Here is a 44,841-nt window from a genome sequence, read left to right as displayed (position 1 = left end):
GTCGCCGGCCTGCTGGTCACCACCGAAGCCATGATCGCGGAGGCTCCGAAGAAGGAGTCGGCTGGCGGCGGCATGCCAGGCGGCATGGGCGGCGGCGGCATGGGTGGCATGGGTGGCATGGGCGGTATGGGCGGTATGGGCGGTATGGATTTCTAAGGTCCACGCACTTCAACAATCTCGATGGGCGGCAGCGATGCCGCCCTTTTCTCTGACTCGGAGCCAAGCCGGATGCCACATCCACAAGGCTACATACGGCGGCACGTTCACGGCGGACACCAATGACTGACTTCATTCTGTTCGCCATTGTCGGCTTCCTCGCCCAGGCGGTTGACGGCGCGTTAGGCATGGCCTATGGCGCGATCTCCTCCACCGTGCTGCTCTCCTTCGGTGTTCCGCCGGCGCAGGCTTCCGCCGCGGTACACGCGGCGGAAGTGTTCACCACGGCCGCTTCCGGCACGGCGCACCACTACCACCGCAATATCGACTGGAAGCTGTTCTGGCGGCTTGCTCCTTTCGGCATTCTCGGCGGCTGCCTCGGCGCCTTCGTGCTGACCTCGTTCGACGGCGACATGGTGAAGCCCTACGTCACGACCTATCTCGCTGTGATCGGGCTCTGGCTGTTCCTCCGGTCGTTCCGCAAGATCCCCAGCAATCCGGTTCCTACCCGTCTTGTGGCGCCGCTGGGTACTGTAGGCGGCTTCCTCGACGCCGCAGGTGGCGGCGGATGGGGCCCGATGGTCGTGACCGGATTGCTCGGCGCCGGCGCGCCGCCCCGCTACGTGATCGGCACTGTCAATGCGGCCGAGTTCCTGATCACGCTAGCGGTGTCCGTCACCTTCATCGTCGCGCTCGTCAGTGGGCACTGGCAGGAAGCGGGGACGCTGTCGACACATGCAAGCTCGGTGCTGGGGCTGATCGTGGGCGGCATAGTCGCCGCTCCGCTTGCCGGATGGGTGCTCAAGGCGATTGCCGAGCGGACGCTTTTGCGGCTCGTCGGCTGCCTGATCATGCTGCTCGCTTTGTTCCAGACCGCCCAACAACTGGGATTCGTCTGACCTGAGCAAGCGGACTACCCTTCTAAGCCTTCCCTTTGCTTCCGGACATCATGATCGGCGTAACCGAAGTGAATCGCGGACTGGAGGCGACTTGCCACCCTGGAAAACCTAACCTGCGCCACGAACAGCGTATGGCACGCCAGTGATCAACGTGTTTCCCATTTCCGCCTCGCCCGGCCCATCGGTCCTTTTACGCTCTGCTCGATGCAGTGACTGCTCTGCTCGATGCAGTGACTGATGACGGCGGCGATCAACATTGCTTCGCGTGCTCTTTTAGTGCCAATTCAATCGCCTGGCTTAGAGGCACCGCCTTGGAGAATAGGAAGCCCTGAGCGGTTCTGCAGCCAAGCTTGTGCAGAATTTGCCGGTCTGCCTCTGTTTCGACGCCCTCGGCCATGACATCGATCCCGAGCGCCCGACCAATCGATCACCGTTTTGACAAGCAGCCGGTCCTCCCGAGACTTGGCTAGGCCGCGAATGAAGCCTTGGTCTATTTTCACCTTGCGTATCCGACTGTCCTTGAGAGATGCCAACGTGGAAAAGCCGGTGCCGAAGTCATCGAGCGCGATGGAAATGCCGGCATGTGAAAGGCGCCCGAGCTTTTCATCTACTCTGTCCGGGTCCACTGGGGATTCTTCGGTAATCTCGATTTCGAACATCGTTGCTGGGAGGTCTTTTGCCGCCAGACCATTCAGAACTATGTCGTCGATATCGCCGGCTTCCAATTCGCGCGGTGACAATACCTCTTCGGGGCGACATTTAGGGCCTGCCGCGGGAAGCTGCCGCCTCTGCGTGCAGGGGCAGCGATTACTCCGGCGAATGAGGCCCTCTTTCATCGCGCAAGGTCCAAAGCTGCTGGTACGGTTTCATCGCCTAAGCATGGCCGAAATGCCATGCCGCATAAAGGGGGCATGTTGGGCGAACCGAAGCCCCACATGTCGTGCAAGCCGTGCCGCCGGGTGCTCGCTTGAGTAGAGTCCGACGAGAATGTTCGTGCCGTGGAAGAGCGGCGCCGCTGACAGGCGCAGCCACCTTTCGTATCCGTGCAGCATGTCGGGATCGGCAATCTCGCGACCGTCGCGACATGCTGTTAGGATTCCATAGGCGAGTTGCTTCTGGCCGCTGATACCGATGTTGAAACCATGCGCAGTCACCGGGTGCATGCCGATGGCAGCGTCGCCGATGAGTGCGGCGCTGGGAGCTCGGAATTTGTGCGCCCAAGTCGTGACCAGCGGATAGGTATGGCGCTTGCTTGCCAAGGTCATTTTTCCAAGGCGCCCTCGACACCGGTTCGTCAATTCCCTCAGAAACAAATGGTCGCTGAAGGCAAGCAGTCTATCGGCCTCGTTTGAGCGCAGGGTGAGCAGCAGCGACGACACTCCCTCCGCCAGGGGCAACATCGCTATCGTCTGATGGTGATCGAACCATTCGATTGCCACCTGGTGGTGGGGGCGCTCATGCCGCACCCGGCATATTAGCATCGAGTAGCCAAGCCGATTGATATCGGCGCCTATGCCGAGCAGATCACGAGTGGCCGACAGACGTGAATCGGCGGCAACCACAAGGCTAGCGTTCAACTGCACGCCATTAGACAGCGTTACGAGTGCTCCTGTGTGGCTGGTTGTTGCATCTACGACCGAGTGGCCGCACAGCAGCCGCGCGTGATTCTGCACGTGGATTGTCTTGAACAGCGCGTCGCGGATCCGGCAATTTGGGACCAAAACTCCGAGGGGTTCTCCAGACCCGCTGGGAGGATCGAAACGCAGAGCGAAAGGGCTCGAACCGTTGAGCACGCGCGCGCCGTGAAGCTGTGATTTGTCCGAAGCGGGGATGGCATCCCAGGCGCCGATCTCGCGAAGGATTCTGATCGAGGCGTGGGTCAGCGCGATTTCGCGGCCGTCAAAAGGCGGATTGGCGAGAGTATCAATTGGGTTCTGTTCGACAACTGCGACCTTGAGTTGGCTTTGAGCGAGTGATGCGGCGAAGCAAAGTCCGACCGGCCCCGCTCCAACGACAATGATGTCGAAGCTGTCATCGGAGTCGGCCATCAGCGTGGCGCCATCGCGTAGGCTCTCCAGTGCCCAAGCACGAGCTGCGAAATCAAAAAACGCCTCTGATGCCAGTTAAGCACGACGCGCAAAAGCTATGGCCGCCTAAATAAGTGGCAAGCCGCCTCATCAGCGGCAGATGCTCACAAAGCCGTTGCTTGACGGCTGTAGCTGGCAAGTAAGCGGTCGATCGGGCCGTTGCTGCGGCGCGATCTCGCGATCCTGGGAACGGAACTGCTGCTGCTGCTGCTGATATTGCTGCCGCCGCAGCCTGTTCTCCAGCATCAGTAATTCGTTCTGCTCGACCAGCCCATTGCGATTGGCGGGGTTGAGGACTGGTGCCGAGGCGACTGGATCCGGCAACGTCGCCGTTCCCAGCATTCCCGACATGAAGATCGTCAATAGGCGAAATCGCGACATCCGTTCACTCCTGCAAACAAAACTTTGGCATACTCCGCTCACCTGGGCAGATAGCCAGCCAACCAACGGGTTTCTCACCTCGGCCATTCAGCTTTCCAGCAGCCACACTTGCATCGAGCCTTTTGCCCGATTGTTCCAGAGATAGTATGGCAGGGCGGTTAGCCGGCAGTCCGAAGCGATGGGGGGCGTATTTCTGTATAGGCTGTCTCCCCAGCCTTGGTCTTCGACGCGCTGCGCGGAGGCAGTCAGCGTGACCACGCCATCGAAAAGATCGCCCCGTTCCATCGTTTCGATCTTGGACTCTCGCGGCAGTGTGAGCTGCTGCACGGGCGCCCCGGGATTGTCGACCTCTTCAACGCAATAAACCAATGGTCCGCGCTTAAGCGCCACCCGGCCGATATCCTGCTTGACCGAGGGATGAGCATAGATGCGCTCGGGAGAAATCGGTAGTTCGAGGGCGATGGTGTCTCCGGCATTCCATAGCCGCGAGATCGCAAGATAGCCATTTCTGGTGCATGCCGTCACGTCGACTGCACATCCCCCGACCGAAGCTTCGGCTTCATGAGCCCAACCGGGAATGCGGAGGTTGATCGTGAACTCGGCCGGCGCGTCAGGGCTGACCTCGATCCTGATCGAGCCGAAAAATGGATAGGCGCTGGTTTCCCGCAGGAACACATTGCCCGTAGCGAGTTGAATGTTCGTCGAAACGCCGCCGTAGAGATGGAAGGCGATTGCGTTTTCACTGGCCGAGACGAAATAGCCTCCGATCGAAGCAATCAAACGAGACGAATTCATCGTGCAGCATGGGCATGAGTGCCAGGCCCATCTGCTGCGTCGCCCATCGCTCTCGAGCGGATTGGAGTAGAAATAGCGCTCGCCATCGCGCGAAAGGCCGGTCAGCGCGCCGTTGAACAACGCCTGTTCCAGAACGTCGGCGTATCGGCCGTCGAGTTCGAGATGCAGCATGCGATGTGCCCAGAAGATCAGGCCTACCGAGGCGCAGGTCTCCGCATACGCCGTATCGTTCGGCAGGTCGTGATCCTCAGTAAAGCCTTCATTCGCGGCAGCCGGACCCAAGCCGGACGTGATGTAGATTTTCGAGGAGATGACGTCGGCCCAGAGCACCTCGCATGCTTTCTTGAGGCTGTCGTCATTCAGTTCCGCCGCGAGGTCGGCCATGGCAGAAAGCATGTACATCGCTCGGACCGCATGTCCGACCACCTTAGTTTGCTCGCGCACCGGTCTGTGCGACTGGTTGTACTCATATCTTTTCGCCCTGAAATCCCTGGGGTTCTCCCCGCGCGCGACCGCTTCCTGATCGAAGTAGTGCGGCTGACGCCCGCGCTCATTCATGAAATAGGCCGCGAGGTCGAGGTGCATTCTGTCTCCAGTCAAGCGATAGAGCTTAACGAGGGCCAGCTCGATTTCCTGATGGCCGCAATAGCCGCGCTTCTGGCCGGGGTTCGGGCCGAATGTCTTGCGCACATGGTCAACATACCGCTCAAGGATGTCCAGGAGCCGGCGCCGGCCCGTCGCGAGGAAGTAGGCGATACCGCCCTCGAGCAGATGTCCAAGATTGTAGAGTTCGTGATTGTCGCGCAGGTTGGTCCAGCGCTTGTCGGGCTCGCGCTGCAGGTACCAGCAGTTTAGATAACCGTCGGGAGCCTGCGCCTTTTCGAGATCATCGACAATGTTTTCGATCCATGCCTCGATGTCGGGATCACGCCTGTGTGACAGCGCGTAGGATGCTGCTTCTATCCACTTGCCGGCGTCGGAATCCCAGAACACCTGCCCGAAATCGTGCTCGTTGCCTGGGACGCTCAGTGGCAGCGACTGGTTCGGCAGTGTGAGGGACAGCAATACACCTTGCTTGCCAAGCTGGACGTGCTGGCTGGGAATGGTCCGTGTCAGCACCGTCTCCAGCCGCTCGCGCCAGAATTGCCCCTCCAGCGCGACATCAACGAACCGAACTGGCTTGAACTCGCTCATTCGAACGCATCGGCTCCTGCAATGACATGCGCCGGCCTGCTCACGGCTTCGACAATGCCGGCGCCCCGGCGAACACGGCCAGCACCTGATACCGCTCAGCTTCCGTCCGGCTAGACATGCGTTCTCCCCTTGAAAAGACTCGTCCATTAAATCAGGGCGGTGGGGAGACAGCACTGATCTGGGTCAGCCAGACACGACAAACCCGCGCCGCCGGTCTATCCGCTCCGTTGCACTTGGAACACGTACATCGCCAGCGCTCGTGCGGCCGTGGGAGGTACTTCGTGGCATCGGCCGCTTGCATGGCGGAATGGGCGACGCAGGCCCTCGGGTGACGGAATCAGCGTTCCGGCCTCTCGTCCCGGTCAATGAGGATCCGCTCGGCGGCTCCGTCGAGATCCTCGTATTGACCGCTCCTCAAGGCCCACAGGAAGCCGGACAGACCCAGCGCGCCGAGAAACAGAGCTACGGGCATGAGATAGATAAGCGTCGTCATGACAATCGTGCCAATGCGCCGATACTGGGACGTTTGCCCCGCGTACGAACCGTCTGCGTTGGGCTCGCGGCAATGCCTTGCAGCCTCAGCGCATTGCCAATGACAAGCAGTGACGAAGCCGACATCGCGATTGCGGCGATCAGCGGAGTGACGTGCCCCAGGATGGCGATAGGCACGGCAACAGCATTGTAGACAATTGCTATGGCGATGTTTTGCCGGATCAGTTGTCCGGCCTTTCGCGAGACGTCGAGGGCAAGGGATACTGCCGAAAGGCTTTCGCGCAGGAACACGAAATCCGCTGCTTTGCGGCCAACATCGGCCGCCGTGGCTGGAGCGATCGAGACGTGTGCCGCGCCCAGCGCAGGGGTGTCGTTGAGGCCGTCGCCAACCATCAGCACCTTGTGGCCGTCCTTCGACAGCGTTTCGATATGCTCGACCTTGCCCGAAGGAAGCAGCGCCGGAACAAAGTGATGGATGCCCAACATCGCCGCGACCTCGCCGCAGGCAGCTGCGGTATCGCCAGACAGCATTTCCACGGAGATGCAGGCGTTGTTCAATTGCTCGATGGCCTCTCTGGCGTCTGCACGCAGCGCGTCCTCGAAGACAAAAGACGCGACAATGATCCCATCTTTGGTCAGAACCGTTCCGCCGTATCCGCGTTCGCCGGCGGTTCGGGCCTTCCACCCGGCCCAGCCGCGCCGGCCAAGTCGCCAGGTGCTGCCAGCGGCGGTGGCTTCGATCCCGAAACCAGGGTGCTCGCTGACGGACTCGAGCTTCGGCTGACCGGCAAAGCCCGCAGAGCCGGCTATGGCCCTTGAGAACGGATGGCGGGAATGCACGGCCATGTCGCCTGCGATGGCCAGCATGGCCGGATCAATGGACGACGCGTTGACGAGCCGGGGCTGTCCGAGCGTAAGCGTTCCTGTCTTGTCGAACACCGCCGTGTCGATCGCCGCCAGACGCTCCATAGCCGAGCCATCCTTGACCATGACGCCGCTTTCGAACAGACGCCGCGCAGCGACCACCTGCACGATCGGCACGGCGAGACCGAGCGCACACGGGCAGGTGATGATGAGAACGGCGATGGCGATCGTTACAGCCTGGTGCCAATCGCCGGTCGCCGCCATCCAGCCAAGGAACGTCACCAAGGATGTCAGATGGACCACTGGAGCATAGAGCGCTGAAACGCGGTCGGCGATCCTGCGATAATGCGCGCGACCGCCCTCGGCGGCTTCCATCAGCCGGACCATTTCGGCCAGGAAGGAATCCTTTGCGGCGGCTGTTGCTTCGATGGTCAGCGGGCCCGTGAGATTGAGTGTGCCGGCCTGCACGGTTTCCCCTGACGACACGGTTCTGGGTGTGCTTTCACCGGAAACCAGTGAACAGTCGAGATCGGAAGAGCCTCGAATGATCTTGCCGTCGACGGGAATCCTTTCGCCGGCGGTGACCAGCAGTTGCAAGCCGGGTTCGATCTCCTCGACCGGCAGGTAGTCGCGCGAACCATCCTCGCGCAGCACCATGGCGCCCCGCGCCGCCAGCCGTGACAGGCCGTTCACCGCGGTCCGGGCACGCTCGCGCATCACGTGATCCAGCGTGCGGCCGATCAACAGGAAGAACAGCAGCGACACCGACGCATCGAAATAGGCGTGGTCGCCATGGTTGATGGTCTCGTAGAGGCTCATTGCGTAGGCGAGCGAAACGCCAACCGCAATCGGCACGTCCATGTTCATGCGACCGTGACGCAAAGCATTCCATGCCGAGCGGAAATAGATTCCGCCGGCAAAGGCGAGCGCCGGGATAGCGATCAGCGCCGAGACCCAATGGAACAGGTCACGCGTCGCGCCTTCAGCGCCTGACCAGACCGAGACGGAAAGCAGCATGATGTTGCCCGCAGCAAAGCCGGCGACCGCGACGGCCCGGATCAGCTCCGAAAGCGTCTTGTCCTTCTCGCCGACCTGCGGGTCGAACAGATGCGCCGCGTAGCCCAGCCGTCCAAGCGCGGCGGCGAATGGCGGAACCTCCACCCCACGCCACCGGATCGATACCCGTTTCGTCGACAGGTTGACCCGAACGCCCTCGACGCGATCGAGCTTTTCGAGAGCCGTCTCGATCGCCTGGATGCAGGCCGCGCAGTGAACCGTCGGCACCGACAGATCGGTCTGGCGAAGGTCATCGCCAAGCAAGCGGCTTGCCAACCCGATCTCCTGGCTCGACGGCAAGCTGGACGTCGCTCCGCCCACATCCAGCGCCATTTCAGCGCCCGGCGCACAGCAGCTCATTGCAGTGCTCCCTGAGAAATCATGATCCGGCGAACGTCGCGATAAGGTTCTGGCAGACCGGCATCGGTGTCGACTTCGACGATCCAGACGCCATCCCTTAGCGTGTGCTGGGCGGCAAATTCCTGGCCCGAGGCAGTGGCGAGAGTGACGGCTTTGTCCGCGCCCGCGTAGGCGGGATGACGAAACAGCACCTTGACACTGCGCAACGGAACCGGTTTGCCGGCGGCATCGCTGAGACTGTAGCGGACTTCACCCCAAGAGATCGTCAATTTGCCTGTCCAGCCGAGCGCCGCCTGTGCGCGGCCTTCCTCGGCCTTTCGATTGAATTGCTGGCTGGCCACATAGGTGTTTTCGACGACAAGACCGGTCCAGCTCGTGCTGGCGAGCGTTGCCATGGTCAGATTCACACCAACGATCACGCCGAAAAAACTGAGAATGATGAGCAACATATGCCTGCCGGTGAATTCGCGGGTTTTTTGCGTATTGGCGCTCATCTGGCGATCTCCGGGGCGTTGAAGGTGGCGGTGTATTCGTCCGTTTCGAAACTCGCCTTGTCCTCGACGCGGAATTTGAACGTTTGGGTGGCGCCTCCGAGCCGGTCCGCCGGCTGACGCACGAAAACCTTCAGCATCTTCAGGCGGTCGGGTTCGACCGCGACGGCGAAGGACCGGTCTGCGGGAAGGTCGATACCAACGACGCTCATTTCGGCTCCCCGCAGGCCCTGCATCGTGACAACGATCGTCCTTGGCTCGGGGATCATGTTGAGCAGCTTGACGGAGTAGCCGTTGCGGATTGAACCGTCGGACAGCGTGACGAACTGCGGGTTGCGGTCGTGCAGAACGTTGACCTCGAGCCGGTCGCGCATCAGCAGCGAATAGAGCAGCGCAATGCCGACCGCCGACCACGCGCCCATGTAGATGAAGGTGCGCGGCCGGAAGATATCGCGGATATGGAAATGGGCCAATTTTTCGGAGAAAGCGCCGCTGTCGGTTCGGACGAGCGACGGGTTCACCGAGCAAGAGCCGCCTGCAGTCGCCACCGCCATGTTGGCGTTGTAATCGGACAGTGTCGCATAGGAGATCAGCCCGCGCTCCTTGCCAAGCTTGGCCATGACGCTATCGCAGGCATCGATGCACAGCGCGCAAGTGATGCATTCGAGCTGCTGGCCATCGCGAATGTCGATCCCCATCGGGCAGACGGCGACACAGGCGTTGCAATCGACGCAGTCTCCGACCGGCTGCCCCGCGGCCTGGACCTTCTTGGCATGACGCGACCGAGGTTCGCCGCGCCAGATATTGTAGGTCACAGTGAGCGAATTTTCGTCGAGCATGGCCGCCTGGATGCGCGGCCACGGGCACATATAGGTGCAGACCTGCTCGCGCATCAGGCCGCCGAATGTGTAGGTGGTTGCCGTCAGCACGGCGATGGTGATGTAGGCGACCGGCGCCGCGGTGCCAGCGAAGACCTCGCCAATCAGCGATGGCGCATCGGCGAAATAGAAGATCCAGGCGCCGCCGGTCGCTGCCGCTATGACCAGCCAGATGGCGTGTTTCGATACACGCAGCACAAGCTTGCGCACAGTCCAGGATCCGGCGTCAAGTTTCATGCGGGCATTGCGATCTCCCTCGATCGCACGCTCTACAACCAGAAACAGATCGACCCATACGGTCTGCGGACAGGTATAGCCGCACCAGGCTCTGCCGACTGTGGATGTGATTAGGAAAAGGCCGATGCCGGCCATCACGAGAAGGCCGGCCACATAGAAGAATTCCTGCGGCCAAATCTCGATGAAGAAGAAATAGAAGCGGCGGTTGGCAAGATCGATCAGCACGGCCTGATCGGGAGCAAACGGACCTCGGTCCCAGCACAGCCAGGGCGTCAGATAGTAGATCGCCAGCGTGATCGCCATCACCAGCCATTTGAAGCGACGGAAATTACCCGAAATTCGCTTCGGGAAAACCTTCTTGCGTGGGGCATAAAGCGGCTCACGGGTGTTGGGGGAGTCGATCGCTTCTACTTCGGGCGGTTCTGTCTGCGTTTTATCACGCACTTAGCATCTCCAGTCCCGCTGCCGATGTCAGGGCCGCCCATCGAACAGCCTCGCCGTGGGCGGTCCGCCCCGTGTTGATGCAGGTCGCAGCCGGAATGGTGTCGAGGCCCGGCTCGCGCCGGGCCTCGTCGCTTGGCAGGGGGAGGCCGAGAATAGGCTTCCGTTCCTATTCTCCGCCGCCAAGCGAATGGACATAGACCGCAAGTTCCTTGACCTTGACCTCGCCGAGACGCCCACCCCAGGCCGGCATGACGCCTTGCTTTGGCGCGCGAACCTGCGCGGCAATAGCCGTCTCGCCCGCCCCGTAGAGCCAGATCGCGTCGGTCAGGTCGGGTGCGCCAAGCTCCGTGTTTCCCTTTGCATTATCACCATGACAGGCGGCACAATTCTCGGCGAAAACATTGCCGCCGGGTATGACCATTGCTTGATCGCCAACAGCGCCGGAGAGACTCGAGACATAAGCGCTGACCTGTGTAATCTGCTCGGGCGTAATGATGTCACCAAAGGCCGGCATTTCCGACAGGCGCGTGTCGGGGTCTGAGGCAACGCGGATGCCGTGCGTGATTGTCTGCTGGATCTGCTCGGCCTTGCCGCCCCACAGCCAATCGTCATCATTCAGGTTGGGAAAGCCCTTCGAACCCTGGGCGCCGGAGCCATGGCACTGAACGCAATTGATCTTGAAGGCGGCGCCACCGGCCGCGATAGCGAATCCGCGCAAAACATCGTCGGCGGCAATCTCGGAGACAGTCTTCGCCTGAAGGGCAGCAACATACTTGCCCTTGGCGACCTCGGCCGCTGCCAGCTCATTCTTGACATCGTTGCGGCTTGAATAGACGAGCACGCCTCGGGTGGCGGAGCTTAGCATAGGCCATGCGGGATAAGCGATGGTGTAGCCGATCGCCCAGACTATGGTGACGTAGAAGGTGATCACCCACCAGCGCGGGAGCGGATTGTTGAGCTCCTTGATCCCGTCCCATTCATGGCCGGTGGTCGAGACGTCGGAGACTTCGTCAATGTGCTCACCGCTCATGATTAGTCGTCCTTGAGAGGGATTTGAGCAGCTTCGTCGGCTCGCGTCCTGCTGCCGGGACGGAGCGCAAAGGTGATGCATCCGACGAATAACAGCGCCATAGCGAGCAGGCCCCAAGTGTCAGCAAACTCCCGCATGAAGTTGTAGGTCATCACCGTTCTCCTCAGCGGTAACCGGCGGCTTCGTCGTAGTTTTTGAAATCGACCAGAGTGCCAAGCATCTGAAGGTAAGCGACCAGCGCGTCCATCTCGCTGACCTGTTGCGGATTGCCATCGAAGTCACCGAGCTTGGCCTTTGGATACCGCGCTTCAAGACCGGATGTGTCGATGTTGGGATCTGCCTGCGCCATGAGATCGGCATTCGCGCTCGCGATCATGTCGTCGGAGTAGGGCACGCCCACACGGCTGTTCGCGATCAGGTGCGTCGAGAAGTCCTTCACCTCAATCCGCATTTCCTTCAGGAACGCGTAGCTCGGCATTATCGATTCCGGCACCACCGAGCGCGGATCCACAAGGTGCTGAACGTGCCATCCATTCGAATAACGGTCGCCCACTCGCGCGAGATCCGGTCCTGTGCGTTTCGATCCCCACTGGAACGGGTGGTCGTACATCGACTCGGCCGCTAGGCTGTAGTGCCCATAGCGCTCGACCTCATCGCGGAACGGCCTGATCATCTGGCTGTGGCAGAGGTAGCAGCCCTCGCGCACATAGATGTTGCGACCGGCGAGTTCGAGCGGCGAATAGGGCCGCGTGCCTTCGACCTTCTCGATCGTATTGTCGAGATAGAAGAGCGGCGCGATCTCGACGATGCCGCCGATCGTCACCACCAGAAGGGAGCCGACGAGAAGCAGCGTGGCGTTCTTCTCGATAAGCGCGTGTTTGTTCATCAAGCCCATTTTTCAGGCTCCAGATCGCGCAGGTCGGACAGCGGTGATCGGACGCGGCATCGGATCCTCATCTCGTTGGTAGCCGAGGATTGTCATGGCGACATTCCATGCCATGATCAGGGCGCCGGACAGGTACATCGCGCCGCCGATGGCACGCATGATGTAGTACGGATGCATGGCGGCGACAGTTTCGGCGAAGGAGAAGACCAGAAAGCCCTGGTCGTCGTATTCGCGCCACATCAGGCCCTGCATGACGCCGGAGACCCACATCACCGCGGCGTAGACGACGATCCCCAGCGTTGCCAACCAGAAGTGCCAGTTCACTAGTCGCAGCGAATAGAGCCGCTCGCGGTTCCACAACTTCGGCACCATGAAATAGACCGCGCCGAACGAGATCATGCCGACCCAACCGAGTGCGCCGGAATGCACGTGCCCGATGGTCCAGTCGGTGTAGTGCGAGAGCGAATTGACCGTCTTGATCGACATCATCGGGCCTTCGATGGTGGACATGCCATAGAAGGCTATGGCCATGACCATCATGCGGATGATCGGGTCCGTCCGCAGCTTGTCCCAGGCGCCGGACAGCGTCATCAGGCCGTTGATCATGCCGCCCCAGGAGGGCATCCAAAGCATGATCGAGAACGCCATGCCGAGCGTCTGCGCCCAGTCGGGCAAGGCGGTATAGTGGAGGTGGTGCGGGCCGGCCCAGATGTAGAGAAAGATCAGCGCCCAGAAGTGGATGATCGACAGCCGGTAGGAATAGACTGGCCGGTTCGCCTGCTTGGGCACGAAATAGTACATCATGCCAAGGAAGCCGGCGGTGAGAAAGAAGCCCACGGCATTGTGGCCGTACCACCACTGCGTCAAGGCGTCCTGGACGCCGGAGAAGGCTGAATAGCTTTTTGAGCCCACGAACGAGACTGGCATCGACAGGTTGTTGATCACATGCAGCATCGCGATGGTCACGATGAAGGACAGGTAGAACCAGTTGGCGACGTAGATGTGCGGTTCCCTGCGCTTCAGGATGGTGCCGAGGAACAGGACGAGGTAGGCGACCCAGACGATGGTCAGCCAAAGATCCACATACCATTCGGGCTCGGCGTATTCGCGGCTTTCGGTGATGCCGAGCAGGTAGCCGGTCGCCGCCATGACGATAAAAAGCTGATAACCCCAGAACACGAACCAGGCGAGATTGCCGCCGAACAGCCGGGCGCGGCTTGTGCGCTGCACGACATACATGGACGTGCAGATGAGCGCATTGCCGCCGAAGGCAAAAACCACGCCGGATGTATGCAACGGCCGCAAGCGGCCAAAGTTGAACCAGGGCTCGACGCTGAGATCGGGATAGGCAAGCTGCAGCGCGATGACCACACCAACCAGCATGCCTACGACGCCCCAAAACACCGTCGCGAGGGCCCCGTAACGGATTGGACTGTCCATAAAAGCGGCGGGGTCTATCGGAACTGCAGGCTTGAACTCCGTATTGCGCAACAGGATCGCGGTGAAACCAGCTACGGCGAAGAACAACACCCACATATGCTGGCGGAAAGGTTCATCTACGCCGAACCCGGCAGCCACCAGGGCCGCAAAAGCAAACAGGCTTAGAAGCACGATCTCTGTGCCGAATTTCATCGCAAATCCCGATCTCGAACCCGGCGGACGCCAAATCCGCTGTGCATCAATTGCGCAGCCGCCGCCTGCTCGCCCTGATCCATGTCAGGGGACCGCACGATTTTTCGGCAGCTAGGTTGACCTTCACGGCGGCCGGTGCGCTACGCCAACCGCCTGCCCGACCAGATCGAGCTGACGATCGTCGCAACCAAGAAGGACAAGCCAACCCACTGGGCGCCAGGAAGATTAGGGAGCTCCTGATTAGGAGGCTCGCCGGCGATGTCCGCATACCCTCGAAGAGCACGGCGCATGCCTGCTCGATCGTCACGGCCTGTAAAGCGCGCCCGTCAGCGGCAGCGCTTCGGCACGCAACTATCACCAACGCGTTATGGTGCACGAACTTCTAAGGGGAGTTCCGGCGGGCGATGGTCGAATTGTGACGGTCACTGACCAGGCCTCGCGCTACCTGCTCGCCTGCGAAGCGCTCGAATCGAAGAAGGAAGGACCAGGTCATCGAGGCCGCCATCCGCCTGTTCAGGGAACGCGGCCTGCCTTCCGCCATCAGGAGCGACAACGGCCTGTACCTTCTCTCCGCCGAACGGCCTCTATAACCTGTCCAGGCTGTCGGTCTTCTGGCTCAGGCTCGGCATCGCCATCGAGCGCAGCCGGCTCATGCTGTCCACCATCACATGGCGTGTGTTCTCGATCCGAATCACGCCGTCAGCCCGCAATTGCGTCAGCTGCCGGCTCACAGTCTCGTTCGTAATTCCAAGAAAATCAGAGATCTCGGCGCGCGTCAGCGGCAGATCGAAGGACGCTGACCTGGCTACCGGGTCAACACCGGAATCCATATTCCGAGCGAGCATGAGGAGAAAACTCGCCACCTTTTCCGATGCGGTCTTGCGCCCCAACGTCACCAGCCACTCGCGTGCTTCATCGAGTTCATTCAGCGTCTGCTTGAGCAGGCGATGCTCGAATTCCGGCGACCCCTTCATCATCCGTTCGACGGCTGCCCTTGGAAACGAGCACAGCGTGACAGCTGTCACCGCTTCCGCATTGATCGAGCTTTCCACCTTAAAAGGACGTCCCAGAAAATGCGGTGCAAACTGGAGACCGACGATCTGCTGGCGACCATCGGAAAGGCTCTTTGTCAGCTTAACCACGCCTGAAAGCAGGTTCGAATAGCTGTCGACCGCCTGTGCGTCGCCGATCAGTTCCACTCCTGACTCGATCTGGCGCCGCGAGCAAGTCTTGGCGAGCCCAACCAAATTGTCTGGACGAAGCGAACCGCAGACGCCGCGATGCCGTGCTTCGCAATGGACGCAAAGAACGGGGATACCGGAAGTGTAAATGTCTCGCCGTACTGACATGCGCTCGCTCAACCCGATCCCAAGTGCCGGCAGGATACCAATCTAAGGTAGAAAAATCCTTGCGGCAGTTTGTCCGAGTTGCTGATTGACCGAAATCAGGGCTTTGGCTTGCCAATAAGCCCAGAGTTCCAGCGATGCAAACATGGTGGACCACGACATGCAGTCCGAATTAGCTGCCCGGGTTGGCGAGAACGTCCCGCGTTATACCAGTTATCCGACTGCACCGCATTTCCACACGGGCGTCAATCCTGCGGTTTATCGTGGCTGGCTGGAGGCGCTCAAAAGTGGCGGCGAGATCTCGCTCTATCTGCACATCCCCTATTGCGACAGACTCTGCTGGTTCTGTGCGTGTCATACCAAACAGACGCGCCACTATGAGCCGGTGACGGCCTATCTGCGCTCGCTACACGCGGAGATCGCGACGGTTGCGGGACTCGTCAGCGGCAAGAGCCATGTCCGCGCAGTCCACTTCGGCGGCGGTTCGCCCACCATGCTGAAGCCCGGGGACATGGTGGCGCTTGGCGCGTTCTTGCGGGACAGCTTCGATTTTGTCCCGGACACAAAAATCAACGTCGAGATCGATCCAAACGACATGGATGAGGCGCGCCTTGATGCGCTGGCCGAAATCGGCATGACCAGGGCAAGTCTCGGCGTCCAGGATTTCGAGCCAAAAGTGCAAAAGGCAATCAACCGCGAGCAAAGCTTTTTGCAAACGAAAGCTGTCGTCGACGGAGTTCGCTCCCGCGGCGTCGGTTCCGTCAATCTGGACCTGCTTTACGGATTGCCTCACCAGAGCAGGGAGAGCGTCTGTTCCACCGTAGCGCAGGCGCTGACCCTGGAACCGGACAGGATGGCGCTGTTCGGCTACGCGCATGTGCCCTGGTTCAAGAAGCATCAGACGATAATCAAAGAGGCGTGGCTGCCTGGCCCCACGGAGCGCTTGGCGCAATCGCAACTCGCCGCGCGAGCGATTGTGGACAAGGGGTATGAAGCAATAGGGCTCGATCATTTCGCCAAGCCAGGCGATGCCTTGGCGATAGCGGCCCGCGCAGGGGCTTTGCATCGCAATTTTCAGGGCTACACGGAGGATCGCTGCGAGACACTGATCGGGCTTGGCCCTTCGTCCATCGGCCGTTTTCGCCAGGGCTACGTGCAGAACAATATTTCAACCGCCGAGTACGGAAGTATGGTCGCGCATGGCGGGCTGGCGGTTGTCCGCGGTATCGCGCTTTCCGACGACGACCGCGTTCGCGGCTGGATCATCGAGAGGCTAATGTGTGATTTCGCCTTCTCGGCAGTCGACCTGGTGGAACGCTTCGGCAAAGCCGGCCAGAAGCTCCTTCTTGAGTCGAGTACCATGGCCCTCCACGATCCCGTTCGATTGCTCGAACTGGATGGCGACCGTTTCGTCGTGCCGGCTGAAAGTCGCCCATTCGTCCGAAGCATCGCGGCCAGGTTCGACAAATATTTCCAAAGCGGAAGGGCCAGGCACTCGGTTGCAGTTTGAGCCAAAGAGTGCGGTCGCGGTGACGTGCTCCCCTGTTTGCCTCCGTTTGTGAGTGAGCCTGTTCACGTGTGATCCTTGACGGATCGGGTTACATATTCAAGCGGAGTTAGCCCATCGAGGCTCGTGTGCGGGCGGTTCACTCATTGCCTCGGTTACTCGGAATCTGAGCGTGCCAGACGCCGCGACTTCTCCGGCATGCTGGACGTCGGCAAACCTTCTTTTCTGGCCTTGGCAAACGCTCGGTCGCCTTCCAGAAACCCCGCCAGCATGAAAGGAATGAGTTCTGCCACCGTTTCAGACTCGCCATAGGCCTGACGATAAAGGGCAGCATACTCCTTGAGCGCTTGGCCCAACTCCGCGCTGACGGTGATGGTAATCTTCGAAGGTGTTCGGTCTGGAAGCTTTCCAAGTTTCAAGTTGGCCATATTCACTCCCGCTCAACTTGCGTATGGCCGTAGCACCAGATCCTTGTGCACGATGACGCGCAGTGGCCAACCTGGGCGGATGGTGATGGTGGGCTGAACATTGAGGTTCTTCTCGGTGATGCGCTGGCCGGCTTGACTGACGTTCTGCTGAGTGGATTCCCGGATCGCTTTGACCAGATCGCTTTCGTTTTCTCCAAAACTTAACTCGGTGCCGACGCCCAGCAATGTGGCCAGCGCGACTCCCTTGATCAGCTGCCAGGTGTGGAAATCGATCTTGTCCTCGAGCCCGGCATAGCCGGCAGTGTCTGTCGCCGGCAGATTGTCGATTTCGATCGAAGAACCGTCTGGCAGTATTATTCGCTGCCAAACCAGAAGCGCCCGTTTCTGCCCAAAAGCGACGACGCTGTCATAGGTCCCGATCAGCCGCGAGCCTTGCGGCATAAGCAGGATGCTGCCGGTGAGCGTATCGTGCACGTTCTCGGTGACCTGCGCGACGACAAACCCGGGCAAGTCGGAATTTATGCCGGTGATGAGACTTGCGGCGATCACGCTGCCGGCCATGAGCTGATTTGGCGAAGCTGGCGTCTGCAATGCATGCGGGTTGTAGATCCCGCTGGTGTTATGCTGGCTGACAAAATCGAGCTTGCGTTGTTGATTGTTCTGATCGCCCTCAGCCGGGGCAACGGAGTCTGACGGCCGAGCGGCATCAGATTGCGGAGGCGCCCGGAACGGCTGCTGGGCACTTTTGGCATTACCGCCGATGCCCGCCTCCTTGGGTTGATTTTCAATGCGGAAAAAGACTTGTGATTCGCGCGCCTCAATCGCCTGCTGGGCAACACGCTGCTCCTCGGCGGAGTTGTCCTGCCCTGGCGCGATGCCGAGCTGGCGCCGCCGCTCAAGGATGGGGCGACCGAGGTCGCCCGGCAGTGGTGGTCCAAGCACAGGAGGGTTCGGCTTCACCCCGGAATAGTCCTTGGGAAGTGTTTCAAGTCCTTCAGGGGTTGGCCTTCGGTCAGTGTTGTAGAGATCTTCCGCCTTTTCTTTGAAGCGAAGCGCCGGTCCCTGCAGCGCCATCATCGTGACGCCCAGGATGGCACCGGACCCGACGGCAGCGATGGCGACGATCACGCCGCGCCTGAACCGCACGGCGCGGCGGGGCGAGGCCCGTAACTGCAGCTGCTCGGGATCGAGTTTTGGCGGAGCATTGGATGGGGAAGTGTCGGTCATAAGGCCCTCTCCTCACCTGCTGGAGCGCGCAAAGAGAGATACGCGACGCGGCGGTTGCCGGCCGTCCGTCCTTGTGATGCGCACCACTTGCTGCTGCTTGGTGCCGAGGCGTAGTTCGGCCGCGGCGAAGAGCCGATCGACAATGTAGTAGTTGCCGCGCATGCGGTAGTTGACGAGCTGGTTGTCCCCGTCAGAGCCGACGATGAAGAGTGGCGGGGCCTCTCCCTGGTCTATGCGGCGCGGGAACTCGATATAGACCTTGCTGCCATCATCGAAGGCTCGCGTCGGTCTCCAGGGCGGTGTGTCGCCCCTAATCGAGTAGCGAAAGCGAATGTTTTCGAGCGCCACGTTCGACGCCACCGGCATGGTAGCCTCGGCCTGAGCGTTACGCTGGCGGAGCGCGACGATCTGGTCCTCGCTGTACGTCCAGGAGATCGCCGCCATAGCGGTCTTATCGGTGCTTTGAAGCTTCAAGTGGTAGGTGCGTCGTTCCGTGGTGATCACCAGATTGGTGCTAAGTCCCGGCGCGAAGGGTTTTACCAGCACATGGGTGCGCTGGTCGTCACCGGTGCCGCTGACGGTATCGCCGATGACCCAGCGCACCGTGTCGCCGGCCGACACGGCTGTCAGTTTCTCGCCCGGCTGTAGGGCGATATCGGTGACGCGCTCCGGCGCGGCATAGAGCTGATAAAGCGCGCCTTCGGTGAAGGGATAGACCTGCACCGCATTGACGTAGCCGTACCGGGTGGGTTGCTGCGTCGCCGCCTTGTTGGCGTCGGCTACGCGTTCTTCAGGAGAGCGCTTGTCGTCGGCGATTTTGCCCGGTTCTGGCTGCAACTGGCCGGGGAGCGGCAACGGCCTTGGCACCTCGACTATCTTGACCGGTGTCTCTGGCGCCTTCTCGATTGCCGCTGCTTTGAAGTCGGCAGTATCATACGAGATTTCAGGCGGCACCGGCTTCGATGCGCAGGCCGAGAGAACTGCTGCCGATGCGGATAGGATCAGCGCGGCACGGAACGATTGGGCTCTATTTGTCATCGGCGGGCTCCTTCGGGGAAACGGATGTCGGTGCGGCACTGTCGAGCTCGCGCGACCAGTCGATGGCGTTGATGAATACACCGAGCGGATTGTTGCGCAGCTGATCCGTATTGCTTGGCGGGCGGATCACGATGGTGAGGATCGCGGTCCAGCGCGTGGTGCTGGCAAGGCTGCCGCGCTCAAAGACCTGCTCAGTCCATTTGACCTGGAACGAGTTGTCGGAAGCCCTGACCACACTGGTCACCTGGACGGACACGCTGCGCGTTCCGATCTGACCGAAGGGATCGTTTGCCTTGGCGTACTCATTGAGGAAGAGTGCCGCACGGTCGGTGGCAAGGTCGTAAGCCGCCAGCCAGTTCTGCCGCACCAGCACCGGATCAGTGGAGACGGAACGGACATTCTGGATGAAGCGGCCGAGGTGCCAGGCTATCTCGGCGTCGGAGGGCTCGTAGTCTTGGATAGCCGGCGCGACGGCGCGTGCCTCGCCGAAGCGGTCGACCTCGACGACGTAAGGCACAACACGGCTCTGCATCGACTGCCATACGAGTCCGCCAGAGAGCCCGGTCGCCAAGGCCAGACAGCCGAGGGCCATGAGCCGCCAGTTCCTAGCCTGTACTCGAGATGAGCCGATGCGCTCGTCCCATAGCTGGGCGGCCTTTTGATACGGCGTGACCGGTTCGGGTGTCTTGCCGTAACGTTGAACGGGTCGCTTGAACAGCATCTAGTCATCCTTGTCGTTGAGAGAGGGATTGGCGCTGCCTCCCGGCCTGTCGCCTTCACGGACAGCCTGCATGGCGGCGTGGCGGTGGGCACGGGCGGTCTGTTCGGAACGCAAGCGCCTTGCCCACGTCGGAGCGGCATTAGGATCTGCAGCGGTTGGGTTTCCAGTCATGGACGCGGTGGGCGCACCACCGGTCGCGGTCCATGCCGCTTCCCGGCCGGCATCGGCGCTGCGCCCGAACGTTCCCGCGGCAGCTCTTGCTGCTCGCATCGCGGCGCCGCCGGCGGCAGTGGTCACGCCCTGCAAACCAGCAGCCACACCGGACAGGCCGGTGTGGGGCGAGGTTGCTCGCCCGATCTGCCAGGCCGTTAAAGCAGCCGATCCCATCGTTGTGCCGGCCCGAATTGCGGCGAGACTGCCGCCGGCTGCCATGCGCGCGCCAGCAAATGCCGTGCCTCCGGCAACGAGCGATGCACCAGCAGCCGCCGCAGTCGTGCCAAGTGCGGCGCCCGCGCCAAGCTGCGGCGCGCCGGACACTAGACCCGACGCGATGCCGGGCCCAAAGATGCCGAGCCCAAGCAACGCCAGCGCGCCCAGCACCTGTGACATCGCGGCGGCCAGGTCCGGCTCCTTGCCTTGCAGCGCGGAAGCAAACTCGCCGAAGAGTGTGGAGCCGATGCCGACGATGACGACAAGTACCATCACCTTGATGCCTGAAGAGATGACATTGCCGAGCACGCGTTCGGCCAGAAACGCCGATCGATTCCAGAGTGCGAAGGGAACCAGAACAAAGCCGGCAAGCGTGGTGAGCTTGAACTCAAGGATTGTGATGAACAGCTGAATGGAAAGGATGAAGAAGGCGATGATGACCAGGAACCAGGCCATGAGCAGCACGAAGATGGTCAGCGCGTTGCCGAAGATTTCTGGAAAGCCGAGCAGCTGACTTGCCTGATCAAGCAGCGGCCAAGCGCCTTCGAAACCGGTCGCGGCGATGCGGCCCGGGCGCAGGAGATTGTCTGGGGAGAGATTGCCGGAGGACGCGTTGATGCCGAGCCCGGCAAAGGAGCGATAGATGATGTCGGCGAGGTTCTTAAAATTATTCAAGATGAAGGCGAAGACGCCGACATAGAGCACCTTGCGGGTAAGCCGGCCGAGAATGTTGGGCTCGTCGCCGAGCGCCCAGGCCAGCCCGGCCAGCGTGATGTCGATGCCGATCAGGATGGTGGTGAGGAAGGCGACGTCGCCCGAAAGCAGACCGAACCCGCTATCAATGTAGCGGATGAAGGTCTCCATGAAGCGATCGATGACGCCAAGGTCGTTCATGCCGCCGCCTTCCTCGTCAGAGTTGGTGATCAGTTGCCGGGATAGGCCGAGCCGGTACCCAGGAAGCGCTTGGTTGTCTCGCGGGCGGCTTCCTCGGACTGCGCCTTGCGCGCGGCATCCTCGGCCTCAGCTCGAAACTGAGTCGCGAGCAGCGTTTGGATCTGCATCTGCTGCTTAGTTGAAAGCGCGATCAGCTGGTTGGTGGCCTGGCTTGCCTGAAGCGCACCGGCTGCCCCTTGGCTGCGGTTGACGAGATCGGCAAGCAGGTCGCCGTCGGCGCGGACGTTCTCGACGATCTGCGACTGGGCCCGCATGGTCTGGCGGAACGCCTGCATGGCGCTCTGCCAGCGCTCGCGCGCAGCGGTTGCCACATCGCTGACCTTGATCGTGGCCTCGTAGCTTTCTGGATATTGGCTGCGCCACTGGTCTTGAAGCTTGCCCAGATCAAAACTGAGGCCACTCGCCTGGTCCATCAAACCGTCAATGCGATGGAGCGAACCGGTGAGTTGGCCCACGGAAGAGAAATCCAGACGCTGAAGATTGCGCGCCATGTTCTGCAGCATGGTTGCCTGGTTCTGCAGCGACTGGATCTGGTTGTTGATCTGCTCCAGCGCGCGCGCCGCCGTCAGCACGTTCTGCGCATAATTGGATGGGTCGAACACGATAAGGGCGTAGGCCGGCTGCACATAGTCGGCCATTGGCTTGGCGATCAGGGAAACGGTGATCAGGCTGGTGAAAAGACGGCGTCCAATCATGAGGATTGCTCCATGTCTGGTTGAGGGAATTGCTGGAGAAGCTCGGCAGCCCAATCGAGGCCGCGCGCGCTCAGAAAGCGGGAGGCAAAGCTGTCTTGCCCGTCTTCGGACTGGATTTTATCGATCAGGGTCTGCGTCGCCGGATCGGAAGCGCCGCAAAGCGCAAGAGTGATGGGGCCAAGCCCGAGCTCGAAGAGACGGTTTCCGCTACGTGACTGAAGATAGTAGTGGCGCTTGGGCGTGGCGCGGGCGATCAATTCGATCTGCCGCTCGTTCAAGCCGAAGCGCTCGTAGGCTGCCCGCGCTTGCGGTTCCACAGCACGATCATTGGGAAGGAAAATACGCTGGGGGCAGCTCTCGATGATCGCCGGCGCGATTGAAGAGCCCGCGATATCAGCCAGCGATTGCGTAGCGAAGATCACCGAGACATTCCGCTTTCGGAGCACCTTCAGCCATTCGCGGATACGGGCGGCAAAGAGCGGATTGTCGAGATAGACCCAAGCCTCGTCGAGCATCAGCAGCGTCGGCCGTCCATCGAACCGCTCTTCAAGACGATGGAAGACGTAAGTGAGCACAGGCAGCACAGCGCCTTGGCTCTGCATCAGCTCTTCCGTCTCGAAACACTGCACATTCGATAAGGCCAGCCGATCATCATCGGCGTCGAGCAGGCGGCCGAAAGGACCGTCGAGCGTGTAGGGCATCAACACGGACTTCAGCCCGTTGGACTGAAGCAGGACCGAAAGGCCGGTCAGCGTGCGTTCCTGCGCCGGCGCGGTGGCAAGGCTGGTGAGTGCCGACCAGATTGCCTCCTTCACCTCCGGCGTGACGGTGACATTCTCATGCGCAATGAGGCCGGCAATCCACTCGGCTGCCCAACTGCGGGCAGCCTGGTCGCCGATATTGCGCAGGGGCTGGAAGGCGAGCGCACCGTCAGCACCCAGCGCGTGGTGTTCTCCACCCGTGGCAAGGACTGCCGCGCGCGCCGAATTGCCTTTGTCGAAGACATAGACCTGCGCGCCGGCATAGCGCCGGAACTGCAGCGCAATCAGGGCAAGCAGCACCGATTTGCCGGCGCCGGTCGGGCCAACGATCAGCATGTGGCCGACATCGTCGACATGGGTGGATAGCCGGAATGGTGTCGACCCGTTGGTCTCTGCGAACAGAAGTGGCGAGGCCTCTCGCTGGGTGACCTTGGCGAGATGCTCGTTCGCCGCAGGACCTGCCCAGACCGACGACAACGGCATGAGATGCGCAAGGTTCAATGTGTGAACGAGCGGCTGGCGAACATTGGCATAGATATGACCAGGCAGCGAGCCGAGCCACGCCTCGACCGCATTGACGCCTTCGCGGATGGTGGTGAAGCCGAGCCCATTGATGATGCGCTCGACCGCGCGAAGTTTCTCCGCGGCGGCTTGATGGTCCTCATCCCACACTGTCACCGTTGTGGTGAGATAACCGAAGCCGACATGGTCGCCGCCCAACGCCTGAAGGGCTGCGTCGGCATCGAGCGCCTTGTTGTCGGCATCGCTGTCGACCAGCGGGACAGGTTCGTTGGTCACGACCTCGCGCAGGATGGCCGCGATCGACTTGCGCTTGGCAAACCACTGGCGGCGCAACCGTGTCAGCGTCTTCGTGGCTTCCGTCTTGTCGAGCGGGATGAAACGCGTCACCCAGCGATAGGCGAAATCCTGATGATTCAACGCGTCGAGAATCCCGGGCCGGGTGAGATTCGGGAATCCGAGGACGGTAAGGGTGCGAAGATGGTGTTCGCCGAGCATAGGCTCCAAGCCGCCGGTAAGCGGCGCGTCGACCAGGATGCCGTCGAGATACATCGGCGTTTCCGGGACAGCGAGTGGATGGCGGCGGGTCGAGATTGTGCCGTGCAGGTAAGTCAGGGTCTCGGCATCGTCGAGCACGCGCACCTCGGGCATGAAGCCGGACAAAAGATCGAGGACCCGGTCGGTCTCGTCGCGAAACCGCGCCAGCTCCTGGGGCCAGTCTCTCCCGCCGCCAGATTGGTGTGCGTCAACGAGCGCGCTTTCAGCCCTCGCCCGTGCGTCCGGGGGCGGCATGAACAGCAAAGTCAGATGATAGCGGCTCTCGTAATGCGCGACCTTGCCCTCGAAGGCCGCGCGTCGTTCTTCATCGACCAGCCAAGACGCGGCGTCGGGAAAGGTTGAGTTAGGATAGTCGAGCGCCTCTATGCGCTCGGCTTCGAAGAACAATGCCCAGCCGGAGCCGAGCCTTCTCAACGCGTTGTTTGCCCGGGCGCAGATGCCGACAAGTTCTGCTTCCGTCGCGCTTTCGAGATCGGGCCCGCGGAACCGTAAGGTCCGCTGAAAGCTGCCGTCCTTATTGAGCACGATGCTGGGCGCGACGAGCGCTGCCCAGGGCAGATGGTCCGCAAGTTTGTCGGCTTTGCTGCGGTATTCTGACAGGTTCAGCATCCCAACCATCCCTTCAGACGAAGGTGACGAACGAGCACGCTGGCGAAGTCTGGATCGCGTCTTGTGGCAAAGACCGCCAGCGTGTGGCCGGCAATCCACAGCACCAGCCCTGCGATCCACTGCTGCAAACCGAGGCCGATAGCTGCGGCCACCGTGCCGTTGAGGATCGCCACCGCTCGCGGTGCACCGCCCAGCAGGATGGCTTCGGTCAATGCCCGGTGAACGGGAACCGCGAAGCCCTCAATATGCTGCTCTCCAGCGGCCATCAGACGAGTGCTCCGCCGCCAAAGGAGAAGAAGGAGAGAAAGAAGCTCGATGCCGCGAAGGCGATCGACAGCCCGAAGACGATCTGGATCAGCCGGCGGAAACCGCCTGCGGTGTCACCGAAGGCAAGGGTTAAGCCCGTGGTGATGATGATGATCACGGCGATAATCTTGGCGACCGGTCCCTGTACAGACTCCAGGATCTGTTGCAGCGGCTGTTCCCAAGGCATGCCGGAGCCTGCTGCGCGGGCTGAGACCGTGAGAACAAGCACGAGCGCGGTGGACGAAAGAAAGCGAAGCTTCTTGCACATGAATTGGCCTTTCAAAACTGCTGAAGTTGCGGGAGCGTCAGTTGGGTGACGGCGTAATCGCCGCTGCCGTCGAGACCGATGACCTCGGCGATGGCGTCAATGCGGCGCGAGGATCCGCGCCCGGCGATGAAGACAATCAGATCGATGGCATCGGCGATCAGACGGCGTGGTACAGTGACGACGGCTTCCTGCGCGAGTTGCTCGATCCGGTAGAGGGCGGAGCGCGCCGAATTGGCGTGAACCGTTGCGATGCCGCCGGGGTGGCCAGTGTTCCATGCCTTCAGCATATCGAGGGCTTCCGCACCCCGGACTTCGCCGACGACGATGCGGTCGGGCCTGAGCCGCAGCGTCGAGCGTACGAGATCGGCAAGCGTCACCGAGCCCCGTCTTGTCCTGAGTGCAACGCAGTCCTTGGCAGCGCACTGCAGCTCGCGTGTGTCTTCGATCAAGATCACCCGCTCGTCGCATTCCGCGACTTCGACCAGCAGCGCATTGGCGAGCGTGGTTTTACCCGACGACGTGCCGCCTGCGACCAATATGTTGCGCCGCTCGCGCACGGCCTTCCTCAGCGCATCGGCCTGCAGCGGCAGCATGATTTGGTCGGCGACATAGTTGGCCAACGTGTAGAGTTTTGCGGCCGGTTTACGGATGGCGAAGCATGGCGCCAGAACGACTGGCGGCAACAACCCCTCGAAGCGCTCGCCCGAGGGCAGTTCGGCGCTGACGATCGGACTACCCGCATGCGCCTCGGCACGCACATGGGAAGCGACCAGGCGAACGATGCGTTCCGCCTCGGATGGGTGCATATGCACGCCGGTACCGACCCGACCTTCTCCCAGCCGGTCGAGCCGCAGCGCACCGTCGGGATTGACCATCACCTCGACAACAGATGAATCGGCAAGGGCCTCAGCGATTGCCGGGCCCATGGCGGTGCGCAACATGGCACGATGGCGATGGTCGACCTCCGGATGAGAACTCATCCTTCCCCTCCCCCGCCATTATCCGTCCCAAGCGACCGTTTGCCGGAGGCGATCTGGCGGCCCACCTGCTCGACGAATTTGTCGAAGCGCTCCTGGGCAATCGCCTGCGTCGCCCTGTCCGGGACTGGCGTGTGAGCATGAAGCGTGATGGAAAAGCGAATGAAGAGCGCCAGGCTCTCTAGGATCATCTCGACGTCGCGTCTGAGATGACCGAGGTCACGAGAAAGACGGTCGAGCCTTACGCCGTAGCGCCGGTCGAGCTCGTTCTCGCCACGCCGCTCGATAAAGGCCTCGACTGCCTTCGCCACGATCGCTGATTTGGTCGTCGATGGATCGCGGTTGAGGTCGTCCAGTTTCTTGCTCAGGTCGGGTTCGAGCAGAAACTGATGACGAATGCGCTGAGGGCTCATGTGGCTCGTTCCAACTGTCCCAGCGCTGTTGCGCGGGCGGGAACGAGCATCGGCGACTTCCTCGAAATTGCTTATGGCCGTTATCTACGCTGATTTGCGCTCTGCCTTCGGCAGCTTCTTTCAGAAGCCGGGCACGATGTCCTTGTTGTCGCCCGTCCCCTCGTTGATGCCATAGGCGCGTGCGGCAGTGGAAATTCGGTCCATCACGCGCCTGTCGGCAACTGCCTCGCTATCATCGTCCGCGGGCTTGAGCAGGTCGTCCCGGTCGGGCTCCAGAGTGACGGCTGTATGCTCTTCAGGCAGACCCGGATGTCGCTGTTGCTGGACACCTCCTTCATCTTCAATTGCCTCGCCCGCGCTTTCGCCGCGGCCAGCAAGACGGCGGTCAACGCCCCGCACCTGCCCGATCCAACAGTCCGGACGCGGTACTGGCCGATCCGCGTAGGCGCCGTCGCACAATACCGGCGCAGAAAGCACGCGCTCGGTGAAATTTCGATCCTGGTAGTAGCGCAGCTTTTTCGCCCGGATCGGCGGCAGCCCTGAAACCAACACCAGTTCATCGGCTTGCGGCAACTGCATCACCTCGCCCGGTGTCAATAGTGGGCGGGCGGTCTCCTGGCGGCTAACCATCACGTGCGACAGCCAGGGCGCCAAGCGATGGCCGGCATAGTTGCGCATGGACCTCAGCTCCGTCGCCGTGCCGAGCGCGTCCGAAATGCGTTTGGCCGTGCGCTCGTCATTGGAGGAAAAGGCAATCCGCACATGGCAGTTGTCGAGAATGGCATTGTTGTCCCCATACGCCTTGGAGATCTGGTTCAAGGATTGCGCGATCAGATATGCACGGATGCCATAGCCGGCCATGAAAGCGAGCGCGGTTTCGAAGAAATCAAGGCGACCGAGCGCCGGGAATTCGTCCAGCATCATGAGCAGTTGATGGTTCCTGCTCTTCTTAGGATCCCCCTCCAGCCGCTCCGTCAGACGCCTGCCGATCTGATTGAGCACAAGTCGCACCAGCGGCTTCGTGCGCGAGATGTCCGATGGCGGCACGACCAGATAGAGTGACATCGGTCGCTCAGCATCCAGGAGATCGGCAATGCGCCAGTCGCAGGCTGATGTCGCTGCCGCCACCGTAGGATCGCGATAGAGGCCGAGAAACGACATGGCGGTCGAAAGAACGCCCGAACGCTCGTTCTCCGACTTGTTCAACACCTCGCGAGCTGCCGAGGCCACGACAGGATGGACCTGGGGCTTATCCGCCGCGCCGAGATGGTTGGTCGTCATCATCCGCCGTAGTGTCGCGGCAAACGAGCGTTGCGGGTCCGACAGGAAGGTGGCGACGCGAGCGAGCGTCTTTTCCTCTTCGGCGTAAAGCACGTGCAAAATGGCACCGACCAACAGTGAGTGACTGGTTTTCTCCCAGTGGTTCCGCCGGTCCAGCGCGCCTTCCGGATCTACCAGGATGTCGGCGATGTTCTGGACGTCGCGGACCTCGTCTGGACCTTTTCGTACCTCCAGCAGCGGGTTATAGCGCGCCGACCTCGGATCGGTCGGATTGAACAGGAGACAGTAGGAGAACTTCGAGCGCCAGCCGGAGGTCAACTGCCAGTTCTCGCCTTTGATATCGTGAATGACGGCCGAGCCGGTCCAGGACAGAAGAGTTGGAACAACCAGTCCGATGCCCTTGCCTGATCGTGTTGGGGCAAAGGCCATGACGTGCTCGGGCCCGTCATGGCGAAGATAGCGATCCTTCAGCTTGCCTAGGAAAACGCCGGCCGGCCTAAACAGCCCTGCCGTGTCGATCTCGTGAGTCGCGGCCCACCTTGACGACCCATATGTGGTGACCGACCCGAGCTGTCGCGCCCGCCAGAGCGAGCCGGCGATCGCGGCGGCACAGCCCACGAACCCACTGGCGCCGGCAAGCGCACCGGCCTTATCGAAGACCTCGGGCGCATAAGCGTCGAAGTGGAACCACCATTCGAACAGTTTCCACGGCTTGTAGATCTGCCAGCCAGCCGCGACTAACCATGGCGCGCCGAGTGGCGGTTGATGGCCGAGCATGTGGGCGCACCACTGCGTGGCCGCCCATACGCCGAGTATCACGATTGCGAACACGACGGCGATCTGCCCAATCAGCAACTTCGTAGGCGTCATTGGCTTGCTCCGCAGTTCTGTACATGCGGGGCCAAGCATCGCGCGGCGCGATGTGAACTGAAATGCGCACTACGCACGACCAGGTGCGATGAGGGAATGGGCAGAATCGCTCAGACTGAAAACTTGCGGTGGAGCAAATATGCCCACTTGGTCGCAGACCTGATCTGCGTCTCGTCGACATCCAAATGCCGGTGACGCTTTGAAGTGTATTTCCGATGGACGCATGCCACCTATGAGGGCGTCACAATCATTCGACGGTGACCGATTTTGCGAGATTGCGCGGCTGATCGACATCTTTGCCCATGGAGACCGCCGTATGATAGGCAAGAAGCTGTATCGGCAGCGAGAAAATCATAGGTGCGATAATCTCGTCGACGGCCGGCAGCACGATCGTATGCATCGTGTTGAGTTTCGACGCAGCGGCCCCATTTTCATCGGTGATGAGGATAATCCGCCCTCCACGGGCGGCCGCTTCCTCCATATTGGAGACGGTCTTGTTGAAAAAGCGATCATGGGGCGCGATGACGATCACTGGCATGTTCTCGTCTATCAATGCGATCGGACCATGCTTCAATTCGCCAGCCGCATAGCCCTCAGCATGGATGTAGGAAATCTCCTTGAGCTTCAGCGCACCTTCCATCGCCAGTGGGAAACTGGTGCCGCGGCCAATATACAGGACACCATGACACTTTGACAGTTCGCGCGACAGGAGCTCGATATCTGGCTGGATGCTGTTCAGTACCCGGCCCATGACGCCCGGCATTTCGGCAAGGCTCCGGACGAGCGCCTTCACCTCATATTCAGTTAGCGTTCCACGGTCCTTGGCAGCGCCGATGGCGAGTGTGGCCAGAACCGCAAGCTGGCACGTGAAAGCCTTGGTGGAGGCGACGCCGATCTCCGGGCCGGCAAGGATCGGGAAGATCGCGTCGGCCTCCCGAGCGATGGTCGATTCGCGGGAATTGACGACAGCGCCGGTTTTCAGCCCACGCCCCTTGCAGTACCTCAGGGACGCGAGCGTATCGGCGGTTTCGCCGGATTGCGAAATGAAAAGAGCCGCCGATTCCGGCGGCAACGGGATCTCCCGGTAGCGGAATTCGGACGCAACGTCGATTTCGACCGGCAGGCGCGAATAGCGCTCGAACCAGTATTTTGCGATCAGTCCGGCCAGATAGGCGGTGCCGCAAGCCGAGATCGCCAGGCTCGGGATGCTGGCGAAATCTATGCTCGAAACCGTATCGACGCGATTCCCTTCGAAGTTGATGTAATGACCGAGCGCACGGGCGATGACCTCGGGCTGCTCGTAAATTTCCTTCTCCATGAAGTGGCGACGGTTGCCCTTATTGGCCAGGTATGCCCCGGCCGTGGAAGTCTGGCGCGGACGTTCGACGGGATGGCCATCGAAATCGAAGATATCGGCGCCTGCCTTGCCGATAACGGCCCAGTCGCCGTCGACGAGATATGTGATTGCATTTGTGAAGGGAGCTAGCGCCATGGCGTCGGAGCCCAGGAACATCTCACCGTCGCCGTGACCGATCGCCAGCGGTGGTCCATTGCGCGCCGCCATGATGGTCGACGGATCATCCTCGAAGAGAATGGCAAGCGCGTAGGCGCCCCTGACGCGCTTCAGCATGGCGTGCATTGCCTCACCCCGCCCCATGCCCTCCCGGCGGTGTCTTGCCAAGAGATGCACGACGACCTCGGTGTCGGTGTCGGTCTGGAACTCGGCGCCCGCCGCCACCAGTTCGTCCTTCAACTCGGCGAAATTCTCGATAATGCCGTTGTGAACGACGGCCACACCGTCCGTAAAGTGCGGGTGCGCGTTGCGCTCAGTCGGTGCCCCATGCGTTGCCCAGCGCGTGTGTGCGATGCCGATGGTGCCACTCAGCGGCTCTTCCTTCAACCTCGTCTCGAGATTGATGAGCTTGCCCTTGGCGCGCCGGCAGTGCAACGAGCCCTCGGTGATGGTGGCAACGCCGGCTGAGTCATATCCTCGATATTCGAGACGCTTCAAAGCGTCGACCAACCGATCAGACACCGGCTGATGCCCAACGATGCCAACAATCCCGCACATGATCGTCTCCGAATTCTTCCCGGTAGCCTCAGCCGACCCGAAGGACACCGCCCGGCGCTGAGCCTCCTAGTAGAATTCGGTAAAACAGGTAAAATCGATTGTTGGGATGGCTGCCATCCAGCCAATGGATAGAAGAGGACGTGTTGACCAGCGAGAAACGGTACGCGCGGTGCCGGCTTGCGTCCACCAACCGCCAGTTGGGACGAGTTTCCGTAGTCGGCTGAGGCGTAACGATCATCGCAATGTCCGCTTTTTACATGCTGTTGACTCGCCCAGTTAACGGCCCTTAGATCCATTGACTGCTACAATGCTTAGGGGTTTTCAAAATGCCGTTCAAACGGGCCGGTCTATACCCTGCCGATCTCGATCTATGCCAACGGGTATTCGACCAGATATGCAGTGACGAGCATATCGCCCGCTCATCGTTGGAGGCCGACAACCTCGCCCTGGATATTTTGGTCGCGTTGGAAGAAGAGGCTGACGCGGATGAGGCTGAGCTGCTTGAACTCATCAGATCGAAGCGGCGGGCTACTCGTCATCTCCGCTGAGGGATGCAGTCACCCGGACCTTCCCTTTGCCTGTTCGACTGCCTTGCTGGCCGCCTTGGCAAACTCCTGCATGTTTGCTCACGCGCACTGTCGGCCGTCTGGAACTTGCGCCAAACTCATCAGTTCTGGACAATGCCAAACAGCGCGTGGCAACGACCCTGACTTCCATCGGCACGCTGACATCCCGGCCGGCGGCTCAACGCCCCTCAAGGCGTGGCCTGGAAGCGTCGCAGCCGGCGCCCGCGGTAGCGCGGCGGCCAACCTTGACTGCGTCTCGACACGAGGTCGGCGCTTCACCGGAAACGACGCAAGGGCAGCGACAAGCACATGCGCAGGAGCCTGCCGCAGCAGTCACCTGAACCAGCAAGCGGCCCCGGGTGTTCTTCCGCTTTCATCCGGGCTTCGCCGTCAACCCAAAGCGGACAGCTGATGTGCTACAAAAACCGGACTACGACAACTTCGGCGTCGAGCTCCGGCCGGAGTTTCGCCACCACTGGGCCGATCCCCATCTCAAAGAAGTAGACAGCCTCTATAGGGGCGTTTGCGGTTTCGAGTTGGGTTCTCAATGGCAGATAGCTGCGGTGAAGGTGTGGGCTGAGCAATTGCGGGTTGGCCGGAGACATGCGCAGCAGCAGTTCGTTTTTATGTGCCGTTGCTGGGTTATGAATCGGCTGCGCACGGTCGCGGTCTTTTGAGTAGGCAAGGCCAATTTTTGAGGTGTTGGGGCTGCTCATGGCTCCCTCCCGAATTGGGACGGAAGCATGATGCTCGCCTACAGCCGACGATGCTCGTAACGTTTATCGCCGATGTCGACATCGTTACACCCATCGGTGCGACGAGCCTCGCCTTTTCCGAGCATAAGAGCGGTTCACCTCGTCCACCGATCAGCTTGGAAAGCGGCGATACTCTGATGCTCGAAGCGCATGGCCAAACTGCTCGACCTCGTCAGATCGTTCGCGAGCCATTGAAGCGGAGGCGGACTCGTTGCTCGGAATGCCCTTATCCTCATGCCATGTGGAACGGCATCCACAGCAACAGCAGCCGGGAGGAGCTCGATCCCTTCTTTTTTGTCGAGCTGGTTCAGCAAATGTCCTCAACGTTTGCGCGAGCTCCGGCACGCTTAACGGCGATCTGGCGCGAGCCCGAGCATCTTGGTTAGAATGGGATCGCAATTGGCCACGGGCGCGCTGTCGTTGGTCCGATAGACCTACCAGAGCTGGTGGCACTCACGCTCTCGGAACGCCTTGGTTGCCGGGCCAGTCCAAGGCACACCGCACTCACGCATGGCTGCCACACAAGTTATGAAACGCTAGGCCCACTCCTTTGCCGACCGATGTTCCAGGAGATACCGTCTCGCTGCACTATGCCAGAAATCTCTTTGCCGATATGCCGCTCGAGCACCGGCCGCCACGGGACGAGCACAAACTCGCGCGATTTCTCGATAAGGGCGTATTTGCCGCTGGCGAGCTCAACTGAGCGGCGGAGAGTGCCTTGTACCCGGTCTCCGGGTCGCACTTCAGCATAGGACAGACCGAGCTCTTCCGAGAGCGAACCGGCAACACGGTTCAGTTCACGCTGGCGGAGGATCGAAATCATGTTGGCGCGATAGACGGTGCGGTCCTGCTCTTCATGCGCGAGACCCTGAGCAATCAGCCATTGCCGCCTGCGGGCTTGCGCCTCCCGCACGTCACGGCCAAAGCCGGAGTTGCGCAGGGCCTCCGGTGAATCGGAAACCATTTCCCGGTCGATCCAGGTGGCACCGTCGAACCCGATTTGCTGATCCAGCGGCATTGATGAGAGCTTGTCGACGACAACAGGCACAGCCATGGCTCGCTTGCGCTCGTAGTCGGCGACTTGGTCGAGATGGTTCGGCGCGATAATCCATGTGCCGTCGGCTTCGCGCCTGACAGTGCCGGTTTCGCGGCGAATGGCTTCCAGACGACGCACATGGGTTTCGGCGAAGCGTTCGCTGGCAGACGGATCATGCTTCAGGTGGAAATCAACATTGTAGCGCCCGCCGTGGACGGCAGCGATCTCGGCGACGGTGCGGTCAACCTGCCTCGGCCCGGTGTTTCTCGGCGTGACACGGACGATGCAGCCCTCGGGCGTCGGTTCGGTGGCCTCGCCTTTGCCGACATCGATGTAGTGGCTTTTCCCGTCCACCCCATCCACAATGAGGTAGTGGCGGTCGTTGATCTCGTCGGCAAGCCCGCGCGCCACAAGGCGGCCAACGAAAGGTTGCGCGAGCTGCCCGGATTGATCGTGGATCACACAGTCGGCTGCACTTCGGGATAGTCCTCTACCCGCAATGTCTCGGTGCATCGTCTTGATTATGTCACCGCGCTCGCCGATGCGCTGCAGTGTCGCTTCGAGCTCATCGTCGAGGCGCCAGCGGCCGGAGCTGATCTCCTCGGCCAGACCCATCCGTCCGAGTTTGCGCAGGCGGCCCTGGTGCAGGGTCTGTCGAAAGGCGTCGCGGCCGACCGGAGAAACCAGTCCATCGCTGTCGCGCATGCTGAGCAGCTGCCGGTCGATGCTGGTGAAGCGCTCCTGCTCCATTTCCTGGCGCAGGCGGTGCTCGATCTCGCGATCGGTTCGTGGACCGAGATCGAGGCTGACCAGCTCGGCGGTCCGTTCGCGGATTCCGCTTGAGATATATTCCCGCGCAGTGACGAGGTTCTCGCCGCGGTCGTCCTTGCCACGGACGATGATATGGGTGTGCGGGTGGCCGGTGTTGAAATGATCGACGGCAACCCAGTCGAGCTTCGTGCCGAGATCCTCCTCCATCTGCGCCATGAGCCGGCGCGTGAGTGGCTTCAGGTCGTCATACTGGATGCCGTCTTCGGGTGCGACGATGAAGCGGAATTGATGCCGATCGCCATCGGCACGATCAAGGAAGGCCTTGCTCTCGACGCGATCACTGTCGGCGCCGTAGAGCTCGCCAGGCGCGCCTTCCCGGGTAACGCCGTCGCGTTGGATGTAGCGCAGATGCGCACGCGCCCCACCCTGGCCTTTGCCGGCCAGCTTGACGACGCGCGCCTTGACCACCACCCGCCGCTGCCGGAAGGCAGCATACCTGTTGCGTGATTTCAGCAGCGCGGCGGCCGCTCCGCCGCGCCCTGCCCGGCTGCCGTTAAAGCGGCCGCCGCGCTGGGGCCGGCCGCCGGCTCTGTTGATCGCCGCCTGGACCTGGCTGGCGAAGCGTTTGCCTGCCTTCGAGCCGCGCGAGCCTATTCTGCCGAGCTTCGGCCTGAATTCGTCATCCTGCATCGTGGCCTCCCAGAAATCTCAAGCAGTGTCAGATACTTGCGTGTCCCACACTCCCGGCTCTGCCGGCAGCCTCCGGGAAAAACGATGTGCAGACAAACACTTCGCCGCCTCCTGGAGGCAATGCCTTTATCTTGCCTTACGCCGCCCTTCCGCTTTCCGGCTTCCGCACCCGCTCTTTCGCCGCAAAACCGCCCCGCTCGCCGAGTCACCCGCCATTCGGTTTCGTCCGAGCGCGATTGACGCGCAGCGGCACAAAGAGATCGCCTTTCGCTTCGCCGGCGCGAACGCCGTTACGAAGGAAGAAGAGCGAGCGGCCGGAGGGAGCGTTTTGGCTGTTTGGCGCCTTGGAGTCCCCTTCGAATTGATCAATGTCGTCTGCCGAAATCCCCTTCCCCCTGAGCTGTTTAAGATAGGCAGCTGTCTCCTTGGGCAGCGGCTTCCCACGCTTCAAATGCTCTTCGTAGCGCTCGGGTCCTGCGTTATAGGCGGCAAACAGGCCGGGGAATCCGAAGCGGTCAAACATGGCGCTGAGATAGGCGGTTCCGGCGAGAATATTGTCACGCGGATCGTGCGGATCGGCTCCCAGACCGTACTCGGCACGCATGTCCTCATACGTTTCCGGCATCACCTGCATGAGGCCCATTGCGCCCGCGCGTGAGGTAATTGGGAGGCCGTCGAGCATGGTCTTGCCGCCGCTTTCGGCATCCATGACGGCGTAAATCCAGGCCTGAGGAATACGGAAGCGTCTGCTTGCTTCGTCTGTGAACTCCTGCCACCTTTGAAGGTGCGGAGTTTGGGAGATGGCGACCGGCTCAGCGCCGGTCGAGGCGGAACAGGCGCATGGCGCAAAGGCGATCATGCCGAACATCAGGAGGGTCACTCGGTCCATAGCGGCACGAGCCTCCCGACGACATTTGCGCGCGGCACCGGCCCGAAATAGCGGCTGTCGAATGACCGAATATCGTCGCTGCCGAGCAGGAAGATTTCGTTGTCGGCGAGTGTCCGGCACCCGTTCCACCGTGGCAGCGGGCGGCCTCTGGTATCCTTCGCCAGCCGTCGCGCAACGATCTCGCCGTCGATGATGACCGCGTCATTGAAGGTGCAGACTTCGTCGCCCGGCAGCGCCGCAAGACGTTTTACCAGCGGCACGTTGCGGGGCAGATAGCCGCGTTCGGCGGCGAGTTCGGCGAGCGATTCTGGCGGGCGGACGAGCACCAGATCGCCCCGAGCCGGTGCTGCAAGCCCGAGGCGATAGAGGCCGACGGGCGCGCTGGCCGAGGCGTTCCAGACCAGCCAGGGCCTTAGTTTGACGGTGCCGGCGAAGCCGATCAGGGTCAGTCCAATCACGGCAGCGGCGATGGTTTTGCGTGCCTGGAGGCGCCGCAGGCGGCTGCCGATCAGACGGATGGAAGGGCGCCGGCTCATGCTCGGCCTCCCTGGCCGGCTTGGCCGGAACCGGCCTCACCACCTTCGTTACCGGCGTACTGCGGGTGTCCTTTCGACCATCCGTCGAGTTCGTCGATATGGTAGCGGACATAGCGGCCGTGCTTGCGGAATTTCGGGCCGCCGCCCGTGAGCCGCATCTTTTCCAGGGTGCGCTGGGAGAGCCCGATATAGAAGGCTGCTTGGGCTGTGCTGAGAAAGGGACTGCCCTTTTTGGCGCGGGCCGCGCGTTCGTTTTCGTCGTCCATGGTGATCCTCGTTTCGCTTCGGACAAGCGAGGGCGAGGATGGGCGAGCGAGATCGCCTCTGGGACGGGCGAAGAGTCCGGGGAGAGTTTTCGCCGCCTTTTCGGGCGGACGGGTTTGGCTGGAGCGCCTGGGAATGAGCCCCGCGCCGGCTGGGGCGCGAGGCTCGGGTCGGCCGATCAGTCGGCCGGGTTCCAGATGATGGCGTAGGTGTCGTCATCGTCCTGGCCGGCGGCGCGGCCGAGATTGGCGTAGAGCTTGCGCGGTCCGAACTCCGGCGCCGCAATAGACAGGCTCACATAGTCCTTGCCGGAGGTTTCGCCGGTGCGGATCCAGCCGGCGCCAACTTCGACCCCTTGCGTCAGCACCCGGAAGTCGGGATGGTTGTCGGCGCTCTTGGCCTGGTTGGGGACGATGTCGATGTCGGCGCGGACGCTGAGCGTCTTGAGCTGGCCCTTGTAGCCGCCGTTTTCCTGCTTGTTGACGTAACCGATCGCGGTCATTTCGAAGCTCCTTTTGCTGTCGCCGGGGACCATCCCCTGCGATGGCGGACCGTAATGGGCGCGTCCGGACCGCCTGAACCCGACAGGGCCGAAGCGATAGCGGAGGACCCGAGCGGGCAGCTTTTTTGAAGCGAAGCGGCGCGAGGAAGCCGCCGCAGGCGGCGGGGAAAAAAGCTGATCGGCGAGGGTTTCGGGCGGCCGGATCCGCCCATAGGTCACAAGCCAGCCGCAGGGGAATGGTCCTTGAAGAGAGCAGGAGAGCATGGGAAACGCGGTCGCTACAGCCCGGCAGGAGGGGCGGGAATTTACAAGGCCTGCGGCTGATCAGGTGCCCACGCCGATCGAGATCGTGACCGCAGGTTGGGCGCAGATCAGGCATCGGGCGGGCGGACCGATCCATGGGGATCAGGAGTTTGCCGGCCTGGATTTTGGTGCGCGATGCGGGGCAAAGGAAGCTCGAACATGCAGCCACTGCGACCGGGGTACAGTGCCGAAGGGCTGCTGCCGAGAAGCCGCGGCCGGCCGTGACAGGCTATTCGCAGACGAACAGCGACCTGACCCGTGCCCATTGATCGGCGGTGCGGAAGCCGCCTCGATCAGTGTAGCTTTCGACCGGAATTTCATCCAGCACGGCAGCCAGGTCTCGACTTGTCTGCGGCGTTATCGCCCGAAAGAAAGTCGCGGATGATCTTCTTTTGCGTCTTCACCTTTTCGGCGACATTGCCGTCCGCGACATGTTTGCCGCCGACTTCGGCAAGTATGGAATTGGCAATTTCCTTGTCGCGCAACAGGTCGAACAAGGCGTCGTCCGGTTGCCAGCAAGCGCCGATGTCGACATTCAGATGCTTGCCGAGCGCCTCGATGACGGCGCTGCCGGCTTCAAGTGTCTCGGCCATGACGATGCTGAGAACGCGCGCGACATGATCGTCGCGGAGCGCCAGGAGCCGCGCGAAGATACTTGCCGTGCCGAAGTCGTCGCCATTGCCGCCAGCGATTGTGCCATCCTCATCCGGTTGCCCAAGCAGCGCCAAGACCTCGCGCCGTTTTTCGGCGAACGCGGCTTCCGCCCTGCTTCCGGCGAGGCTTGCGGCCACGATCTCGCTGCAAGCGCGCTACGGTTCGCGGCGAACCTGCCACAGGCCGGAATCGGCTATCGCATGCGCCACCATCATGCGAAGTGCTGCGCTCGGATGGTCGAGCAGCCCCAAGCGCACGCCTCTCTGATCAGCCGTGAGAACGTCTCCCATTGCGACACTTCGTCGGAGTCGAGGCGGGCGACGATCTCGAAGCTTTCCGGCGAGCCGTTGGGCCGCACCAGAAGCGGCACGAGGACGCCGCGCGCGCGGACGGACGGCAGAATGTCGGACAGGTCGGGCCTGCGTTTTCCGTGGCGCATGTTGACGGCGGAAATATTCAGTCGGTCGAGCGGAATATGGGCAAGCTTCATGTCTTTCTCCTTCGTTTGGGGTGCGATTGTCCCCGCCGGAGAGACCGAAGACCGATGCGGCGGGGACGGGTTTGCGCCTAGCGGCGCTCTGGCTCCGCCGCGTCTGGCGGAAGCTCGGAATGGGATTTGGCAAGTGCTTCCGCTGCCTGCCGCAGAAGCCGCTCGGCTTGGGTGATCTGGCCGGCGCTGCGCGCGGCCTCCGCATAAACGGACAGCGGAAAACGCGCTATGAAATAAAGGTCGCGCTCGATGCCCAGTCCGAGCGGACCCTTGATGGATTCGAGTTCGGCAAGGCTGACGCTGCCGAGTTCAGGGAAGCCGAAGCCGAGGTCGCAAAGGCCGAACAGCGTGTCGCCGTCTGCATCGAGTTCGGTCAGAAGCCAGATCGCAGGACCGGCCGGATCGAACAGTTTCACGACCGGTGCGTGGTCGGTTTCGGTGTCGGCAGCGCCGTTGGCGAGGAGCCGGGCGCGCAGTTCATCGGTGATCAGGATCATTGCGGAATTCCTTCAAGACGGTTCGGGCTGATTGAGTGCGGCTTTTTGAAACAGGCGGATACGAGCGGCTGGTGCGCCGCGCGCGGGCGCGCATCGGCGCGCCGTCAGAAGCGCAAGGCGCTCGCGCATGGCGATGGAGCGCGCTCACGCGGCGATCTCGGCATTCGCCTCACCTTCGATCTCGGCATGCGCCTCGCTTTCGACGTCGGCATTGAGGCCAAGCAGGAAATCGGCGGCTTTCGAGGCATGGCTGGCGGCACGGAAAATGGCGCGATTGTCCTCGCGCAGCACCTTCAGCCATGAGCCGATATAGTCGGCGTGGCGCACCGTCGGCTCAATGCCGAGACTGCTGCAGACGAAAGCCGCTGCGATTTCGGCGACCAGTTCCTCGCGCGCATAGGCCTTGGAACCGAACGAGCCGGAGAGGTCGCGCGCAAGCCGCGTCGGGTGGCCGGTCCAGTGGCCAAGTTCATGAAAGCAGGTCCGGTAGTAGTCGATCTGGTGGAAGAAAGCCGGCTGTGGCGGCACCTGGATGGTGTCGCTGCCGGGCATGTAGAAGGCGCGATCGCCACCGATACGGAAATCAGCACCACTTGCATGAATGAGCGCCTCGGCTTGCGGGACGATCTGGCGCGCGGGCAGCGGTTCGGCGGCGGCATAGAGATGTTCGGGCAGGTTATCGCACTGCGCGACATTGAAGACGGTGAAGCGCTTCAAAAAAGGCACGGCCTGCGGCTCATCGCCATCGGCCTTGGCCCGTTCCTTCTCGTCCTTTGGGACAAAGCGATCGGCATGCACGATGGTGGTGCCGTGTTCGCCCTTCCTGACATTGCCGCCAAGGGCAAGCGCCTGCCGGAAGGTGAGCCAGTTCTGGCTGGGGTATGAGCGCTCGATGACGGCGCCCCACAGGATCAGGATATTGATGCCGGAATAGCGGCGCTGGGTGGCTGCATTCCTGGGAAGGCCAAGGGCTGCCTTTGCCCTGCCCCAGGGCTTGACCCATGGCACGGTGCCGCGCTCCAGTTCGGCAATGATGCGGTCTGTGATCTCCTGATAGAGGCTGGCGACTGAGCGCCCGCCCTTGCCCGCGCCAGCCTGTCGGCTGCCCGAATGCTTGTTGTTTGCACGCATTGTCTGTTCCTCCGTTCGCCAATTGCGCCCTCCCCCCGGAAGCGGGGTGGGCGGCAAAAGCGACCGGAAAGGCCCGCCGTAGAAGGCAGACCGCATCCGAAGGACCGGAACGAAGAGGAGGACCCGGAGCGGCAAGCGGAGGGTTGCGGGATGCCGCGGCTGGCCTAGAAGGGAGTGCCGCCCACCGCGCGCCACCGGGGAAGGCCACCACAAAATCGACGCCGGCCAGCTGGCCGGCGACCGTCAGCAGCCGACAGGCTGCCGGCGTCAAGGGGGCGAAGCCGGATGGCCGAGACCGCCTGAGCCTGTCGAAGAAAAGCGGGCTCGGTGCACGAGCACCCGGCGCGCGCCTTCAGGCGCGCGGGCGCTCAGGACTCTGGTCCCGAGAGCAGTTGATGCGGTCAAAATGCCCATTTTGCAGCTGTGGAAGACTGAACCTTGGCGTTTGCGCGCACATCGGCGATGCAGCTTCGCAGCCCGGCCGTCTCTACCACCCCGGCTATCACTTCGTCGCCGACCACCAACGCCGGCGTGCCGGTGATGTACAGCTCATTCGCGAGCGCGCGATCGCGTGCGATGGCTTCGGTGATGGCTGGGCCTTCCATATCCCGCTTGAGCTGCTCAACATCGAGGCCGACACGTGCCGCAATGACTAGGGTGGTTCTTTGGTTCACCAAGCCAGGAAAAGCAAAAAGGGCGCGATTAAACGCCTCATATTTTCCCTGTTTGTGGGAGGCGAGCGCCGCACGCGCGGCGAATTCGGAAGCAGGTCCCAGGACCGGGAGCTGTTTACGCACAATCCTCAGATTGGGATCATGCTTGAGGGCTTGCTGGAGAATGAGGTCCATTTCCTTGCACAGCGGGCAGTTGTAGTCGAGGAATGAGGCCAGGGGGACGTCGCCCTGCGGATTGCCGGCGACTGGCGAGGCGAGGTCGTTGAGGAGTGCGTCGCGATGCTGCGGAATGAGTATCCTCAAGTCCGCCGCGAGCAAGGCGTTCATCTCCGAGCCGTTGCAGGTCGTCAACCTATCTGGCTGTCGCCTTAGCGTTCCCAGCACGGACAGGGCGAGGACTAAAAAACCGATTACGGCGACAAGGACGGCGTTTTGCTTTGACATGGGTCGGGCTCCAATCAGCCGTTAACGGGGCAGCAACGGCTGGCCTTTTTGCGTGAAAGTTGGTCGTCGCTTTGGATCGCTTGCCCGGCACTTCCCGCAGTATCGGCAGTCGCGGGGGAGGCTCACAATGTCGATGCCGGCGCCATCTGGCGGTTGTTTTATGACGGCTTCGCTCCAATGGGCTGACTGCAATAGCTGAGCGGCGTTCGCGAGTTGCCAGCCGAGACCACCGGTCATCACGCCGGGCGATCTGCCCTTCAACGAACGCCCGAGCGCCGAAGCACCCGCTCGTGAGAGCCTTTGCCAATCGTCCATCATCCGGCTCGCCTGCTCCGGGCGACAACGAGCCTTCCCACTGCGTTGCCGAGAAAAATGGTCAGCACACGGCACTCCGACACAAAGTGGTCGACGCGAAGAATAAGCGTCGCGCCGGCAGCTGGGGCGGTCGGAACGACAAAGAGCGCCGCAGCCAACGTGAGGAGGCCCGCACCGGTAATGCGAGTTGTTCCCTTCGAAGAGAGCAAGGCGACGAACAGCAGCAGGATCCGACAGCCGATCGACAGATCCGTGTTCGTCGCCTGGGCGAGGAAGAGGGGGGCCAGCGTCATGTAGATATTGGTGCCGTGCAGATTGAATGAATATCCGGCCGGGATGCCGAGGCTCACGACCGAACGCCTGGCGCTCGACCCTTCGACGGGCGCGGCCCTCATCAGAATGCCGACCAGCTTGAACACCGGCGCAAGGAGCGCCTGAAGCAAAGAAAGCACAGGCTTGCCCGTGTCGCCGACCATCGCCAGGGCGATGCCGAACAGCACCGAGAAGAACAGGACCTGCAGGATATCGCCTTCGGCGAAGGCACCAACGATTGACGGCATCAGCAAGCCGGTCACGAACTGCTCGTGGACCTTGGCGGCATAGCCCTTCACGGCCTGAGCATCGAGCGAGGCTGGATCGATGTTGACGCCGGCACCTGGCTGAACGACATTTGCGACAATGAGACCGACAATCAATGCGAGGCTCGAGAAGGTGAGGAAATAGATCATTGCCTTGCCGGCGACCCGGCCGACCTTCTTGAGATCGTTCATGCCGCCGATGCCGGTCGCAATTGTCAGGAAGATGACAGGCGCGATGATGATCTTCACGAGCCTGATGAAAGCATCGCCGAGCGGCTTCAGAGCCTCTCCGGTCGCCGGATAGAAAAAGCCAACAGCGACGCCAAGGGCGACGGCGGCAAGCACCTGAACGTAAAGCCGCGCAATATGGGGCTTACGAGGCCCGGCGTTCGCGCTGTGGACTTGTGGAGCTAACACCGTTTCTCTCCCTGCCGGATCGGGTCGGGCTCTTCCTGCTTCAAGGCCTCTCACTGGCGGCGCTCCGGTCGAACGCTGCTGCCATCTCGGGCGCAAGTGCCGTGCCAAGCAGCGGCGGCGCGATAACGCGCAGGACCTCTCACGCAGTGCCGCATTCGCCGCAGCCGCGTGCCCTCTTAAAAACAAGGGCAGACCGTCGGCGGACATGCGGCCTGGCAGCGGCCGAAAGGTCGTCGAGGCAACCTGTTTGCCTTGGTGGCTGCGATCGGGATCTAGATGGTCGACATCTGGCTATGGCTATGTCCAAGCCATCGCCCAGTCGGCTGAGCTTGTCGGATATCAAACACCGCTGTCGACAGGGGATCGCTACCGCGATGCGTACAGTCTGGCGCTCCACAGATGGAGTAATCGACCGGCCGGGTTACGGCATGGGCCCTGAGCTGCCTCTTCGCGCGCGATCGTCGTTCTGGCCGCACCGCCCGCGAGCCACAATAAGTTTGTCCCGCCCCTTACAATAATTCATCAAGGCGTCTACCTCGGCAATCACCAGATCGGGCGTGATGTCGAACTTGCAGCGGACTTTGACCGGACAGCGCCGCACTTTGTCCAGACCACATCCCCGACATTCAATAACGCTCATAAGCATGCTGACCAGTGGACCACGGAAACCCCAAATTTCCGGTAGATGTGACGCGGTGAAAATTCCGACAGTAGGGCGGCCAAGCTGGGCAGCGACATGCCCAGTGCCTGAATTGTTCGACACCACGAGCGCGGCCGAATTCATGAGATGATTGAATTCCAATTCTGACAAGTCGACAGCCGTTCGAATCTCCGCGGCCCCACGGTCGCGAGCTGTCATCGCGACCTCCTCAAGCGCTTCCCGGCTTTCGCCACGACCGACGAGGATCACCTCACTACGGGTAGAAAGAGCAGCGACAAGTTTGCCAAAGTTTTCGATCGGCCAATCGCGCAGGCTGGAATTCGAAAACGGAGCCACGACGATCGGGGACTTGCCTTCTGTCGAACTCTGTCGGCGGCCCGCTTCACTTTCTGCGTCGAAACAGGCCGCTGCCTTTGCGACCAGAAAGAGGAGGATTTCCGACACATGCTGGAGACGTACCTGCTTACGGTCAACGAACCAATCAAGCCATGTGCGAGGGAATTTGTCGGCGATCCCTATTTTTTGGGCCAGCTTGTAGAAGATGGTTCTGCGCAATTTCAGATCGAATGGCGCTATCGCAATATCGATCTGATGCATTCCGTAAGGATCAACTATCGCCGCACGATGCCTGGCGGGGACTTCGAGCAAAATGGGCCTTGTCTCATCCGGGACACGCATATCAATGGCAAGATCAAACTCGCCGGTCAGCAGCGGCCGTATGTCGGCCGCTTTCTTGCGGGTATCGACCTTCGGGTTGCGAGGAAAGAAGTCAAAAGCAACGTAATCGTCGGCGAGGTCGAACTGTTTTGCAGTGTCGATGTTCCAGCTTCCGACCACCAGCGTAATGTGGGCATGCGCAAAGCGCTGACGCAGGTCCATCAGGGGCGCCAGAGACATCCAAAAGTCCCCGACACGATCAAGCTTAAGCGCCAAAATTCGCAACTTGGCGCTTGACTGTTCCGACTCCTCCCAGCTGCGGTATATAATTTGATTGGTGTCGCGCTTTGTAAAGTATCCCATTGCCATTCCGAAGGTTATACGTACAACATTGCTTGCCTAGTTATGTCTGTGTAGGTTGGATTGCTTCCAATATTATCCGCGTTGACAAATTAACGCGGCAAACGACTCTGAGACGACTGGTGGTTTGCAGTGTTCGCGGCTGCGAGTGAAAGAGGAGTTCCGGCGTCAGCCCCGGTCAGTCCGGAAGCTTTGCCGACCAGCGACGGCAATGACGGGCGCAAAGATGGGCTGTCGAATTTCTTTGCGGGAAGAGGCAGGTGCGGACTGGCCTGAATGAGTTAGGCCTAGGTGACGCCGGCCGTTCAACGGTTCTGAGAGGGGAAAGACTCCGCTAACAAAGAGAGGTCGGACAATTCGAAATCGTCGGCCTGCTGCAACTCATTCCCAGGACAATTTCCAGCGCACGTCTGAGCTCATGCAAAGATTTTCCCCTTTCGGGTTCCTTTTCACGCGACAGAGGCAGGGACGGTCGATGCGTGTCCGGTGCTGAGGCAATGCGAGATTCCGGAAGGTTGAGAAAATCGTTTGTTTCGATGAAGCCCATCCACGCCATGGATGGATGGCTGCCAAAGGTTGCGGCCACAATACAGCGTAGCGGTAGCTAGCCGCTCCGGTGCGCGCTCACTTTCGAAGCGCCCAGCACCATCTCGGCATCGAGCACCTCAGGAAGTACCCGGCAGCGCCGCCAAATGGCGGCGCATTTCCCGCACAGGCGCGACTAGACGCCTCTCCTGTTTCCCCAGAGCAAAACGTGCAACTGCGGCAACACGCGTGCTTCGAACCACCTG

Annotated in this window: 44 protein-coding genes and 2 pseudogenes (1 of these 46 only partly in view); 5 read left to right on the top strand and 41 right to left on the bottom strand. The window is 61.3% G+C overall.

Annotated features, from left to right (window positions below; all coding sequences use genetic code 11):
- Positions 1-278 precede the first annotated feature (278 nt).
- Entirely contained in the window at positions 279-1,055 is a 777-nt protein-coding gene (locus AC0L28_RS19275; RefSeq protein ID WP_473479548.1) for a sulfite exporter TauE/SafE family protein, read from the top strand.
- 250 nt (positions 1,056-1,305) lie between these two features.
- Here AC0L28_RS19275 and AC0L28_RS19270 read toward each other — a convergent pair whose 3' ends face one another.
- The 13 genes and pseudogenes from AC0L28_RS19270 to ccoN all read right to left on the bottom strand — a co-directional run bounded on the left by AC0L28_RS19270 (position 1,306) and on the right by ccoN (position 13,882).
- Positions 1,306-1,452: a hypothetical protein gene (locus AC0L28_RS19270; protein WP_473479546.1), complete on the bottom strand. Its 147-nt coding sequence runs from the start codon at positions 1,450-1,452 to the stop codon at positions 1,306-1,308.
- 85 nt (positions 1,453-1,537) lie between these two features.
- Positions 1,538-1,891 (bottom strand): annotated as a pseudogene (locus AC0L28_RS19265) (EAL domain-containing protein); the annotation flags it as partial.
- 30 nt (positions 1,892-1,921) lie between these two features.
- Entirely contained in the window at positions 1,922-3,103 is a 1,182-nt protein-coding gene (ubiM, locus tag AC0L28_RS19260; RefSeq protein ID WP_473479543.1) for a 5-demethoxyubiquinol-8 5-hydroxylase UbiM, read from the bottom strand.
- Positions 3,104-3,232: 129 nt separating this feature from the next.
- Complete coding sequence (locus AC0L28_RS19255) at positions 3,233-3,610, bottom strand: hypothetical protein (RefSeq protein WP_473479540.1); 378 nt, start codon at positions 3,608-3,610, stop codon at positions 3,233-3,235.
- Positions 3,611-5,512 carry a glycoside hydrolase family 127 protein gene (locus AC0L28_RS19250; protein ID WP_473479538.1) on the bottom strand — a complete coding sequence of 634 codons (1,902 nt, stop codon included), beginning with the start codon at positions 5,510-5,512 and terminating at the stop codon, positions 3,611-3,613.
- Positions 5,513-5,849: 337 nt separating this feature from the next.
- Positions 5,850-6,005 (bottom strand): cbb3-type cytochrome oxidase assembly protein CcoS, encoded by a 156-nt coding sequence (gene ccoS / locus AC0L28_RS19245; RefSeq protein WP_473479536.1) that lies wholly within the window; start codon positions 6,003-6,005, stop codon positions 5,850-5,852.
- Entirely contained in the window at positions 6,002-8,284 is a 2,283-nt protein-coding gene (locus AC0L28_RS19240; protein ID WP_473479534.1) for a cation-translocating P-type ATPase, read from the bottom strand. The genes ccoS and AC0L28_RS19240 overlap by 4 nt, the downstream gene beginning before the upstream one ends.
- A complete protein-coding gene (locus AC0L28_RS19235; RefSeq protein WP_473479532.1) occupies positions 8,281-8,778 on the bottom strand; it encodes a FixH family protein in 498 nt (165 codons plus the stop codon). Before AC0L28_RS19235 ends, AC0L28_RS19240 begins: the two co-directional genes overlap by 4 nt.
- Positions 8,775-10,334, bottom strand: a complete 1,560-nt coding sequence (ccoG, locus tag AC0L28_RS19230) for a cytochrome c oxidase accessory protein CcoG (protein WP_473479530.1) — start codon at positions 10,332-10,334, stop codon at positions 8,775-8,777. The genes AC0L28_RS19235 and ccoG overlap by 4 nt, the downstream gene beginning before the upstream one ends.
- 166 nt (positions 10,335-10,500) lie before the next feature.
- The gene (ccoP, locus tag AC0L28_RS19225; RefSeq protein ID WP_473479527.1) at positions 10,501-11,364 is read right to left on the bottom strand and encodes a cytochrome-c oxidase, cbb3-type subunit III; all 864 of its coding nucleotides are present in this window, start codon (positions 11,362-11,364) and stop codon (positions 10,501-10,503) included.
- 2 nt (positions 11,365-11,366) lie between these two features.
- Complete coding sequence (locus AC0L28_RS19220) at positions 11,367-11,516, bottom strand: cbb3-type cytochrome c oxidase subunit 3 (RefSeq protein ID WP_473479524.1); 150 nt, start codon at positions 11,514-11,516, stop codon at positions 11,367-11,369.
- Positions 11,517-11,527: 11 nt separating this feature from the next.
- Positions 11,528-12,259: a cytochrome-c oxidase, cbb3-type subunit II gene (ccoO, locus tag AC0L28_RS19215; protein ID WP_473479521.1), complete on the bottom strand. Its 732-nt coding sequence runs from the start codon at positions 12,257-12,259 to the stop codon at positions 11,528-11,530.
- 3 nt (positions 12,260-12,262) lie between these two features.
- Complete coding sequence (ccoN, locus tag AC0L28_RS19210) at positions 12,263-13,882, bottom strand: cytochrome-c oxidase, cbb3-type subunit I (RefSeq protein WP_473479519.1); 1,620 nt, start codon at positions 13,880-13,882, stop codon at positions 12,263-12,265.
- Between the two features lie 123 nt (positions 13,883-14,005).
- Here ccoN and AC0L28_RS19205 point away from each other — a divergent pair.
- Positions 14,006-14,530, top strand: a pseudogene (locus AC0L28_RS19205) (IS481 family transposase); the annotation flags it as partial.
- On the opposite strand, the gene AC0L28_RS19200 reads toward AC0L28_RS19205, so the two are convergent.
- Positions 14,467-15,231: a Crp/Fnr family transcriptional regulator gene (locus tag AC0L28_RS19200; RefSeq protein WP_473479593.1), complete on the bottom strand. Its 765-nt coding sequence runs from the start codon at positions 15,229-15,231 to the stop codon at positions 14,467-14,469. The pseudogene AC0L28_RS19205 and the gene AC0L28_RS19200 overlap by 64 nt on opposite strands.
- A 157-nt stretch (positions 15,232-15,388) precedes the next feature.
- Here AC0L28_RS19200 and hemN point away from each other — a divergent pair, with 157 nt between their 5' ends.
- Positions 15,389-16,738: an oxygen-independent coproporphyrinogen III oxidase gene (gene hemN / locus AC0L28_RS19195; RefSeq protein ID WP_473479517.1), complete on the top strand. Its 1,350-nt coding sequence runs from the start codon at positions 15,389-15,391 to the stop codon at positions 16,736-16,738.
- 152 nt (positions 16,739-16,890) lie between these two features.
- Here the strand turns inward: hemN and AC0L28_RS19190 are convergent, their stop codons facing one another.
- From AC0L28_RS19190 to glmS, 13 genes are all read right to left on the bottom strand, one after another.
- A complete protein-coding gene (locus tag AC0L28_RS19190; protein WP_473479515.1) occupies positions 16,891-17,163 on the bottom strand; it encodes a DUF2274 domain-containing protein in 273 nt (90 codons plus the stop codon).
- Between the two features lie 12 nt (positions 17,164-17,175).
- The gene (locus AC0L28_RS19185; protein ID WP_473479512.1) at positions 17,176-18,390 is read right to left on the bottom strand and encodes a TraB/TrbI/VirB10 family type IV secretion system protein; all 1,215 of its coding nucleotides are present in this window, start codon (positions 18,388-18,390) and stop codon (positions 17,176-17,178) included.
- Positions 18,391-18,402: 12 nt separating this feature from the next.
- Positions 18,403-19,428, bottom strand: coding sequence for a P-type conjugative transfer protein TrbG (gene trbG, locus AC0L28_RS19180; RefSeq protein WP_473479510.1), 1,026 nt, complete (start codon positions 19,426-19,428; stop codon positions 18,403-18,405).
- Positions 19,418-20,149: a conjugal transfer protein TrbF gene (trbF, locus tag AC0L28_RS19175; RefSeq protein WP_473479507.1), complete on the bottom strand. Its 732-nt coding sequence runs from the start codon at positions 20,147-20,149 to the stop codon at positions 19,418-19,420. The genes trbG and trbF overlap by 11 nt, the downstream gene beginning before the upstream one ends.
- A complete protein-coding gene (gene trbL, locus AC0L28_RS19170) occupies positions 20,150-21,472 on the bottom strand; it encodes a P-type conjugative transfer protein TrbL (RefSeq protein ID WP_473479505.1) in 1,323 nt (440 codons plus the stop codon).
- A gap of 29 nt (positions 21,473-21,501) precedes the next feature.
- Positions 21,502-22,227 (bottom strand): P-type conjugative transfer protein TrbJ, encoded by a 726-nt coding sequence (trbJ, locus tag AC0L28_RS19165; protein ID WP_008871925.1) that lies wholly within the window; start codon positions 22,225-22,227, stop codon positions 21,502-21,504.
- The gene (gene trbE / locus AC0L28_RS19160; protein ID WP_473479503.1) at positions 22,224-24,674 is read right to left on the bottom strand and encodes a conjugal transfer protein TrbE; all 2,451 of its coding nucleotides are present in this window, start codon (positions 24,672-24,674) and stop codon (positions 22,224-22,226) included. Before trbE ends, trbJ begins: the two co-directional genes overlap by 4 nt.
- Positions 24,668-24,940: a VirB3 family type IV secretion system protein gene (locus AC0L28_RS19155; RefSeq protein ID WP_473479500.1), complete on the bottom strand. Its 273-nt coding sequence runs from the start codon at positions 24,938-24,940 to the stop codon at positions 24,668-24,670. Before AC0L28_RS19155 ends, trbE begins: the two co-directional genes overlap by 7 nt.
- Positions 24,940-25,248 (bottom strand): TrbC/VirB2 family type IV secretion system protein, encoded by a 309-nt coding sequence (locus AC0L28_RS19150; RefSeq protein WP_008871922.1) that lies wholly within the window; start codon positions 25,246-25,248, stop codon positions 24,940-24,942. Before AC0L28_RS19150 ends, AC0L28_RS19155 begins: the two co-directional genes overlap by 1 nt.
- 11 nt (positions 25,249-25,259) lie before the next feature.
- Positions 25,260-26,228: a P-type conjugative transfer ATPase TrbB gene (trbB, locus tag AC0L28_RS19145; protein WP_473479497.1), complete on the bottom strand. Its 969-nt coding sequence runs from the start codon at positions 26,226-26,228 to the stop codon at positions 25,260-25,262.
- On the bottom strand, positions 26,225-26,638 hold the full coding sequence (locus tag AC0L28_RS19140; RefSeq protein ID WP_065010491.1) for a CopG family transcriptional regulator: 414 nt from the start codon (positions 26,636-26,638) through the stop codon (positions 26,225-26,227). Before AC0L28_RS19140 ends, trbB begins: the two co-directional genes overlap by 4 nt.
- Before the next feature lie 120 nt (positions 26,639-26,758).
- Positions 26,759-28,789 (bottom strand): conjugal transfer protein TraG, encoded by a 2,031-nt coding sequence (locus AC0L28_RS19135; RefSeq protein ID WP_473479495.1) that lies wholly within the window; start codon positions 28,787-28,789, stop codon positions 26,759-26,761.
- 247 nt (positions 28,790-29,036) lie between these two features.
- The gene (gene glmS / locus AC0L28_RS19130; RefSeq protein ID WP_473479492.1) at positions 29,037-30,860 is read right to left on the bottom strand and encodes a glutamine--fructose-6-phosphate transaminase (isomerizing); all 1,824 of its coding nucleotides are present in this window, start codon (positions 30,858-30,860) and stop codon (positions 29,037-29,039) included.
- Between the two features lie 326 nt (positions 30,861-31,186).
- On the opposite strand from glmS, the gene AC0L28_RS19125 reads away from it, so the two are divergent.
- Positions 31,187-31,408 carry a hypothetical protein gene (locus tag AC0L28_RS19125; protein WP_473479490.1) on the top strand — a complete coding sequence of 74 codons (222 nt, stop codon included), beginning with the start codon at positions 31,187-31,189 and terminating at the stop codon, positions 31,406-31,408.
- 434 nt (positions 31,409-31,842) lie between these two features.
- Here AC0L28_RS19125 and AC0L28_RS19120 read toward each other — a convergent pair whose 3' ends face one another.
- On the bottom strand, positions 31,843-32,142 hold the full coding sequence (locus tag AC0L28_RS19120; protein ID WP_473479488.1) for a hypothetical protein: 300 nt from the start codon (positions 32,140-32,142) through the stop codon (positions 31,843-31,845).
- A gap of 50 nt (positions 32,143-32,192) precedes the next feature.
- Between AC0L28_RS19120 and AC0L28_RS19115 the strand changes: the two genes are divergently transcribed.
- Positions 32,193-32,567: a hypothetical protein gene (locus AC0L28_RS19115; protein WP_473479486.1), complete on the top strand. Its 375-nt coding sequence runs from the start codon at positions 32,193-32,195 to the stop codon at positions 32,565-32,567.
- A gap of 140 nt (positions 32,568-32,707) precedes the next feature.
- On the opposite strand, the gene rlxS is transcribed toward AC0L28_RS19115, so the two are convergent.
- The 13 genes from rlxS to queE all read right to left on the bottom strand — a co-directional run.
- Positions 32,708-34,678, bottom strand: coding sequence for a relaxase/mobilization nuclease RlxS (gene rlxS / locus AC0L28_RS19110; RefSeq protein ID WP_473479484.1), 1,971 nt, complete (start codon positions 34,676-34,678; stop codon positions 32,708-32,710).
- Between the two features lie 205 nt (positions 34,679-34,883).
- Complete coding sequence (locus tag AC0L28_RS19105; protein ID WP_473479481.1) at positions 34,884-35,567, bottom strand: lytic transglycosylase domain-containing protein; 684 nt, start codon at positions 35,565-35,567, stop codon at positions 34,884-34,886.
- The gene (traF, locus tag AC0L28_RS19100; RefSeq protein ID WP_473479478.1) at positions 35,555-36,103 is read right to left on the bottom strand and encodes a conjugative transfer signal peptidase TraF; all 549 of its coding nucleotides are present in this window, start codon (positions 36,101-36,103) and stop codon (positions 35,555-35,557) included. Before traF ends, AC0L28_RS19105 begins: the two co-directional genes overlap by 13 nt.
- Entirely contained in the window at positions 36,100-36,369 is a 270-nt protein-coding gene (locus tag AC0L28_RS19095) for a helix-turn-helix transcriptional regulator (protein WP_473479475.1), read from the bottom strand. The genes traF and AC0L28_RS19095 overlap by 4 nt, the downstream gene beginning before the upstream one ends.
- Before the next feature lie 176 nt (positions 36,370-36,545).
- Positions 36,546-36,869, bottom strand: a complete 324-nt coding sequence (locus AC0L28_RS19090; RefSeq protein ID WP_065010508.1) for a DUF736 domain-containing protein — start codon at positions 36,867-36,869, stop codon at positions 36,546-36,548.
- 620 nt (positions 36,870-37,489) lie between these two features.
- On the bottom strand, positions 37,490-37,963 hold the full coding sequence (locus AC0L28_RS19085) for a hypothetical protein (RefSeq protein WP_473479472.1): 474 nt from the start codon (positions 37,961-37,963) through the stop codon (positions 37,490-37,492).
- Between the two features lie 74 nt (positions 37,964-38,037).
- Positions 38,038-38,316, bottom strand: coding sequence for a hypothetical protein (locus AC0L28_RS19080; RefSeq protein ID WP_473479470.1), 279 nt, complete (start codon positions 38,314-38,316; stop codon positions 38,038-38,040).
- A gap of 77 nt (positions 38,317-38,393) precedes the next feature.
- The gene (locus AC0L28_RS19075) at positions 38,394-38,813 is read right to left on the bottom strand and encodes a DUF2958 domain-containing protein (protein WP_473479467.1); all 420 of its coding nucleotides are present in this window, start codon (positions 38,811-38,813) and stop codon (positions 38,394-38,396) included.
- A gap of 144 nt (positions 38,814-38,957) precedes the next feature.
- Positions 38,958-39,944, bottom strand: coding sequence for an ArdC family protein (locus AC0L28_RS19070; RefSeq protein ID WP_473479464.1), 987 nt, complete (start codon positions 39,942-39,944; stop codon positions 38,958-38,960).
- Positions 39,945-40,345: 401 nt separating this feature from the next.
- Positions 40,346-41,062, bottom strand: a complete 717-nt coding sequence (locus AC0L28_RS19065; protein WP_473479462.1) for a DsbA family protein — start codon at positions 41,060-41,062, stop codon at positions 40,346-40,348.
- A 314-nt stretch (positions 41,063-41,376) separates the two neighbouring features.
- Positions 41,377-42,372: a cation:dicarboxylate symporter family transporter gene (locus AC0L28_RS19060; protein ID WP_473479460.1), complete on the bottom strand. Its 996-nt coding sequence runs from the start codon at positions 42,370-42,372 to the stop codon at positions 41,377-41,379.
- A gap of 421 nt (positions 42,373-42,793) precedes the next feature.
- Positions 42,794-44,053 carry a glycosyltransferase family 9 protein gene (locus AC0L28_RS19055; RefSeq protein WP_473479458.1) on the bottom strand — a complete coding sequence of 420 codons (1,260 nt, stop codon included), beginning with the start codon at positions 44,051-44,053 and terminating at the stop codon, positions 42,794-42,796.
- Between the two features lie 718 nt (positions 44,054-44,771).
- Positions 44,772-44,841: the 3' end of a 7-carboxy-7-deazaguanine synthase QueE gene (queE, locus tag AC0L28_RS19050; RefSeq protein WP_473479590.1), read on the bottom strand. 665 nt of this gene lie beyond the right edge of the window; the window shows 70 of its 735 coding nt (coding positions 666-735); the start codon falls outside the window, past its right edge; it ends in the stop codon at positions 44,772-44,774.

This window comes from Mesorhizobium sp. WSM4847, assembly GCF_055811335.1.
Note: the sequence above shows the minus strand (reverse complement) of the source record. Positions and strands in the feature narration are given on the sequence as shown.

What these genes read in the sequence shown, in the direction of transcription:
- AC0L28_RS19065 (WP_473479462.1), bottom strand. Translation starts at nt 41,062, where the DNA reads ATGTCAAAGCAAAACGCCGTCCTTGTCGCCGTAATCGGTTTTTTAGTC.
- hemN (WP_473479517.1), top strand. Translation starts at nt 15,389, where the DNA reads ATGCAGTCCGAATTAGCTGCCCGGGTTGGCGAGAACGTCCCGCGTTAT.
- trbJ (WP_008871925.1), bottom strand. Translation starts at nt 22,227, where the DNA reads ATGATTGGACGCCGTCTTTTCACCAGCCTGATCACCGTTTCCCTGATC.
- AC0L28_RS19250 (WP_473479538.1), bottom strand. Translation starts at nt 5,512, where the DNA reads ATGAGCGAGTTCAAGCCAGTTCGGTTCGTTGATGTCGCGCTGGAGGGG.
- rlxS (WP_473479484.1), bottom strand. Translation starts at nt 34,678, where the DNA reads ATGCAGGATGACGAATTCAGGCCGAAGCTCGGCAGAATAGGCTCGCGC.
- AC0L28_RS19120 (WP_473479488.1), bottom strand. Translation starts at nt 32,142, where the DNA reads ATGAGCAGCCCCAACACCTCAAAAATTGGCCTTGCCTACTCAAAAGAC.
- AC0L28_RS19155 (WP_473479500.1), bottom strand. Translation starts at nt 24,940, where the DNA reads ATGGCCGCTGGAGAGCAGCATATTGAGGGCTTCGCGGTTCCCGTTCAC.
- AC0L28_RS19095 (WP_473479475.1), bottom strand. Translation starts at nt 36,369, where the DNA reads ATGGACGACGAAAACGAACGCGCGGCCCGCGCCAAAAAGGGCAGTCCC.
- glmS (WP_473479492.1), bottom strand. Translation starts at nt 30,860, where the DNA reads ATGTGCGGGATTGTTGGCATCGTTGGGCATCAGCCGGTGTCTGATCGG.
- AC0L28_RS19185 (WP_473479512.1), bottom strand. Translation starts at nt 18,390, where the DNA reads ATGACCGACACTTCCCCATCCAATGCTCCGCCAAAACTCGATCCCGAG.
- AC0L28_RS19080 (WP_473479470.1), bottom strand. Translation starts at nt 38,316, where the DNA reads ATGAAGCTTGCCCATATTCCGCTCGACCGACTGAATATTTCCGCCGTC.
- AC0L28_RS19090 (WP_065010508.1), bottom strand. Translation starts at nt 36,869, where the DNA reads ATGACCGCGATCGGTTACGTCAACAAGCAGGAAAACGGCGGCTACAAG.
- AC0L28_RS19070 (WP_473479464.1), bottom strand. Translation starts at nt 39,944, where the DNA reads ATGCGTGCAAACAACAAGCATTCGGGCAGCCGACAGGCTGGCGCGGGC.
- AC0L28_RS19135 (WP_473479495.1), bottom strand. Translation starts at nt 28,789, where the DNA reads ATGACGCCTACGAAGTTGCTGATTGGGCAGATCGCCGTCGTGTTCGCA.
- trbG (WP_473479510.1), bottom strand. Translation starts at nt 19,428, where the DNA reads ATGACAAATAGAGCCCAATCGTTCCGTGCCGCGCTGATCCTATCCGCA.
- AC0L28_RS19275 (WP_473479548.1), top strand. Translation starts at nt 279, where the DNA reads ATGACTGACTTCATTCTGTTCGCCATTGTCGGCTTCCTCGCCCAGGCG.
- ccoO (WP_473479521.1), bottom strand. Translation starts at nt 12,259, where the DNA reads ATGGGCTTGATGAACAAACACGCGCTTATCGAGAAGAACGCCACGCTG.
- ccoN (WP_473479519.1), bottom strand. Translation starts at nt 13,882, where the DNA reads ATGAAATTCGGCACAGAGATCGTGCTTCTAAGCCTGTTTGCTTTTGCG.
- ubiM (WP_473479543.1), bottom strand. Translation starts at nt 3,103, where the DNA reads ATGGCCGACTCCGATGACAGCTTCGACATCATTGTCGTTGGAGCGGGG.
- AC0L28_RS19075 (WP_473479467.1), bottom strand. Translation starts at nt 38,813, where the DNA reads ATGATCCTGATCACCGATGAACTGCGCGCCCGGCTCCTCGCCAACGGC.
- trbB (WP_473479497.1), bottom strand. Translation starts at nt 26,228, where the DNA reads ATGAGTTCTCATCCGGAGGTCGACCATCGCCATCGTGCCATGTTGCGC.
- AC0L28_RS19115 (WP_473479486.1), top strand. Translation starts at nt 32,193, where the DNA reads ATGCTCGTAACGTTTATCGCCGATGTCGACATCGTTACACCCATCGGT.
- AC0L28_RS19220 (WP_473479524.1), bottom strand. Translation starts at nt 11,516, where the DNA reads ATGACCTACAACTTCATGCGGGAGTTTGCTGACACTTGGGGCCTGCTC.
- AC0L28_RS19235 (WP_473479532.1), bottom strand. Translation starts at nt 8,778, where the DNA reads ATGAGCGCCAATACGCAAAAAACCCGCGAATTCACCGGCAGGCATATG.
- ccoS (WP_473479536.1), bottom strand. Translation starts at nt 6,005, where the DNA reads ATGACGACGCTTATCTATCTCATGCCCGTAGCTCTGTTTCTCGGCGCG.
- AC0L28_RS19055 (WP_473479458.1), bottom strand. Translation starts at nt 44,053, where the DNA reads ATGGGATACTTTACAAAGCGCGACACCAATCAAATTATATACCGCAGC.
- AC0L28_RS19140 (WP_065010491.1), bottom strand. Translation starts at nt 26,638, where the DNA reads ATGAGCCCTCAGCGCATTCGTCATCAGTTTCTGCTCGAACCCGACCTG.
- AC0L28_RS19190 (WP_473479515.1), bottom strand. Translation starts at nt 17,163, where the DNA reads ATGGCCAACTTGAAACTTGGAAAGCTTCCAGACCGAACACCTTCGAAG.
- AC0L28_RS19270 (WP_473479546.1), bottom strand. Translation starts at nt 1,452, where the DNA reads ATGGCCGAGGGCGTCGAAACAGAGGCAGACCGGCAAATTCTGCACAAG.
- AC0L28_RS19125 (WP_473479490.1), top strand. Translation starts at nt 31,187, where the DNA reads ATGCCGTTCAAACGGGCCGGTCTATACCCTGCCGATCTCGATCTATGC.
- trbF (WP_473479507.1), bottom strand. Translation starts at nt 20,149, where the DNA reads ATGCTGTTCAAGCGACCCGTTCAACGTTACGGCAAGACACCCGAACCG.
- ccoP (WP_473479527.1), bottom strand. Translation starts at nt 11,364, where the DNA reads ATGAGCGGTGAGCACATTGACGAAGTCTCCGACGTCTCGACCACCGGC.
- AC0L28_RS19150 (WP_008871922.1), bottom strand. Translation starts at nt 25,248, where the DNA reads ATGTGCAAGAAGCTTCGCTTTCTTTCGTCCACCGCGCTCGTGCTTGTT.
- trbL (WP_473479505.1), bottom strand. Translation starts at nt 21,472, where the DNA reads ATGAACGACCTTGGCGTCATCGATCGCTTCATGGAGACCTTCATCCGC.
- AC0L28_RS19105 (WP_473479481.1), bottom strand. Translation starts at nt 35,567, where the DNA reads ATGGACCGAGTGACCCTCCTGATGTTCGGCATGATCGCCTTTGCGCCA.
- AC0L28_RS19240 (WP_473479534.1), bottom strand. Translation starts at nt 8,284, where the DNA reads ATGAGCTGCTGTGCGCCGGGCGCTGAAATGGCGCTGGATGTGGGCGGA.
- trbE (WP_473479503.1), bottom strand. Translation starts at nt 24,674, where the DNA reads ATGCTGAACCTGTCAGAATACCGCAGCAAAGCCGACAAACTTGCGGAC.
- traF (WP_473479478.1), bottom strand. Translation starts at nt 36,103, where the DNA reads ATGAGCCGGCGCCCTTCCATCCGTCTGATCGGCAGCCGCCTGCGGCGC.
- AC0L28_RS19255 (WP_473479540.1), bottom strand. Translation starts at nt 3,610, where the DNA reads ATGGCCGAGGTGAGAAACCCGTTGGTTGGCTGGCTATCTGCCCAGGTG.
- AC0L28_RS19200 (WP_473479593.1), bottom strand. Translation starts at nt 15,231, where the DNA reads ATGTCAGTACGGCGAGACATTTACACTTCCGGTATCCCCGTTCTTTGC.